This is a genomic window from Mycobacterium colombiense (assembly GCF_003284935.1).
Lineage (GTDB): Bacteria > Actinomycetota > Actinomycetes > Mycobacteriales > Mycobacteriaceae > Mycobacterium > Mycobacterium arosiense_A.
Genome location: NZ_QMEV01000009.1, coordinates 56,446 through 113,741, shown reverse-complemented (window position 1 = coordinate 113,741; position 57,296 = coordinate 56,446). Strand labels below are relative to the sequence as shown.

Sequence of the window (57,296 nt, the reverse complement as noted above, 5' to 3'; positions counted from 1 at the left end):
TGACCAAGCTGTTGCGGTCCTGGCTGGGCCTGCCCAGCCAGTCGGCCTACAAGCTCGAGGACATGGCCGACGACGCCGCCGCGGTGCTGGACCATCTGGGCATCGACCGCGCCCACATCGTGGGCGCGTCGATGGGCGGCATGATCGCGCAGATCTTCGCCGCGCGATTCCGTGAGCGGACCAAGACGCTGGCGATCATTTTCTCCAGCAACAATTCGGCGCTGCTGCCGCCGCCGGCCCCGCGCGCGTTGCTGGCGCTGCTGAAGGGCCCGCCGCCCGACTCGCCGCGCGAGGTGATCATCGACAACGCGGTGCGAGTGGGCAACATCATCGGCAGCCCGCGCTACCGCGTGCCCGAAGAGCAGGCCCGCGCCGAGGCCGCCGAGGGCTACGACCGCAACTACTACCCGCAGGGCGTGGCGAGGCATTTCGGTGCGGTGCTGGGCAGCGGCAGCCTGCGTCGCTACAACCGCCAGACCACCGCCCCCACCGTGGTGATCCACGGCACCGCGGACAAGCTGATGCGGCCGTTCGGTGGGCGCGCCGTGGCGCGCGCGATCGATGGTGCCCGATTGGTGACATTCGACGGCATGGGCCATGATCTTCCACAGCAGTTGTGGGATCAGGTGATCGGCGTGTTGACGGAAAACTTCGCCAGGGCCGGCTAGCCAAAAACATTGGTAGAAACGCATCCCCGCGATTTTCAGTCCATGTCGCCGGGCTGTACGGTTGGCACAGAAGGGTGGGTGTCTCAATTGGCCAAGCTGAAGCCGTATTACGAAGAGTCGCAAGCAACCTACGACATTTCAGACGACTTTTTCGCGCTGTTCCTGGACCCGAACATGGTGTACACCTGCGCCTACTTCAAGAACGACGACATGACGCTGGAAGAGGCGCAGCTCGCGAAGATCGATCTGGCCCTGGACAAGATGAAACTCGAGCCGGGCATGACGGTGCTCGACGTCGGGTGTGGCTGGGGCGGTGCGGTGGTCCGCGCGCTGGAGAAATACGACGTCAATGTCATTGGCATCACGCTGAGCCGGAATCACTACGCGCGCACCAAGGCGCGGCTGGCGGCGATCCCGACCACGCGGCGGGCCGAGGCCCGGCTGCAGGGTTGGGAAGAGTTCGACGAGCAAGTGGACCGGATCGTCAGCTTCGAGGCCTTCGACGCGTTCAAAAAGGAACGTTGGCCCGCGTTCTGGGATTGGGCGTATAAGACGCTTCCCGAGGGCAGCCGGATGCTGATGCACAGCATTTTCACGCATCCGCAGTCGCACTGGAAGGAGGTCGGCATCAAAATCACGATGTCCGACCTGCGTTTTCTGCATTTTCTCGGCAAGGAGATTTTCCCCGGCGGGCAGATGTGCGGTGAACCCGATATCGTCGACCTTTCCCGGCAGGCAGGTTTCTCGCTCGAACAAACTCAATACCTGCAGCCGCATTACGCGCGCACGCTGGACATGTGGGCGGCCAATCTCGCGGCCAATCGCGAACGCGCCATCGCCGTCCAGTCCGAAGAGGTCTACGACCGCTTCATGCGCTACCTGACCGGCTGCGCGGAGCTTTTCCGCAAGGGCATCTCCAACGTCGCCCAGTACACCCTCACCAAGTAGCGGCCGGGCCCGGCCTGCGGCTTGCGGCGTCGCCTGAACCAAACGATTAGCCGCCTCGTCCCTTCGGGTATACGTGCGTGCACGGGCGCCGGACTGTCGAGGGGGCCAGCGAGGTCCAGGAAGGCGTTGCCTCATGGCCGCCAAAAAATTGACGCCGCATTTCGAAGAGGTGCAGGCACACTACGACTTGTCAGACGATTTCTTTCGCCTGTTTCTCGATCCCAGCCAGACCTACAGCTGCGCGTATTTCGAGCGCGACGACATGACCCTGGAAGAGGCCCAGCTCGCGAAGATCGATCTTTCGCTGGGCAAGCTGGGGCTGCGCCCCGGCATGACGCTGCTCGACGTGGGCTGCGGATGGGGTGCCACCATGCGCCGGGCAATCGAGCGCTACGACGTGAACGTCATCGGGCTGACGCTGTCGAAGAACCAGGCCAGCCACGTGCAGAAGTTGTTCGAGGCGATGGAGACCGAGCGCAGTAGGCGGGTGCTGTTGCACGGCTGGGAGGAATTCAACGAACCGGTGGACCGGATCGTGTCGATCGGCGCCTTCGAGCACTTCGGCCGCGACCGCTATGACGAGTTTTTCGCCAGGGCGTACAGTATCCTGCCCGCCGACGGCGTCATGCTGTTGCACTCGATCACCGCGCTGACCCGCGACCAGCTCGCCGAGCAGGGCCTGCGGACCTCGATGGAGATGGTGCGCTTCCTCAAGTTCATCCTCACCGAGATCTTCCCCGGCGGTGGCGCGCCGACGATCCAGATGGTCGAGGAGCACTCGGCGAAGGCCGGCTTCACGCTGACCCGCCGCCAGTCGCTGCAGCCGCACTACGCGAGGACCCTCACCCTGTGGTCGGCCGCGCTGCGGGAGCGCAAGGATCAGGCGATCGAGATCCAGTGCGTCGAGGTCTACGAGCGGTACATGAAGTATCTGACCGGCTGCGCCAACGCGTTCCGCTCAGGCTGGGTGGACGTCAACCAGTTCACCCTGGAAAAGTAGACCCGTATCCGCGGTCGGGTCCGCGACGCGCACTTGCACCCTTTCCGGATCACGCCTCGGCGTTGGGTATCGTTGCTGGTCAAACTCGACCCTCCGATGCGTGCGCGGGTTGTACGAAGTGAATCTCTTCGGAGGAGAACAGGACGAAAATGGCTGAGCAACCGACTAGCCCGACGAAGACGCGGACGCGTTCGGAGGACATCCAGGCGCATTACGACGTCTCCGACGACTTCTTCGGCCTGTTCCAGGACCCGTCCCGGATCTACAGCTGCGCCTACTTCGAGCGCGACGATATGAGCCTGGAAGAGGCCCAGTACGCCAAGATCGACCTGAACCTGGACAAGCTGGATCTCAAGCCGGGCATGACCCTGCTGGACATCGGCTGCGGGTGGGGCACCACCATGAAGCGCGCCGTCGAGCGGTTCGACGTCAACGTCATCGGCCTGACGCTGTCCAAGAACCAGCACGCCCGCGCCGAGGCGTTGCTCGGTTCCGTCGACAGCGACCGCTCGCGGGAGGTCCGGCTGCAGAACTGGGAGGACTTCGCCGAGCCGGTCGACCGCATCGTGTCGATCGAGGCCTTCGAGCACTTCGGGCACGAGAATTACGACGACTTCTTCAAGCGGACCTTCGACATCATGCCCGACGACGGGCGGATGACCGTTCAGAGCAGCGTCAGCTACCACCCGGACGACCTGCGCGCTCGCGGTAAGAAGCTGAGCTTCGAGACGGCGCGGTTCATCAAGTTCATCATCACCGAGATCTTCCCGGGCGGGCGGCTGCCGTCGACCCAGATGATGGTCGACCACGGGGAGAAGGCGGGATTCGTTGTGCCCGAACCGCTTTCACTGCGACCGCACTACATCAAGACGCTGCACATCTGGGGCGACACGCTGGAGTCGAACCGGGACAAGGCCATCGAGGTCACCTCCGAAGAGGTCTACAACCGCTACATCAAGTACCTGCGCGGCTGCGAGCACTACTTCACCGACGAGATGCTCGACGTCAGCCTGGTCACCTACCTCAAGCCTGGCGCCGTCTCGTAATTTCCGCGGCCTGTCGGATCCGGGCTGCGTCGTTCGTCGAGTAGGTAGAGAGTGGAACACAGGGTTTCGCTCGCTATCTGGAGGTGACGAGACATGCAGTACTTCGCCTTGTTGATCAGCAGGGAACAAGAGCGCACGCCCGATGACGCGGCGGCGGCCATGGCGGAATGGGAGAGCTTCCACGCCAAAGCGGGCTCCGCGATCAAAGCCGGGGACGCGCTGGCGCCCGCCGCGGCCGCGGCGGTGATCACCGGCGGTCCGGATGCGCCGGTGGTCACCGACGGCCCCTTCGCGGAGACCGCCGAGGTGGCGTGCGGCTACTACGTGTTCGAAGCGGAGAACCTGGACGAGGCGCTCGCGCTGGCCCGCGACGTCCCGGTCGCGCAGTTCGGGGCCGTCGAGTTGTGGCCGGTGGTCCACTCGATCGAGCCGTCGCGCACGCTGACCGGAAACGACTGGCTCGCGCTGCTGTTGGAGCCGGCCGAATCGGCACACACGCCGGGCACGCCGGAGTGGGAGGCGGTGGCGGCAAAGCACGCGGACCTGCACGCCGCCGCCGGTGATCACGTGATCGGCGGGGCGGCTTTGCACGACCGGTCCACGGCGACTACGGTCCGGGTGCGCGACGGCGAGGTTCTCATCACCGACGGGCCATACGTCGAGGGCGCCGAGATCGCCACCGGCATCTATCTGATCGGCGCCGCCGATCGCGACGAGGCCGTCAAGGTCGCCTCAATGATCCCCGCCTCCACCGTGCAACTGCGCCAGCTGGCGGGCGTGTCCGGCCTGTAGCCGATGGCCGACCTGGACGGCGTCTTCCGCCGGGAATGGGGACCGGCCGTGGCCGCGCTCGCGCGGTGGTCGGGTGACCTCACCGTCGCCGAGGACGCCGTCCAGGAGGCCTGCGCCGAAGCGCTGCGCACCTGGCCGCGCGACGGGGTGCCCGCCAACCCCGGTGGCTGGCTGGTGACCGTCGGGCGTAACCGCGCCCGGGATAGGTTGCGCCGCGAATCCGTGCGCCCCGGAAAGGAACTGAAGGCGGTGGTCAGCGAAATCGAGGCCATTAGGGCCCGCACCGATCAGACCGAACCGCATCCGGTTCGCGACGACGAGCTGCGGATGATGTTCACCTGCGCCCACCCGGCACTCGACCGGCAGTCGCAATTGGCCCTCACGCTGCGGCTGGTGTCCGGTCTGACCGTCGGCGAGATCGCCCGCGCGCTGCTGCAGACCGAGGCCGCGATCGGTCAGCGAATCACGCGCGCCAAGAACAAGATTCGACACGCCAACATCCCGCTGCGGGTGCCGCCCCCCGAGTTGCTGCCGGAGCGCACACCGCACGTATTCGGTTGCGTCTATTCGGTATTCACCGAGGGCTACTGGTCGACCGCGGGCCCCTCGGCCGTCCGGGACGACCTGTGCGACGAAGGGATCCGGCTGGCCGGGGAGTTGTGCGCGCTGCTGCCCGAGGAGCCGGAGGCACACGCCCTGTCCGCCCTGATGCTGCTGCACGATTCGCGGCGCGCGACCCGGGTGGACGACGCCGGAATACCGGTGCCGCTCGAGGACCAGGATCGGCGCCGGTGGGATCGGGGGCGCATCGCGCGCGGTCTCGACCGGTTGCGTGACGCCCAGGGCTCGACGGGCGCCTATCTGCCCCAGGCCGTGATCGCCGCCCTGCACGCCACGGCCCCGTCCTGGGAGCAGACCGACTGGGTCACCATCTGCGCCGCCTACGACCGGTTGCTCGCACTGACCGGCTCGCCGGTGGTGGCCGCCAACCGGGCGCTGGCCGTCGGATTCCGCGACGGCCCCGACGCCGGCCTGGCCGCCCTGGACGCGGTGGCACACGATCCGCGGCTGGACCGCTCCAATCTCGTCGCGACCGTGCGCGCCGACCTGCTGCGGCGCGCGGGCAGACCCGACGACGCACTCACCTGGTATCGAACCGCGTTGGGGTCCAGCGGATCCGAGCCGGGCCGCGAGTTTCTGCGGCGGCGCATCGCCGAATGCGGCGGTTAGGACTCCGCGAAGTTGCGGGTGACGGCCGGGTCCACCGGGATGCCCGGTCCGGTCGTCGTCGAGACCACGATCTTCTTCAGATAGCGACCCTTGGACGCGGACGGCTTGAGCCGCAGCACCTCGTCCAGCGCGGCGCCGTAGTTCTCGGCCAGGGCCTTCTCGTCGAACGAGGCCTTGCCGATGACGAAGTGCAGGTTGGCCTGCTTGTCCACCCGGAAGTTGATCTTTCCGCCCTTGATGTCGGAAACCGCCTTGGCGACATCGGGCGTCACGGTGCCGGTCTTGGGGTTCGGCATCAGGCCGCGCGGACCGAGCACCCGGGCGATGCGACCCACCTTGGCCATCTGGTCCGGGGTCGCGATCGCGGCGTCGAAGTCCAGGAAGCCGCCCTGGATCTTCTCGATCAGGTCGTCGCTACCGACGATGTCGGCGCCGGCGGCCTGCGCCTGCTCGGCCTTGTCGCCGACCGCGAACACCGCGACGCGGGCGGTCTTGCCGGTGCCGTGCGGCAGGTTGACCGTGCCGCGGACCATCTGGTCGGCCTTGCGGGGGTCGACGCCGAGCCGGATCGCCACCTCGACGGTCGAGTCCTGCTTGTTCGACGACGTCTCCTTGGCGAGCTTGGCCGCCTCCAGCGGGGTGTAGAGGTTGTCGCGGTCCACCTTCTCGGCGGCGGCGCGATATGCCTTGCTGTTCTTGCTCATTGACTCATCCAATCTGATGTTGGGTCGTGGTTGGAAAGCGGGCCGAAGCTGGCCCTCCCACGGTGGTGGTGCGGGTACTACTCGACGGTGATACCCATCGACCGGGCGGTCCCGGCGATGATCTTGGCGGCCGCGTCGATGTCGTTGGCGTTCAGGTCGGTCTTTTTGGTCTCGGCGATCTCCTTGACCTGATCCCAGCTGACCTTGGCGACTTTGGTCTTGTGCGGCTCGGCCGATCCCTTGCCCACGCCGGCGGCCTTGAGCAGCAGCTTGGCGGCGGGCGGCGTCTTGAGCGCGAAGGTGAAGCTGCGGTCCTCATAGACCGTGATCTCCACCGGGATGACCTGGCCGCGCTGGTTCTCCGTGGCGGCGTTGTACGCCTTGCAGAACTCCATGATGTTGACGCCGTGCTGACCGAGCGCGGGCCCGACCGGCGGCGCCGGGTTGGCCTGCCCCGCCTGGATCTGAAGCTTGATCAGCCCGACGACTTTCTTCTTCGGGGCCATGAGATTGTGCTGTTCCTTCCTGGTTTATGCCCGGCGTATGCGCCGGTTTAGAGCTTGGAGACTTGGCTGAAGGTCAATTCGACGGGGGTTTCGCGGCCGAAGATCGACACCAGCACCTTGAGCTTCTGCTGTTCGCCGTTGACCTCGCTGATCGTGGCCGGCAGCGTCGCAAACGGACCGTCCATGACCGTCACCGATTCGCCGACCTCGTAGTCGACCTCGATGGTCGGGCGTTCCAGCCCGCCGACCTCGGCGGCGGCCGCCGTGGTGGCCGCACCCTTGGCGGCCTTCTTCGTCGCGCCGCGCGGCAGCAGGAACTTCACCACGTCGTCGAGCGTCAGCGCCGAGGGACGCGAGGTCGCCCCGACGAACCCGGTGACGCCGGGGGTGTTGCGCACCGCGGCCCACGAATCGTCGGTCAGATCCATGCGGACCAGGATGTAGCCGGGCAACACTTTGCGGTTGACCTGCTTGCGCTGGCCGTTCTTGATCTCGGTGACCTCTTCGGTGGGCACCTCCACCTGGAAGATGTAGTCACCGACGTCGAGGTTCTGCACACGGGTTTCGAGGTTGGCTTTGACCTTGTTCTCGTAGCCCGCGTAGGAGTGGATGACATACCAGTCGCCGGGCTTGCTGCGCAGCTCCGCCTTGAGCGCGGCGGCCGGGTCGGCCTCTTCGGCCGACTCCTCGGGCGCCTCGGCGGTCTCGACCGTCTCGTCGACAGCCTCGTCCGTGGTCGCCTCGGTGACCTCGGTGGCCGCGGAGGTGTCCGTGGCCTGCGCCTCGGTGGCGTCGGCGGTCTCTTTCAGGTCGACCGCTTCACCCGCGGACGGGTCACCGTCGAAGGTAGTCACGGTTTGAGTCCTCTCTGTCACGTTCAAAAGCGGCGTCGCTCGCTCAGCCGAACACCAACAGCACCAGCTTGGTCAGGCCGAAATCCGCCAGGCCGACCAGTGCCACCATGAAGGCCAGGAAAGCCAGCACAACGGAGGTGTAAGTGAGCATCTGCTTGCGGTTGGGCCAGATGACCTTCCGCATCTCTGCAACGACCTGCTTGAGGTAGTTGTAGACGAACACGAAGGGATTGACCCGGTGGTCGCCGGCCTTCTTGGGCTTGGCGCCCTTTTTGGTCTTGGCGCCCTTTTTGGTCTTCTCCAGCGTCGCGGTCTCGACGTCGTCCGACGCTTCGGCGTCGTCGCCCGCCTCGGCCGCCCGCTGCCGGGACCGCTTGCCGGTGGGGCGCTGCGGCCGCGTCACCACCGCCGTCCGACCGCCGCTTGCGCGGCCGTCCTCTTTGTCAGTGCCGTCGCTTGCGGCGTCGTTGGCAACGTCGCCTTCGTCGCTCACCGCATGCTCCTTTGTTTGCTAGTGCTTCGCGAACCATCCCGCCGGTGGTGGGGGCTTTCTTCCAGTGTCCACCATGCCAGGACGTTCGCCATTAGCAGGGGCGACAGGACTTGAACCTGCAACCTGCGGTTTTGGAGACCGCTGCTCTGCCAGTTGAGCTACGCCCCTTCGCGGTTGGCAGGCCAACCTGCGCTTACCTACCGGGGCTTACATGACACGCGCGCCTTCCGATCGCTCGACTCACGGAAAGCGCGCTAATGCTGGGAAAACCCCGAGGACCGAGTGTACAACGACGCGAGAGTCAGATACTAATTACGCCGTTCTGACGACCTGGCCGGAGTCCGGGTCCCAGCGCAGGTTCTCGGAGTTGTCGGCGTACTGGCCCATCAGCGTGGTGTAAGCCTCCAGGACGACCTCGTCCCGCTCGTTGGTGCAGATGTTCTTGGTGACGACGATGTCGGCGCCGAAACGCTCGTCCACCGACACGACGTCCATGCGGGCCCACAGCTTGTCGCCGGCCTTGATCGGCTTGGCGAACACGAACCGCTGGTCGACCTGGACGATCACCAGCGTCTCCATGCCGATGTCGACGTGCCGGAAGAAATCCAGCTGGACCAGCTTGGCGAAGATGGTCCCGAACGTGAGCGGCGCGATGATCGCTTCGTGGCCGAGTTCGGCGGCGGCGTCTTCCTCGAAGTGGGCCGGGTGCCGGTTCTTGATGGCCAGGGCGAACTGGCGCAGTTGTTCCCGCCCCACAACGAAGTAGTCCGGGTAGCGCCAGATCATCCCCCTGATGTCTGTTTTGAGCGCCATGGGCTACGCCAGGGTTGCGGACGCGATGGCCCTGCCGAAGATCTTCTTGCCGCCGGTGGTAGCCGTGAGCGCGATGGTCACGGACTTGGTCTCGGGATCGGCGGACTTGACCCGGCCGCTGAAGACCAGCTCGGCGCCCTTCCCGTCGTTGGGCACCGGCACCACGGCGGTGAACCGCACGTTGTACTCGGTCACCGCGCCGGGGTCGCCGATCCATGCCGTGACGTAGCCGCCACCGATGCCCATGGTCAACATGCCGTGCGCGATCGCGGTGTCGAGGCCGACGACCTTGGCCATTTCGTCGTCCCAGTGGATCGGGTTCAAGTCGCCGGAGACGCCCGCGTAATTCACCAGGTCCTGTCGGGTCAGCGGGTAGGTCTTCTCGGGAAGTTGGTCACCCACCTTCACGGAGCTGAACTCACGCAGTGGCATCAGAAAATCCCTCTTCTCCATCCTCGCCGGCACGGCCCGCCAGGGTCGTGTAGGTCTCTTGCACGACGTCACCGGCTTCGTTGCTGATGACATTCTTGGTGACGATGAGCTGGGTGCCGTGCGACACACGCACCGAGTCCACATACACGTCGCAGTAAAGCTTGTCCCCGGCCACGAGCGGGGCGAAGTACTTGAGCACCTGGTCGACCTGGACGACCTGTGCGTCCTGGACGGCGACGTTGGCGTACTCGAAGAAGGCCGTCTGGGCCTGGTAGCCGAAGACGGAGACGAACGTCAGCGGGGCGAGCAGGCCGTTGTAGCCGAGTTCGGCGGCCGCCTTCTCCTCGAAGTACCAGACGTCGTCGTTTTGCACGGCCGTCGCGTATTCCCGGATCTTCTCCCGCTCGATCTCGTAATGATCCGGGTAGCGATAGTGCATCCCGACGATGCTTGAACTTAGCGGCACGATTCTTAAACTACCTAGTCAATCGGATGAGACGCCCGCGGGTGGCCGCTAGCGTGTCTCCCGATGTGCCTGGTGCTTACCGCAGTTGGGGCAGAACTTCTTCAGCTCCAGTCGGTCCGGGTCGTTGCGGCGGTTTTTCTTGGTGATGTAGTTGCGGTGCTTGCACACCTCGCATGCCAAAGTGATCTTCGGCCGCACATCGGTACTGGAAGCCATGACGGTTCTCTCTCAATTCCTGAAAATAAAGCTGTGCTGTTGTGTTGTAGCGATGGCCGGACTCGAACCGGCGACCTAACGATTATGAGTCGTTCGCTCTAACCGACTGAGCTACATCGCCTCTGGCCACCCCGTTTGGTCGGGGCCGCCACGCCTGCTCGGCGTCCGCCGAGCCCCCTAACGGAATCGAACCGTTGACCTTTTCCTTACCATGGAAACGCTCTACCGACTGAGCTAAGGGGGCCGTTCTGACCCGCAGCGATCTGCTCCGCGCGGGCCTAAAAGAGGGTACAGCCTGGCTTGCAGCCGCACCAAACCACGGGTGACGGAAGCGCCGTCGGGCGCGGGTCGATAGGAAATCGCGGGCTCGGGCGGGGATTGCTCCGCGCGCGGCAAACTTCAGCCGCCGTCGACCCGGTGCCCGGGCTGCCAGGCGTTGAGGTCGCTGAACTCGTCGTACTCGTCGTCCTGCTCGACGGAATCGCCGTTGTTGAGCAGGGTCCGCAACGCGAGGTTGACGGCCTCGCGCGCGTCGAGGAGATGAAATCGGCGGATCGCCTCGTCGACCAGATCGACGTCGAGCTCGATTTCAACCTTCTTCTTCATGCGCCAACAATACCCACTGGGTACCGGCCGAATCGGGCCCGAAACGGCGGCGTCGGCCGAGGTCCTAGTCTGGTCACGTGCCAGAGGACCGGCTGTACTTTCGTCAACTGCTCTCAGGTCGCGACTTCGCCGCCGGCGACATGATGGCGACGCAGATGCGCAACTTCGCCTACCTGATCGGCGACCGGCAAACCGGCGACTGCGTCGTCGTCGACCCGGCGTACGCCGCCGGCGATCTGCTCGACGCGCTCGAGGCCGACGGCATGCACCTGTCGGGGGTGCTGGTGACCCATCACCACCCCGACCACGTCGGGGGATCCATGATGGGCTTCGCGCTGGCGGGCCTGGCCGAACTGCTGGAGCGCGCACCGGTGCCCGTGCACGTCAATACCCATGAGGCACTGTGGGTTTCGCGCGTCACCGGGATAAGCCTGAGCGACCTGACCTCCCATGAGAACCACGACAAGGTGAGCATCGGCGACATCGAGATCGAGTTGCTGCACACCCCCGGCCACACCCCGGGCAGCCAGTGCTTCCTGCTCGACGGCCGCCTGGTCGCCGGTGACACGCTGTTCTTGGACGGCTGCGGGCGCACCGACTTCCCCGGCGGGGACTCCGACGAGATGTACCGCAGCCTGCAACGGCTAGCGACCCTGCCCGGTGACCCGACCGTGTTCCCGGGCCATTGGTATTCGGCGGAGCCCAGCGCCTCGCTCTCGGAGGTCAAGCGCTCCAACTACGTGTATCGGGCCGCCGACCTTGACCAATGGCGGATGCTGATGGGCGGCTGAGCGCCCCGCGATCGCTGGGTGATGGCCATCCCGCGGCCGCCTTCTGTGATATAAGCGGGGGGTGGATTCCATGGGTTGGATCCAGGACAGCTGGCATGATGTCACGCACGTCGGGTCCAGCACCTGGATTGCGTGGGCAGCGTGGGCGGCGATCGTCCTGGCCGTCGTCGCGCTGGTCTTCACCAACAGCCAGCTCAACCGCCATCGCCGCGCTGCGGCCGAGCAGACCCGCCCGCACGTCACGATGTTCATGGAGCCGCATTCGGCCGACTGGCACGTGATCGAGCTGGTGGTCCGGAATTTCGGCCGGACCGCCGCCTACGACATCAGCTTCTCCTTCGACAATCCCCCCACGGTGGCCGAATACGAGAACGCCACCGACGGCTACGCCGACGTCGTCGAACTGCGACTCCCCCGGGAGCTGCCGACGCTGGCCCCCGGCCAGGAATGGCGCATGGTGTGGGATTCCGCGCTCGACCGCGCCGAGATCGGCAGCGGCATCGAATCCTGCTTCACCGGCACCGTGACCTATTACGACCGGCCCGCTGCGCCGCGCGGCCGGCGGTTCTGGCAGCGCGAGCGTTCGCCGCTGCAGACCGACGTCGTGCTGGACTGGGACGCCCTGCCGCCCGTCCAGCGCATCGAGCTGATGACCACCCATGACCTGGCGAAGCGGGAGAAGGAGAAGCTGGAGCTGCTGCGCGGCCTGCTGACCTATTTCCACTACGCCAGCAAGGAGACCCGGCCGGAGGTCTTCCGCAGCGAGATCGAGCGGATCAACGCCGCGGTCCGCGAAACCCAAGACAGATGGCGCACCCGCCAACTCGACGAACCCACCGATGTCAGCCTGCGCTGGAGCAACGCCGAAGACGACCTGGGCAAACACCACAGCCAGCCCGCCTGACGGCAAGGAGCCACCGATGACCGCCCCGGTCCACTACAGCACCAAAGACTCCATCGCCGTCATCAAGATGGACGACGGCAAGGTCAATGCGCTGGGCCCGACCATGCAGCACGCCCTGAACGACGCGATCGACCGGGCCGAGGCGGACGACGCCGGGGCGCTGGTGATCACCGGGAACGAGCGGGTGTTCAGCGGGGGCTTCGACCTGAAGATCCTCACCTCCGGCGAGGTGCAGCCCGCGATCGACATGCTGCGCGGCGGATTCGAGCTGGCGCATCGCCTGCTGTCCCATCCCAAGCCGGTGGTGATGGCCTGCACCGGCCACGCCATCGCGATGGGGGCGTTCCTGTTGTCCGCGGGCGATCACCGAATCGCCGCGCACGCCTACAACATCCAGGCCAACGAGGTCGCGATCGGCATGGTCATCCCCTACGCCGCCCTAGAGATCATGAAGCTGCGGCTGACTCCGTCGGCCTACCAGCAAGCCAGCGGGCTGGCCAAGACCTTCTTCGGTGAAACCGCCCTCGCCGCAGGCTTTATCGACGAGATCGTGCTGCCCGAGGTGGTGGTCGACCGCGCCGAGGAGGCCGCACGGGAGTTCGCCGGCCTGCATCAGCGCGCGCACGCCGCCACCAAACTGCGCACCCGCGCCGACGCCCTGGCGGCCATCCGCGCCGGCATCGACGGGATCGAAGCCGAATTCGGCGTGTGATCCGCCAAGGGGCGTCCGCCCGAATCGGTTTCGCGGGCCCCTGCCGGGGAAGTCACCGGAATGGCCATAGATCGCATCGCCGACCCCTGGGGGACGCGGACCCCGTACGGACCCGGCACGCGGTGGCCGGAACGCGTCGATACCTACCTGGCTGACGGGGTGGCCGCCGAGTCGGTGGACCGCTGGGTGCAGTCCGCCGCGGTGTTGCATTCCAACGGCGACGGACTGGACATCGCCGTGAAGGACGGTCGGATCGTGGGGGTGCGCGGACGCGCCGTCGACCGGGTCAATCACGGGCGGCTCGATCCCAAGGATCTGTTCGGCTGGCAGGCCAACGGTTCCGCCGACCGGCTCACCACACCGATGGTCAGGGTCCGCGGCGAGCTGACGCCGTGCGACTGGGATACCGCCATGCAACGGATCGTCGACCACACCAGGCACCTACTCGACAGCTACGGCCCCAGCTCGATCGGCTTCTACACGTCCGGGCAGCTGTTCGCCGAGGCCTACTACACCCAAGGGGCCATCGCGCACGGCGCGATCGGCACCAACCACGTCGACGGCAACACCCGGCTGTGCACCGCGACGGCGGCCGAGGCGCTCAAGGAGTCCTTCGGCTGCGACGGGCAGCCGGGGTCCTACACCGATGTCGACCACGCCGACGTCATCGCGCTGTTCGGGCACAACGTCGCCGAGACGCAGACGGTGCTGTGGGCCCGGATGCTGGACCGGCTGGCCGGCGACTCGCCGCCGGCGATCATCTGCGTCGACCCCCGGCTCACGCCCGTGGCCCGGCACGCCACGGTCCACCTGGCGCCGCTGCCGGGCACCAACGTCGCGTTGATGAACGGCCTGCTGCACGAGATCATCGGCCACGGCTGGATCGATCAGGACTACATCGACTCGCACACAGTGGGTTTCGACGAACTGCGCGGCCGGGTCGACGAGTTTCCCCCCGAGCGGGTGGCCAAGATCTGCGGTGTGTCCACCGACGACATCCGGCATGCGGCGCGCCTGCTCGGCACGGCCGAGCGGTTGATGTCCACCGTGCTGCAAGGCTTCTACCAATCCCACCAGGCCACCGCGGCGGCCGTGCAGGTCAACAACATTCACCTGGTGCGCGGCATGCTGGGCAAGCCGGGCTGCGGCCTGCTGCAGATGAACGGGCAGCCGACCGCGGAGAACACCCGCGAGTGCGGCGCCGACGGGGACCTGGCCGGCTTCCGCAACTGGTCCAACGACTCCCACGTCGCCGAACTGGCGAAGCTGTGGAACCTCGAGCCCCTGCAGATTCCGCACTACGGTCCGCCCACGCACGCCATGCAGATGTTCCGCTTCGCCGAGGAAGGCACGATGCAGATGCTGTGGGTGACCGCCACCAATCCGGCGGTGTCGCTGCCGGAGCTGCCGCGGATCCGCGACATACTCTCGCAGGAACGGCTGTTCCTCATCGTGCAGGACATCTTCATGACCGAGACCGCCGCGCTGGCCGACGTGGTGTTGCCCGCCGCGGCGTGGGCCGAGAAGACGGGCACCTTCACCAACGCCGACCGGACCGTGCACCTGTCCGAAAAGGCCGTGGAGCCACCGGGTTCCGCGCGCAGCGACCTCGATATCTTCCTGGACTACGCGCGGCGGATGGACTTCCGCGACAAAGACGGCCGGCCGTTCCCGCCCTGGACGGACCCGGAGTCGGCGTTCGAGGCGTGGAAGGAATGCTCCGAGGGCCGGCCGTGCGACTACACCGGCCTGACCTATGAGAAGCTGCGCGGCGGCAGCGGCATTCAATGGCCGTGCAACGCAGAGCATCCCGACGGCACCGAACGGCTGTACGCCGACGCGAAATTCTGGGCGGCACCGGACTCCTGCGAGGCCTACGGCAAAGACCTGATCACCGGCGCCCCGTTGCAACCCGACGAATACCGCTCGATGAACCCCTTCGGCAAGGCGATCATCAAGGCGGCCCAATACGTGCCCCCGCACGAGCGGACCAGCGCGGAGTTCCCGTTCGCGTTGATCACCGGCCGCACCGTCTACCACTTCCACACCCGCACCAAAACCGCTCGCGCGCAACAACTTCAGCGGGCCGCGCCCGACGTGTGGGTCGAGGTGTCGGACCGCGACGCGCGCCGCCTGGACATCCGGGAGGGTGATCTCGTCGAGGTGAGCACACCACGCGGCTGCGTCGTGGGCGCCGCGCGTATCTGCGGCATCCGCGACGGAGTGCTGTTCGTGCCCTTCCACTACGGCTACTGGGACACCGGCGGCCAGGCTCATCATCGGGCCGGCAACGAGATGACGCTCACCGACTGGGATCCGGTGTCCAAGCAGCCGATCTACAAGACGGCCGCCGCCCGGCTGCGCAAGGCTCGCGCGGGGCGGCCCGAACGCAACGGCGCCGGATACGCACCGACCACCGCCGCGTCCGCTCCGGTCAACGGCTCGGTCCCCGCGACCGAGGGCGGCGCGCTGGCTGGCGTCACCGAAGTCGTGTCGAGCCGGAGCTGATCATGAAACTGAAACTGGCGATCCGCGAGCTGCACCGCTCCGAACGCAAGCTGGCCCATCGGCTCAACGTGATGGCCGCCCGCCACCACAGCGATCAGGACATCTGCCACCTGGCGCGCGACATGGCCGGCTGGTCGCAGCAGCACATCAGCGAACTGGCGCGGCACGGCCGCCACTACGGCCTGCGCCTGTCGGCCGACCCGCGCACCGGGGCCATCACCGGGCTTGTGCAATCGCGGATGAGCGGCCTGCTGCGGCACCGGCCCGAACCCGCGCTGGCGCTGCTTGCCGACCTGCGCCGGATTCACCGGCTGTCGGCCGGGGTGTCGCTCGATTGGGAGCTGCTGGCCCAGGGCGCACAGGCCGCCAAGGACTCCGAGTTGCTGGACCTGACGTCGCGGTGCCACCCCGAGACCTTGCGCCAGATGCGCTGGGCGAACGCGATGCTCAAAGAGCTGTCCCCGCAAGTCTTGATGAACTGAGACAGCGAACGCGGTGACCGCCCATGGCCGCCACCGCGTTCCCTTCGCCTCCTCGACGGCCAGTCTGACACGTGCGCGACGCGCCGTCACTTCACCGCGACGCCGTGTCAGTCGTCGGCCGCAACCCATTGATAGGGAAGGAACTTCCCGTCGAACGTCACCACCACGCGATCGCCGGACGGGTGCGGCTTCTTCTGCACGTCCACGCTGAAGTTGATGGCGCTCATGATCCCGTCGCCGAACTGTTCGGCGATCACCTCTTTGAGCGCGCCGCCGTAGACCTGTAGGGCCTCATAGAAGCGGTAGACGGTCGGGTCCGTCGGGACCGCGGCGGGCAGTCCCCCGCGCATGGGCGGCGCCGCCAGCACCGGCACCGCGGACGCGTCGAGCTTCAACTTCTCGACCAGAACCTTGGCCTGCTCCACCGGAATCGGATGCTGGCCGAGCAGCGCGGCCGTGGTCCACAGCACCGGCCGGTCGATCGCGTCGGCCAGCTCCTGCCACGTCAACCCCTGACGGAGCCGGGCTGCAACGACCTGTTCGGTGATCTCGGTTCTGTTCATAGCCCTCAAGCATGCCCGCCCGGGCTCATTCCGGCTTGGTGGCGGTGACCAAGCGGGTGGAGAACCAGGGGCCGCCGTACCACATGCGCCAGCCGAGATTGCGGCGCCGCACGTTGTGCCAGCCGAGTTCGCGCAGCCGGGCGGCGTGCTGGCGCGTCTCCCACAGGTCGGCGATGGCGAGCCGCCCGCCCGGCCGCAGCACGCGCGCGGCCTCATCGAGCGCCCGGCGCCGGCCGGCGCGGCCGGGGATGTTGTGGATGGCCAGGTTGCTGACGATCACGTCGACGCTTTCGTCGGCGAGGGGCAGCGCCGTCATGTCGGCGGTGTGCAACTCGACGCGATCGGCGACGCCTTCGGCCACCGCGTTGGCCAGGGTGGCCCGCTCGGAGTTGTCCGTCTGGTCGGCCTGCCACAGGTCGACGCCGATCGCCCGGCCCCGCGGCAGCTGCTTGGCTGCCGCCAGCAACACCGCGCCGCGGCCACAGCCGAGGTCGAGCACGGTTTCATCGCCCGCGAGCCGCAGGTCGCGCAGGACCCGATCCCAGACAACGAATTTCCCGGCGCGGGTGGCGTACATGTACAGGACGACGGCGCCCGCGACACCGGCGGAGGACACCGCGGCCAGCGCCGCCCTGAGCCGCTTGCCGCGCGCCCAGCTGATTCCCGCGAACACGGCCAGGCCGGCGGCCGCAGCACCGATGCCTACCGCCTGCGCGCGCGGCGACACGGTGTGAAACGAACCGTCGACTCCGTAATCGCCCCGATGATCATGCACGCCGATCATCTTACGACTTTACAAGGCGCCGAAGGGTTTTCGCACCGCCTTCACCAGCGGCCGTGGTGCACCACCTCGGCGAACGGGCGCCGGTTCGGTCTACGGATCGGCGTCAGCGGGCGATCGGCGGGATAGCCCACCCCGAGCAGGAAAGCCACCAGGTACTCGTCGGGCACGCCCAGGATCGCGCGCGCCTTGTCCTGGTCGCCCACCGACGAATGACCGGTCCCGATCCCCAGGTCGGTCGCGGCGATCATCATCGCCATGGTGGCCTGGCCGACGTCGTAGTTGTCGGTGACCACCCGGCGCTCGTCGGGCGGCACCGGGACCACGATGGCGATCGCGGCCGCCGCCCCGGCGATGTGACCGGCGCCCCGCCAGACCGTGGACAGCTCGGCGAGCTGGTTGCGGTCGGTGACGATGACGAAGTCCCACGGCTGGCGGTTCTTCGCCGAGGGCGCGCGCCAGCCGGCTTCGGCGATGCGGTCCAGGTCCTCGGCCGGTATCGGCTTCGGCTGATACTCGCGGACATTGCGCCGTGCGCAGATCGCCTCCCACGCTTGCATCTGGTTCCCTCCAGTAACTGTTTTCGCGCATCAACCGGCGTAGGATCTGCTGAATTCCCAGGTCGCGATTGCGCGTTCGCCCGCAGTCTAGCCCCGTAGATGTGAGTGCGCGGGTGCCAACGCAGCCAAACACCTTGGGCCACAGCTCAACACGGTCTTCCGGCGAGCCGGTCACCGCCGGGGTGGCCGGCCGGCCAGTTTGACTACCGCGTTTGCGGGAAGCCGGGGTGAACCAAATGCGCGGCCCGCTCGTGAACAACCGAATGGCCCCAATTCAGAAAGGCGGGTAGCCGCCGTGGCAGAGCACCTGACGCCGCACTTCGAAGAGGTACAGGCCCATTACGACCTGTCCGACGACTTCTTCCGGTTGTTCCTCGACCCCACCATGACCTACAGCTGCGCGTACTGGGATCGCAACCGAGACATATCGCTGGAAGAGGCGCAACTGCGCAAGATGGACCTCTCGCTGGGCAAGTTGGGCCTGCGGCCGGGCATGACGCTGCTGGACATCGGGTGCGGCTGGGGCGGCACGATGCGCCGCGCGCTGGAAAACTACGACGTCAACGTCATCGGCCTGACCCTGTCCGAGCACCAGGCCGCGCACGTGCAGAAGCTCTTCGATTCGCTGGACACCCAACGCACCAGGCGGGTGCTGCTGCACGGCTGGGAAGAGTTCGACGAGCCCGCCGACCGGATCGTCTCCATCGGCGCGTTCGAGCATTTCGGGTACGACCGCTACGACGACTTCTTCGCAATGGCCCACCGCACCCTGCCCGAGGACGGGGTGATGCTGTTGCACACCATCACCATGCTGACCCCGCAGCAGATCGTCGAGCGTGACCTGCCGATGACCGAGGAGCAGACGAGCTTCAACGAGTTCATCGCCACCGAGATCTTCCCGGGCGGCCAGTTGCCGGCCATCGAGATCGTGGAGTTCCACGCCTCGAAGATGGGCTTCAACCTCAAACGCAGGCAGTCGTTGCGGCTGCACTACGCCCGCACGCTCGACTGCTGGGCCGAGGCGTTGCAGGCGCACCATCGCGAGGCCGTCGAGATCCAGTCCGAAGAGGTCTACCAGCGCTACATGCGGTACCTGACGGGCTGCGCCGACGCGTTCCGGGCCGGATACATCGACGTCAACCAGTTCACGCTGGCGAAGTAGAGCTCCGCGTCGGTGTCGGGGTTTATCGTGACACCGCAATGCCGCTTCATCTGCACCGCGCCGAGCGCACCGATCTGTTGGCCGACGGTCTCGGCGCCGTGCTGGCCGACCCGCTGCCCGACCCGTTCGCCACCGAACTCGTCGTGGTGCCGGCGCGCGGCGTGGAGCGCTGGCTGAGCCAGCGGCTGTCCCACGTGCTCGGGGCGCGCGGCGGCGACGGGGTGTGCGCCGGAGTCGCGTTCCGCAGCCCGGGCTCGTTGATCGCCGAGCTCACCGGCACGGCCGAGAACGATCCGTGGTCGCCGGACGCCATGGTCTGGCCGCTGCTGGAGGCCATCGACTGCTCGCTGGACGAACCGTGGTGCCGCCCGCTGGCATCCCATGTCGGTCACTTCCACACCGGCGCGGAGGCCGAGCTGCGCCGGGGCAGGCGATACGAGGTCGCGCGCCGGCTGGCCGGCCTGTTCGACTCCTACGCCCGCCAACGCCCGCAACTCCTCGTCGACTGGGCCGACGGGAACCTCGGCGATCTCGACGAGGACCTGCGCTGGCAGCCCGAGTTGTGGCGGGCGCTGGTCGCGCGGGTCGCCGCCGACCCACCGCACATCCGCCACGCCACGACAATCGCGCGGCTGCGAGCAGGGCCCAGCGAGCTGCCGCCGCGGCTGTCGCTGTTCGGGCACACCCGATTGACCCGCACCGATGTCGAGCTGCTGGAGGCGGTGGCCGCCCACCACGAGCTGCATCTGTGGCTACCGCACCCCAGTGACGCGCTGTGGCGCGCGCTGGCCGGCGCACACGGCGCCATTCCGCGGCGCGACGACGTCAGCCATCGCGCGGTGTCCCATCCGCTGCTCGCCACGCTGGGACGAGACCTGCGTGAGCTGCAACGCAGTCTGCCGGCCGACGCCGCGACCGACGATTATCTGGTTGGGCACGTCCGCCCGGACACGCTGCTGGGCTGGCTGCAATCCGACATCGCCGCCAACGCCGTTCGGCCGGTTGGCCGCACGCTGGCGGCCGACGACCGATCGGTGCAGATCCACAACTGCCACGGCCCCGCCCGCCAGGTCGACGTGCTGCGCGAAGTGCTGCTGGGCCTGCTACAGGACGACCCGACGCTCGAGCCGCGCGACATCCTGGTGATGTGCCCGGACATCGAAACCTACGCGCCGCTGATCGTGGCCGACTTCGGCCTGGGCGACGTGGTGCACGGCGCGCATCCCGCCCACCAGCTGCGCGTGCGCCTGGCGGACCGCTCGCCGATTCAGACCAATCCGCTGCTCGGGGTGGCCGCCCAGCTGCTCGCGCTGGCGGCCGGCCGCGTGACGGCCAGTGAGGTGCTCAACCTGGCCCAGGCCCCGCCCGTGCGCGCCCTGTTCGGGTTCACCGACGACGATCTGGAGGCCATCACCCGCTGGGTGCGGCAGGCCAACATCCGGTGGGGGTTGGATCAGGAGCATCGCCGGCCCTATCACGTCGATTTCGTCCACAACACATGGCGTTTCGGCATCGACCGGATACTGGCCGGCGTCGCGATGTCCGACGATTCGAACGCGTGGATCGACGCGACGCTGCCCCTCGACGACGTCAGCAGCAATCGAGTCCAATTGGCCGGCCAGTTCGCCGAATTCGTCGCGCGGCTGCAGCACGTTCTGGACTCGCTCGCCGGCGCCCGGCCGCTGACCGAATGGCTGGCCACCCTCGCCGACGGTGTCACGATGCTGACCCGGGTCCGCGATGCCGACGCCTGGCAGACCGGTCAGCTGCAACGCGAGTTCGCCCAGACCACCGCGCACGCCGGATCCCGGGGGGACACGCCGCTGCGGCTGGCCGACGTTCGCGCGCTACTGGCCCGCCGGCTCTCCGGTCGCCCGACGCGGGCCAACTTCCGCACCGGCACCCTGACGGTGTGCACCATGGTGCCGATGCGCTCGGTGCCACACCGGGTGGTGTGCCTGGTGGGCCTGGACGACGGGCTGTTCCCGCGGCTCGGCATCGCCGACGGTGACGACTCGCTGGCCCGCTGCCCGATGACGGGCGAACGCGACATCCGTTCCGAGGACCGGCAATTGCTGCTCGACGCGATCGGCGCGGCCACCGAGAAACTGGTCATCACCTACACCGGCGCCAACGAGTATTCGGGGCAGCCGCGCCCCCCGGCGGTGCCGCTGGCCGAGCTGCTGGACACCCTCGACGTGACCACCTCGACCAAGGTGCGCGGCCGCATCGTCGTCGAACATCCGTTGCAGCCCTTCGACATTCGCAACGTGATCCCCGGCCGGCTGGTGCCGGACGTGCCGTTCAGTTTCGACCCCACGGTGTTGCGCGCGGCGCGCGCGACCACCGGCGACCACTGCGCACGACCGCAGTTCATCTCGGGGCCGCTGCCCGCACCGCCGGCCGGCGACGTCATCCTCGCCGACCTGGTCGGCTTCTTCAAGGATCCGGTCAAGGGCTTCTTTCGCGCGTTGGAATTCACGCTGCCCTACGACGTCGACGGCGTGCAGGACACGATGCCGGTCGACATCGACGGCCTCGAGGAGTGGACGGTCGGCGACCGGATGCTGGGCGACATCCTGCGCGGCATGACGCCCGACGATGCGCGGCAAGCCGAGTGGCGCCGCGGCACGCTGCCCCCGGGCCAGCTGGGCTGGCGCAAGGTCACGGAGATTCGCGACCAGGCCGCCCTGTTGGCGCTCGAGGCGCTGGGACACATGGAAAGCCACGGCCCCGCCGCCGCCTACGACGTCGACGTCGATCTCGGCGGCGGGCGGCGCCTCACCGGCACGGTGTCACCCGTGTACGGTGACCGGTTGGTGTCGGTGACGTATTCGCGGCTGGACGGCAAGCACCTGCTCGAATCGTGGATTCCCTTGCTGGCGTTGGTCGCTCATGATCCCGGGCGCGATTGGTCGGCGGTGTGCATCGGGCGGATGCGCAGGGGCACTACCACGCGGGTGGAGGGCCTGGGGCCGCCGCGCGAGGGTGAGGATGCCACCGAGATACTGCGCGAGCTGGTGGCGATCTACGACGCCGGGCGGCGTGAACCGATTCCCTTGCCCATCAAGACGTCTTACGCCTGGGCGGCCGCCCGGCACGGCGGCGAGGATCCGGTGACCGAGGCGCGATACCGATGGAGGTCCAGCGACCGCTTCCCCGGTGAGGACCAGGCCCCGGCCCACGTGCGGGCGTGGGGAAGGGGCGTGCCGCTCGACGAGCTGATGCAGCCCGTGCGACCGGGCGAGGAATGCGACGGCGAGGCCAACCGGCTCGGCGCCTACGCGGCCCGGGTCTGGCTGCCGATGCTGCGCGCCGAGCGGAGGCCGGTCTGATGGAACGCTTCGACCTGCTGGGTGCGCTGCCGGCCGAGCGCTCCACCACCGTGCTGGAGGCCAGCGCGGGAACCGGCAAGACCTTCGCGTTGGCCGGGCTCGTCACGCGGTACATCGCCGACGGCGCGGCGACGCTGGACCAGATGCTGCTCATCACCTTCGGGCGGGCCGCCAGTCAGGAGCTGCGCGAACGCGTCCGCTGTCAAATCGTGGACGCCGTTAGGGCTTTCGCCGATCCCGCGGTCGCCGGCGACAATCAGGTGGTCGCGCACCTGCTCACCGGCACCGACGAGCAGCGTGCGGCGCGCCACCAGCGTCTTCGCGACGCACTGGCCGGTTTCGACGCTGCGACGATCGCCACCACCCACCAGTTCTGCCAGCTGGTGTTGCGCTCGCTCGGCGTGGCCGGCGACACCGCGGCGAGCGTGACGCTGCTCGACAGCCTCGATGACCTGGTGACCGAGATCGTCGACGATCTGTATCTGGCCCACTTCGGCCAGGAGCGCGACGACCCGGTGCTGCACTACCGCGAGGCGCTGCGGCTGGCACGCGAGGTGGTGAAGAACCCGTCGACCCAGCTGCGCCCGCTCGACCCGGATCCGGACTCGCGGGCCGCCGTCAGCCTCAGGTTCGCCAATGACGTTCTGGCCGAACTGGATACGCGCAAGCGCCGGCTGGGCGTCCTGGGCTATGACGACCTACTGATCCGGCTGGCGGACGCGCTGGCCACCGACGGCTCCCCCGCCCGGCTGCGCATGCACCAGCGCTGGCCGATCGTGATGGTCGACGAGTTCCAGGACACCGACCCGGTGCAATGGCAGGTCATCGACCGGGCGTTCAGCGGGCGCTCCACCGTGATCCTCATCGGCGATCCGAAGCAGGCGATCTACGCGTTTCGCGGCGGTGACATCGTGACGTATCTTCGGGCGGCCGAGACGGCGGGTGAACGCAAGACGCTGGACACCAACTGGCGCAGCGATTCCGCGCTGCTGCAGCGCCTGCAGGTGGTGCTGCGCGGCGCCCAGCTCGGCGACCCCGCGATCGTGGTGAACGACGTGGACGCGCATCACCACGGTCACCGGCTCGCCGGTGCGCCGCGCAACGAGCCGTTCCGGCTGCGCGTGGTGGCGCGAAAGACGTTGGGGCGCCGCGGTGTGCAGAACCTGCCGATCGACCAGGTGCGCGACCACATCGGCGCGGACCTGGCATCGGACATCCGCGCGCTGCTGGCCAGCGGTGCCACCTTCGAGGGGAGACCGCTGCAGGCCCGCGACATCGCCGTGATCGTGGAGAAGCACCGGGACGCGCACGCCTGCTTCACCGCGCTCTGCGATGCGGGCGTTCCCGCGGTCTACACCGGCAATTCCGACGTGTTCACCTCCGAGGCCGCCGAGGATTGGCTGTGCCTGCTGGAGGCCTTCGATCAACCACACCGGCCCGGCATGGTGCGCGCGGCCGCGGCGACGATGTTCTTCGGCGAGACGGCCGAGTCGCTGGCCGCCGGCGGGGACGCGGTCACGGATCGGATCGCGAAAACCTTGCGGGAGTGGGCCGGTCACGCCCGTGAACGCGGCGTCGCGGCGATCTTCGAGGCCGCGCAATTGCTGGGCATGGGCAACCGCGTGCTCGCCTGGCGGGGCGGCGAGCGGCACATGACCGACCTGGCGCACGTCACCCAGCTGCTGCAGGACGTCGCGCACCGCGAGCACTACAGCCTGCCCGCGCTGCGCGATTGGCTGCGCCGGCAGCGTGACGAGCGCAGCGGCGCCCCGGAGCGCAACCGCCGCCTCGACAGCGACGCCGCGGCCGTCCAGATCATGACCGTCTTCGTCAGCAAGGGCCTGCAGTACCCGATCGTGTACCTGCCGTTCGCGTTCAACCGCAACACCCAGGACAGCGACGTGGTCCTCTTCCACGACGAGGACGGCACCCGCTGCCTGCACGTCGGGGGCAAGGACAGCCCCGACTTCAAAGCCGTTGAGCGGCTGGGCCGCAAGGAGGACGCCAGCGACGACAGTCGCCTGACCTACGTCGCACTCACCCGGGCGCAGTCCCAGGTGGTGGCGTGGTGGTCACCGGCGTACTACGAGCCCAACGGCGGCCTGTCGCGGCTGCTGCGCGGCCGGCGGCCCGGCGAACCGGTGGTGCCGGACCGGTGCGAACCCGCGAAGGTCTCCGACGACGACGCCCTGGCCCGGCTGCGCGAGTGGGAGGCGGCCGGCGGGCCGGTCATCGAGGAATCCGTGGTGGCGGCGGCCCCACCGCTGCCCGCCGCGCCGGTGCCCGGGCGCCTGGAGAATCGCCACTTCCACCGCGGCATCGACACCGGGTGGCGGCGCACCTCCTATTCCGGCCTGATCCGGGCGGCGCAAGCCGGCGGGGTGAGCAGCGAACCCGAAATCGGCGAACTCGACGACGAGGTCGGCGAGATCCCGTTGGTGTCCGCGGTGGCCGGGCCGGACGTACCCTCGCCGATGGCCGACCTTCCCGCGGGCGCCACGTTCGGCACCCTGGTGCACGCCGTGCTCGAGACGGCCGACCCGTTCGCCGCGGATCTGGCCGCCGAGCTGGAGTCACAGATCCGGGCGCATTCGACGTGGTGGCCGGTCGCCGTGGCCCCCGAGGACCTGGCCGCGGCGATGGTGCCGATGCACGACACCCCGCTGGGCGCGCTGACCGGCGGCATAACGCTGCGCCAGATCGGATTGTCAGACCGGTTGCGCGAGCTGGACTTTGAGTTGCCGCTGGCCGGCGGTGATCGTCGTTCCACGGCGGCGGAGGTGCGGCTGGCGGATCTGGCGCCGCTGTTGCGCGAGCACCTGCCGGCCGGTGACGTGCTGGCATCGTATGCCGACCGGCTGGCCGAACCGGGCCTGGGCGATCAGTCGCTGCGCGGATACCTCACCGGTTCCATCGACGCCGTGCTGCGCGTCCCCGACGGCGCCGGGCACCGCTTCGTGGTGGTGGATTACAAGACCAACCGGCTCGGGGACCCGGAGCGGCCGCTGACCGCCGCCGACTACGACCGGTCACGGATGGCCGAGGCGATGTTGCACTCGGATTATCCGCTGCAGGCGCTGTTGTATTGCGCTGTGCTGCACCGATTTTTGCGATGGCGGCTGGCGGACTACGACCCGGGCCGGCATCTGGGCGGCGTCCTGTACCTGTTCCTGCGGGGCATGTGTGGTGCCGATACGCCGGTGCTCGACGGCCATCCGGCGGGCGTCTTCGATTGGCGGCCGCCCTGGCCGCTGATCGCGGCGCTGTCGGACCTGCTCGATGCGCGGGGGGCGGCCGCGTGACGATCGAAGCCATGTTTGCGACCGGGCTGCTGCGCACGTTCAGCGATGCCGGTGTTTTCGAGCCGGCCGATATCCATGTGGCGCAACGGCTTACCGCACTCACCAGCGAGCCCGACGAGCGGGTGGCGCTCGCGGTCGCCCTGGTGGTGCGCGCGCTGCGGGGCGGCTCGGTGTGCGTCGATCTGCGCGCGGTGCCCGCCCAGGTGAGCGTGTCCGACCTGCCCTGGCCGGACGCCGACGACTGGATGGCGGCGGTGCGGGGCAGCGCGCTGCTGCAGACGCCGCCGGTGCTGCGGCTGCTCGGGGACCTGCTGTACTTCGACAGGTACTGGCTCGAGGAGGAGCAGGTCTGCACCGACCTGCTGGCGCTTTCGGTGGCGCCCGCCGCCGTCGAATCGTCCACCTACGACAGGCTTTTCCCGGCCGGCTACGACGAGCAGCGGGCCGCCGCCGCGATCGCGGTGTCGCAGGCGCTGACCGTGTTGACCGGCGGGCCCGGCACCGGCAAGACCACCACGATCGCCCGCCTGCTCGCCCTGCTGGTCGAACAGGCCGAGCGCGCCGGCCGGCCGCGTCCCCGGATCGCGCTGGCCGCACCGACCGGCAAGGCGGCGGCCCGGCTCGCCGAGGCGGTGGCCACGGGAATCGAGGAGCTGCCCGCCGCGGACAGGGTGCGGCTGACGGGTCTTGCGGGAACCACGCTGCATCGGCTCCTGGGACCCCGGCCGGATACGTCGGTGCGGTTCAAGCACAATCGCGGCAACCGGCTGCCACACGACGTCATCGTCGTCGACGAAACCTCGATGGTGTCGTTGACCATGATGGCCCGGCTGGTCGAAGCGGTCCGGCCGGACACCCGGCTGATCCTGGTGGGTGACCCCGACCAGTTGGCCTCGGTGGAAGCGGGCGCGGTGCTGGCCGACCTGGTGGACGGGCTGGCCGGTCGCGACGATGTCCGGGTGGCCGCCCTGCGCACCCCGCACCGATACGGCACGTCGATCGGCGCCCTGGCCGAGGCGATCCGGGCCGGTGACGCGGACCGCGTCCTGGAGTTGTTGGCGGCCGGCGGTGAGCACGTCGAGTGGGTGGACTCCGAGCGCCCGGCCGACCGGCTGCGTGAGGTGCTGGTTGCGCACGCGTTGCGGCTGCGCTCGGCCGCGCTGCTGGGCGCGGTGCCCCAGGCCCTGGCCACGCTCGACGAACACCGGTTGTTGTGCGCGCACCGCGAGGGACCCTACGGGGCGACGCACTGGAATGCCCAGGTGCAGAAGTGGATTGGCGAAGCGACCGGCCAGCCCGCGTGGTCGCAGTGGTATGCCGGGCGTCCCCTGCTGGTGACCGCGAACGATTACGGGCTGCGCCTCTACAACGGCGACACGGGCGTGACGGTGGCCGGTCCGGACGGCCTGCGGGCCGTCATCGCCGGCGCGACCGGCCCGCTGGATTTCGCGACCAGCAGGCTCGGCGAGGTGGAGACCATGCACGCCATGACCATCCACAAGAGCCAGGGCAGCCAGGCCGACGAGGTGACGGTGCTGATACCGCCGGAGGATTCGCGGCTGCTGACGCGCGAACTGTTCTACACGGCGGTGACCCGCGCGAAAACCCGGGTGCGCGTGGTGGGCCCCGAGGCATCCGTCCGCGCGGCGATCCAGCGCCGGGCGCTGCGGGCCACCGGATTGCGGCAGCGACTGCGGTCGGTCAGCTAGGCGCGGGGCCGGCGGATCGGGCCTGCGCGACCATCTGTTTGAGCATGCCGTCGTGAATGATGTCGATCCGCGAGCGGGCCTCGGCGCACACATACGGGTCGCGGATCACGGTGAGCTGGTTGTCCTGCTTGGATTCCCCGCCGGTGGACCAGTTCGTGGAGCCGGTGATGACGTCGACGCCGTCGATGATCACCATCTTCAAATGCATGATCGCCGACTTCTCGCTGTGGCCGATCGCGATGCTGTTGCCGACCTTGTCGTTGAGCCACGGGGCCAGCAGGGCGCGCTCGGACTTGCCGGCGGCCTGGGTGGAGTCGAGACTCATTTGCACGTAGATCTTTTCGTCGTTCAGCGCCGACTGCAGCACCGAGTTGAGTTCCACGTCGTCATATCCGTACATCGCCACGACGATGGTCTTGGTGGCCGACGTCAACAGGGACTTGAGCGCTTCGTGCACCCGGTCGACCGGACTGTAGAACGTCCGCGTGGTGTCGGGATAGCCCGGCGGGAAGGGCGCGGCTTTGTATTGGTCCAGCTCGGTCAGCGAACTCAGTGCCATGGCGGTTGCTCCTCTACAACGCGGGCGACATCCAGTCTTTCGGGTCTGCGCTGAGCTGTTGCTGCTCGGCGGTCAGGTCCGGCAGGTAGCCCGGATCGTCACGTCGGCGCACCAGCACGCTCGGATGCACCAGCGCGTCGGGACCCATCGGCCGGCGCCGGCGACCGACCAGGTACCACAGCTTCCCGTTGCTGTGGATCGGCGCGCCCGCGAAGTCTTCGGTCATCGCGCACTGGGCCCGATAGGCGTCCGCGTCGATCGCCAGGTCGCCGACGACCCCGTCGACGATCCACTTCAGGGCGATCGTGGCGAGCCGGTGGTCCGGCATGAACGTGCCGCCGACGTCGGCGTGCACGCCGGCGAACCAGCGCTCTTCCAGCCCTTGCGGATGCCGTTGGACGAGATATTCACGGTAGGGCCGGCGCCGCTCGTCGATCGAGACGGCGTGGCGGATGCGCGCCGCGTTGGGCAGCGACCGCGTATAGGGCCATCTCAGGGTGCCGAACCGCAGGAAGCCGGCCGCCTTGACGGTGTCCCACAGGCCCAGGTAGGCCACCGGCACCGCGTAGCGCCACACCTGATTCGGACTGTTCTGGCGCACGGTCGAAAACAGCGGCTCGCCGTCGGTGCGCCAGCAGAACGCGCGGGCGAACTCGGCCCACCGGTCGAACTCGTCTTGCGTGAAATCCCGGTTGATGGCGTACTTTTCGATCGCGTACGGCAGCAGGTTCTCCGAACCCGGCCGCATCAGCCCCGGCCGCAGCAGCATGCCCGCCAGGGCGCGCGCCGTGTACGCGCCGCGGCTGAAACCGAAGATGTACACCGCATCGCCGGGGCGCCAATGCTCCATCACGTACCGGTACGCCTGTGCGACATTGTCTTTCAGGCCCGCGCCGAACGCCTTCTCGATCAGCAGCGACACGGAACGACGCACCGCCGAGTGCGCGGCCGCCGGCGCCAGCGTGCCCACTCCGGGGTCGTAGTAGACCAGCTGCGTGCTGGGGTCGTTCTTGTCGAGCAGCTCGAAAAGCTTGGCGACGTTGGTGAGATTGCCGGCCCCGATCTGGTTGGCGGTGCCGTCCAGGCAGACGACGATCCGCTTGCCTTGCGGTGGCTCGGGCCGCTCGGTCATCGGGAACGCCTCTCACGGGGTGCAACTCCGGCGATATGCCGAACTCTACGGCGATCGGCCCCGCGGCGTGTTCGAAATAGCCGGGTGGGGTGCGCGCGCGGCGGTGCGGAAGAATCGCGGTCGACATGGACGACCACGACGCTCCCCCATCGGCATCGCGGCCCGGTTCGCGACGGGCCCACGTCGTGCGGCTGGCCGTGTTCGCCGGGTTTCTGGCCGTGGTCTTCTATCTGGTGGCCGTGGCGCGGGTGATCGACATCGACGAGATCCGGGGCGTGGTGTCGGCCACGGGCCCGGCGGCGCCGCTGACCTACGTGGTGGTCTCGGCGGTGGTGGGCGCGTTGTTCGTTCCGGGCTCGATACTGGCCGCGGGCAGTGGGTTGCTGTTCGGTCCGCTACTGGGTGTCTTCGTGACGCTGGGCGCGACCGTGGGCACCGCGATCGTCGCGAGTTTCGTCGGCCGCCGCGCCGGTCGCGACAGCGCACGCGCACTGCTGGGCGGCGCCCGGGCCGATCGCATCGACGCACTGATCGGGCGTGGCGGACTGTGGGCGGTCGTCGGCCAGCGCTTCGTCCCCGGCATCTCCGACGCGCTCGCCTCGTACGCGTTCGGGGCGTTCGGAGTTCCGGTGTGGCAGATGGCCGTTGGCGCGTTCATCGGTTCGGCTCCGCGGGCTTTCGCCTACACCGCGCTGGGCGCCTCGATCGGGAATCGGTCGTCGCCGCTGGCCTACGCGGCGATAGCGGTGTGGTGCGTGAGCGCGATCGTCGGCGCGTTCGCGGCGCACCGCGGCTACCGAAAATGGCGCGGGCACGCGAAAGACAACAATACGTCCGGCTGAATCGGATTCCGCCTCCCGCGGCGGCCCGGAACTTGTCGGTGGTGGCTGCGATGATTGCGTCATGTCCCCGACCGCGACTGCAGCCAGCGTCGAAGCGTCCCCTAAGGAACGTCTCGAGGTGCTCTTCGACGAACTGGCGGAGTTGAGCGGTCAGCGCAATGCGATCGATGGGCGCATCGTGGAGATCGTGGCCGAGATCGATCGCGATGAATTGTGCGGGGTGACCGGGGCGCGGTCGGTGTCGGCGTTGGTGGCCTGGAAGACGGGCTGCTCGCCGGCCAACGCGCACACGATCACCACCATCGCGCGCCGGCTCCAAGAGTTCCCGCGCTGCGCTCAAGGCCTGCGGGAGGGCCGGCTGTCGGTCGATCAGGTCGGGGTCATCGCCGCACGCGCCGGCGCGGGATCTGATGCCCATTACGAGCAGCTGGCCAACGTGGCCACGGTGACTCAGCTGCGCACCGCGATCAAGCTCGAACCCCGCCCCGACCCCCCACCCGGACCCGAACCCCAGGGCTCGTTCACCACGACCGCCACCGAGGCGGGCAGCTGTTATCGGATCACCCTGAGCCAGCTAGATGCCGCGAAGTTCGACGCCGCGGTGGCCGCCCACCGCGAGGCGCTGATCGCCGAATGGCAACGCGACGGCGGCGCGGGCGCGGGCGCCTTGGATCAGCGGCCCCCGATGCCTAACACGGTGGAGGCGTTCCTGCGCCTGGTCGAGGCCGGCTGGGACGCCGAGGCGGCGCGCCGCCCGCACGGACAGCAGACCACCGTGGTGGTGCACGTCGATGTCGACAAGCCCGCCGCAGCACTGCATCTAGGTCCGCTGCTCACCGACGCCGAACGCCGATACCTGACCTGTGACGCCACCGCCGAAATCTGGTTCGAACGCCACGGCGAGGTCATCGGCGCCGGGCGAACCACGCGGCTGATCAACCGGCGGCTACGCCGCGCACTCGAGCACCGCGACCGCGCCTGCGCGGTCCCCGGCTGTGGCGCCACCCGCGGCCTGCACGCCCACCACATCCGGCACTGGGAAGACGGCGGCCCCACCGAGCTGACCAACCTGGTGCTGCTCTGCCCGTATCATCACCGGCTACACCATCGCGGGAGCCTCGAGATCACCGGACCCGCACACGCACTTGTGATCACCGACGACGCCGGGCGCGTGCTAAGCCCGGGATCGCTGGCCCGCCCACCCACCACACCCCCACCCACCGTCGCGCCGTGCCCGGGACCGACCGGAGAACGCGCCCAATGGTGGTGGTACACACCCTTCCAACCCCAACCACCACCGACACCCAACTAGCCGGGTTGGCGGCCACGCAACGCCAGCGCCCGATCGCGCTCAAACGCCTTGTAGCACCGAACAATTCAAACTGTGACGACGAAGATCAGGCGACGCAAGGATCAACTGCGCTAGTTCGCCGCGCGCTGCGCCGCCACGAACAGATTGCCGGGCACGTAGTCCCGCACTTCCTCGGGCGCCGCACGCCCGTAGCCGGCCATCAACTCGTCGGCCGGTGTGACGGTCACCTGCCAGCCGTGGCGGCCGAACCATTCGCCCACGTCCTCGCGTTCCTCGAAATACCAGAGCTCGTCGGTGCGGGGTATCTCCCGGTCCGGGTCCACGCCTGCCATGAGTGCGCGGATCCGGTCCATCCGCTCGCGACGCTTGGCGCGGGCCTGCGGGTCGAGGAACTTCGGGCCCAACGCCTCCACGGCGACCCGGCTGCCGGGCGCGGTCAGCCCCTGGATGCGCTCGAACAAAAGGTCTTGGGCGGCCGCCGGCAGATACGGCATCAATCCCTCGGCCGACCAGACGCTGGGCGCGTCGGCGTCAAACCCCGCCTCCCGCAACGCCGCCGGCCAATCGTGGCGCAGGTCCACCGGCACCGCGACGCGGTCGCAGGTGGGCCGCGCCCCGTGCTCGGCCAGCGTGGCCGCCTTGAAGCCCAGCACCTTGGTCTGGTCGAGTTCGTAGACCGTCGTGCCCGCCGGCCACGGCAACCGCCAGGACCGCGCGTCCAGGCCGGCCGCCAGGATCACCGCCTGGCGAATGCCTGCGCCGGTGGCGTCGAGGAAAAACTTGTCGAAAAACGCTGTGCGCGAAGCCATGTAGCCGACCATCGACTGCATCTGCAACGGCAACGTGGGCTCGGCCTCGATGATCTCGGCCGGCAACTGCGCCGCGGAATGCCAGTTCCACACGCCATCCCCGGCGGCGTCGAGGAACACCTGCGCGAATGGGTCAGAGATCAACGGGTTTTCGTTACGGGTCTCCGCCGCGCGGGCCGAGGCCACCCCCAGCGCGGTCGCCCCCACGCTTTCGGTGATCTCCCAGGTGTCGTTGTCGGTTCTGGGCACAGTCAGTTTCCTTCCGTCCGCTGCGCAGACACGAACAGCGTCTGCGGTGTGGCGTCGTCGATGTCTTGTGGTGGTCTGCGGTCGTAGCCGGCCATCAACTCCGGCGCCGCGGTGACGGTCACGTCCCAGCCGTGCCGGCCCAGCCAGTCGGCCACGTCTTCGCGTTCCTCGAAGTACCACAGGTCTTGCACGTCGGGAATGTCGCGATCGGGATCCAGTTCGGCCATCAGGTCGCGCACCCGCGCCATGGTCTGGCGTTGCCTGTCGCGGGCGTCCTCGTCGAGGAAGTCGGGACCGGGCGCCTCCACGGCGATCCGGCTGCCGTGTGCTCCGAGCGCCTGTACCCGCTCGAACAACAGCTCCTGGGCGGCCGCCGGCAGAAACGGCAACAGTCCCTCGGCCGACCACACGCTGGGCGCGTCGGCGTCAAATCCCGCCCGCTGCAAGGCCGACGGCCAGTCGTGACGCAGGTCGACGGGAACGCTGACCAGCTCGCAGGTCGGCTCGGCCCCCTCGTCTCGCAGCGTCGAGGCCTTGAAATCGAGCACCCGCGGCTGATCCAGCTCGTACACCGTGGTGCCGTCCGGCCAGGGCAGCCGCCACGCCCGCGAGTCCAGCCCCGCCGCCAGGATCACCACCTGCCGCACGCCCGCGCCGGTCGCATCGAGGAAGAACCGGTCGAAGAACGCCGTCCGCGCGGCCATGTAGTCGACCATCCCCTGCATCCGCGGCTTCAGGTCCGGGTCGATCTCGGCGATCTGGGCGGGCAGATCGGGGGCCGCGAACCAGTCCCACATGCCCGGCCCGGCGGCCTGCAGAAACACCCGCGCGAACGGGTCGCTGATCAGCGGGTTCTCGCTCTCGGTTTCCGCGGCCCGGGCTGCCGCCACGCCGAGCGCCGTCGCGCCCACGCTCTCGGTGATCTCCCAGCTGTCGTCGTCCGTCCTGGCCACGCCGCTGCCCCCAATTCGCTAGCACACCTACCTACCCGACCCTACGCGCGCCGGATGAGTGGGAGCTGTCAACGAACCGGGTATTGCGTTAACTTGTCGGCGGGCCACTGCGCAGGCCGAAAGCACGGCGCCAGCGGTGCCGAGCGAAGCCGAAGGATCCTCAATACATGCGAGTCGACGGGCGCGACATCATCGTTTCCGGCGACTTGCTGCAGCCGTTGACCCGGCGGACCAACGACATCCTGCGCCTGATCCTGGCCGTGCTTTTCCTGGCGCTGGTGATCACCGGTTCGGTGGTCACCCGACCGCAGTGGATCGCGCTGGAGAAATCCGTCTCGCAGATCGTCGGCGTCTTGTCGCCGACCCAATCCGACGTGGTGTACCTGATCTACGGATTGGCGATCGTGGCATTGCCGTTCATGATCCTCATCGGGCTGATCGTCGCCGGGCAGTGGAAACTGCTGGGCGCCTACGCCACCGCGGGGCTGAGCGCGAACGTGTTGTTGTCGATCAGGGCCAGCGGCATCGCCTCACCACGGTGGCACTTCGACGTTCACGATCGGCTCAGCACGGTTCCGGCGCAATTCCTCGACGACCCTCGCTGGATCGGGATGCTGGCGGCGGTGCTGACGGTTTCGGGCCCCTGGCTGCCGGCGCGCTGGCGGCACTGGTGGTGGGCCCTGCTGCTGGCCTTCGTGCCCATCCACTTGGTGATCAGCGCCATCGTCCCGGCGCGCTCGTTGGTGGGCCTGGCGGTCGGGTGGGTGGTGGGCGCGCTGGTGGTGCTCGTCGTCGGCACGCCGGCGCTCGAGGTGCCGTTGGACGCCGCGGTGCGCGCCCTGGCCAAGGCCGGCTTCGCGGTCTCGCGGCTCACCGTGGTCCGGCCGGCCGGCCGTGGCCCGCTGATCCTCACGGCCGACGGCGAACATCTCGGTGACACGGCGCTGATCGAGTTGTACGGCCCGCATCAGCGCAGCGGCGGGGCGCTGCGCCAGCTCTGGGGAAAGCTCAAGCTGCGCGACGCCGAAACCGCGCCCCTGGTGACCTCCATGCGCCGTGCCGTGGAGCACCGCGCGCTGATGGCGATCGCCATCGGTGACGCGGGCCTGGCCAACACGGCGACGGTCGCGGTCGCGCCGCTGGACCGGGGCTGGATGCTGTATTCGCACCGGCCCCCTCGCGGCACCCCCATCGACGAATGCGCGACGGCGACTCCCGTTGCCCGGCTGTGGGAATCGCTGCGCGTCCTCAACGACCACCAGATCGCCCACGGCGATCTGCGCAGCCACCACATCACCGTGGAGGACGACACCGTGATGTTCGGCGGTTTCGGCAGCGCCGAATACGGGGCCACCGACGCCCAATTGCAATCCGACATCGCGCAGCTGCTGGTGACGACGTCCGCGCTTTACGAGCCGAAGTCCGCGGTGCGCGCGGCGATCGAGGTGTTCGGCAAGGACACCATCCTTTCCGCGTCCCGCCGGCTCACGAAAGTCGCTGTGCCGCGGTTTATTCGGAGATCCATACCGGACGCCGGAACCGTCATCTCCGGCGCGCGGGCCGAGGTCAAGCGCCAAACCGGCGCCGATCAGATCAAGCCCCAGACCATCACCAGGTTCACCCGCAGCCAGATCGTGCAACTGGTGCTCTTCGGCGCGCTGGTCTATGTCGCGTACCCCTTCATCAGCACGGCGCCGACATTCTTCTCCCAGCTGCGGACCGCGAATTGGTGGTGGGCGCTGCTTGGCCTGCTGGTGTCGGCGCTGACGTACGTCGGGGCGGCCGCCGCGCTGTGGGCCTGCGCCGACGGCATGGTGAACTTCTGGACGCTGTCAATCGCGCAGGTGGCCAACACCTTTGCCGCAACCACCACCCCGGCGGGTGTCGGCGGGCTGGCGCTGAGCACGCGGTTCTTGCAGAAGAGCGGCCTGTCGGCGATGCGGGCCACCGCGGCGGTGGCCCTGCAGCAGTCGGTACAGGTGATCGCCCACCTCGCGCTGCTGGTGTTGTTCAGCGCCGCCGCCGGGGCGTCGATGAACCTGCGGCATTTCGTGCCGAGCGCGACGCTGCTGTACCTGATCGCCGGGATCGCGCTGGGCATAATCGGTGCGTTCCTGTTCGTGCCCACGCTGCGCAAGTGGCTGGCGACCGAGGTGCGCCCCAAGCTGAACGAGGTGGTGACCGATCTGGTCAAGCTAGCCCGGGAACCGAAGCGGTTGGCGCTGATCCTGCTGGGTTGTGCGGGCACCACCCTCGGCGCGGCGCTGGCGCTGTGGGCCAGCATCGAAGCCTTCGGCGGCGGAACGACTTTCGTCGCCGTCACGGTGGTCACCATGGTCGGCGGCACGCTGGCCTCCGCGGCCCCCACGCCCGGCGGTGTCGGGGCGGTCGAGGCGGCGTTGATCGGTGGGCTGGCCGCCTTCGGCGTGCCGGCGGCCGTCGGCGTGCCATCGGTCCTGCTGTACCGCATGCTGACCTGCTGGCTGCCCGTATTCGTCGGCTGGCCCGTGATGCGGTGGCTGACCGCCAACGAGATGGTCTGAGGGGGCCTAGCTTTCGGACTCGGCCTGCGCGACCACGAGAACCGTTGCGGTGCGCACGCTGTGGCCAACGGTGGTGGTCACCGACGCCAGGTAATAGTCCTCGGGCACCGACCGCGCGACCGTGATGGGAACGGTGACGCTGGCCGAGCCGTCGGCCCCGAACCGGCCCGATGTCGGCTGCACGCTGATCCCGACGTCCGAGGAGGTGCCCGCGACGGTGTAACCGTCGGCGGTGTCGGTCATGCGTTGCGCATCGAGGGTGACGGTGCCCGTGTGCCCCGGCGCGATCGTCACGACGGGTTGGGCGACGTTGACCGCCACTGCCGAGCTGCCCGCCCCATACGACGGCGGCGCGTCGGATTGCGCTGTGCCCCAGCGCTTATCGGGATAGGCGGCAAGCGAGTATGCCAGCGTGCCGCCGGTGCGGATGATCGACTCGGGCAGCGACGTGTGCTCGGTGGCCTGGCCGTCGACCTTCAGGCCGCTGATGTATTTGAGGTGGTGCGGTCCGGACGCGCCCGGGGCGACGATCCGCAGGGATTTGTTTGCCGGCAGCGCGATTTCGACACGGTCGAACAGCGGTGCGCCGACGGTGAGGATCGGCGCCCCCGGAGTGGCCGGGTACAGCCCCAGCGCCGCCCACACGTACCAGCTGGCCAGGGCCCCCAGGTCGTCGTTGCCCGGTTCACCGTCGGCGGTCGGGGCGAAGAGCCCGCGCACCCGGTCGACGGTGCGCTGAGTCTTCCACGGTTGACCGATGTAGTTATACAGCCACGGCACACCGAAACTCGGTTCGTTGCCGGCCCACAGGTAGGGCTGGTTGGGGCCGACGTTGAGCTTCTCGGTGAACCGGTCGAGCCGGTCGGCCACGGCCGCGCGGCCCCCGAGCGCGGTCACCAGTCCCGCCACGTTGTGTGGCACCGACCAGACATACTGTTCGGCGTTGCCCTCGTCGTACCCGACCTGGCCGAAGTTCTCCGGGGCCACCACGAACCCGGGACCGGGACGGAAGAACCCGGTCCAGCTGCGGGGCAAGACGTATCGCGTGGTGGGATTGAACAGGTTCTGCCAATACTGCGCCCGGTTCGCGAATTCGGTGGCGGTCGCGGCGTCACCCAGCGAGTCGGCGAATCGGGAAATGGTGAAGTCGTCGACCGACCACTCGAGGGTGATCGACGCGTCGGCGATCCAGCCGTTGCGGCCGAACTCCAAGGTGAACGGCGCATAGCCGAGCCGCAGGTAGGTGCCGATGCCACGGCGCTCGATGTAGCCGGCCAGGCCTACGCCGCCTCTCGTCGCCCCGTCCACCATGTAGCGCAGCGCCGTTTTGACGTCAAAGTCTTTGGCCCCGAACGCGTTCAGGTTCACGATCAGCGGGGTCACGCTGTCCCCGCTCATCTCGCCGGTCGCGGCGTTGGCGAACGCCCAGCGCGGCAGGGCGCCGCTCTGCTCGGCGTCGTTCACCAGCGATTGGGCCATGTCGCTGGCCCGCTCCGGAAACAGCAACGCCTGCAGCGCCGCCAGGCAGCGGTAGGTGTCCCAATCGGAGAAGTTGGCGTACTGCGTGTGGCCCGCGGCGACCGTGTGGATGGCGCCGTCGAACCCGACGTAGCGCCCGTCGGCGTCGTTGAACATGTTGGGGTGCAACAGCGATCGATACAGCGAGGTGTAGAAGGTGGTCAGATCGTCGGCGTTGCGGCCGGCCACCGACACGCGGGACAGCACGGCGTTCCATTCGCGGGACGCGGCGCCGCGAACGTCGTCGAAGCCCGCCGCACCCTCGGCCGCCAGGTTCGCCCGGGCCCCCTCGATGCCGACGTAGGAGATCGCGGTGCGCACCTCGAGCGTCGAGCCGGCCGGGAATTCGACGTAGCCGCCGCTGTACGGCGCGTTGGCGCTGCGGGCGCCGGGATAGACGGCAGCGCCATCCCAGGATCCGTATGCGGTGAAGGGCCGGTTGAACTTCATCGCGAAATACACCGTGTAGGCGTTCGGTTTGTCGCAGAATCCCCCGCTGGTGGCCCACCCGGTGATCGTGGTGTTGTCCTCCCCGATCTGGATGGTCGCGCGCGAGTTGCCCGCCAGCGACGAGCCGGAGCGCACCTGGAGCACCGCGGGCCGGCCGTTGCGCGGATAGCTGAACCGGCCGACGCCCGTGTGCGCGGTGGCGGTGAGTTCCGCTTTGACCCCGGTCCCGGGGAACCGCACCGTGTAATAGCCGGGCACACCCTGCTCGCTGTCGTCATGGGCGATGCTTTCGGCGGTGTTCCAGGGTTGGGCGCTGACACCGCCGGTGACCGGCAGCATCGAGATGTCGCCGAACGCAGCGCATCCCACCGAGGCGTGGGTCATGCTGAACCCGCTCGCGCGCGGGTTGTCGTAGTTGTAGCCGGCGTAGTTGCCGACGGTGTCCGGCGAGTACTGCACCATCCCGAAGGGGACGGTGGCGCCCGGGAAATTGTTGATCTCCCCCACGGTCTCGCCGCCCGTCCCGGTGCCGATGAGCGTCGCAACGTGGTCGACCGGATTCGCGACGAACAGCGGCGGGCCGTCGTACCCCCTGGGTGGGGCCGCGGCGATGAAGACCATGAACACAGCCGACGCCGCGATGACCGCAATGAGGGCCCGCCGCGACCGCATACCTGTCTAATACTCCGAACCGGACCGGAAAATGCCGTATTCGTGTGGCGTTTCGGCCGGCGAATTGGATAACTATTGGCGCCGCGTGGCGGCGCCACGAGAAAGTCCAAAAGATACCGGCAAAGCGACTGTGTTTTTCCGTTAGTGTCATGCCCAGCACGGCTGGCGCTGGTACCGGCCCAATTCTTGGGAGATCGGATCGATGAAACATTTGCCACTAGCAACCATTTCCGTGGCGCTGACTTTGGCGCTCGTCGGTTGCGGCCAGGACCACAAATCCGGCGATAAAACGTCGACGTCCACGTCGACGACGACGTCGTCGGCCACCTCCACGTCGTCGCAAAGCGGCGCGGCGTCGGCGGCGAAGGCCAAGTACACCATCGCCGACTACGTCAAGGACAACAACATCGCCGAGACGCCCGTGCACCACGGCGATCCCGGCCCGAACGTCGACCTCCCGGTGCCCGCCGGCTGGCAACTCAACCAGAATTCCGGCACCTCCTATGGCGGCATCGTGCAGAGCCAGCCCGCCAATCCCGCCGACCCGCCCACGGTTTCGGCGCTGTTCTCCAAGCTGAGCGGCAATGTCGATCCGGCGAAGCTCATCCAATACGCCCCGGGCGAGGTGCAGAACCTGCCCGGATACCAGGGCGGCGGCAACGGCTCCGCGTCCACGCTCGGCGGTTTCCAGGCCTGGCAGGTGGGCGGCACCTACCAGCGGGGCGGCCAGACCCGGGTGATCGCGCAGAAAACGGTCGTGATCCCCAGTCAGGGCGCGGTCTATGTGCTGCAGCTCAACGCCGACGGGCTGGAAAGCGATCAGGGCCCGCTGATGGACGCCACCAGCATCATCGACGACCAGACCACCATCACCGGCTGAAACGGGCGCCGCGGGGCCGGGTTGGCCCTACGGTGAACGCATGACAGAGCAGTCATATGCGGTGGATGCCGGGCACCCGCCGTCGGCGCTGATGCGTCTGGTCAATCCGATGATGGGGTTCTTGCTGCGCAGTCCGCTGGCCAGCCTGGTCCGCAACCAGTTCATGGTGCTGAGCTTCACCGGACGCAAGACGGGACGCGCCTATTCAATCCCGTTGAGCGCCCATGTGATTGACGGTGAGCTTTACGCGCTGACCGGCAACCCGTGGAAACAGAACTTCCGCGACGGTGGACCCGTCCAGGTCGTGTACGCCGGCAAGATGACGGCGATGCGCGGCGAGCTCATCCGAGACCGGGCCGTCGTGTCCGACCTGTTGGTGCGCTGCGCCGAGTCCTACGGCGTCCAGCGCGCACAACGCATGATCGGATTGAAGTTCCGCGACCAGCGCATACCGAGCCGGGACGAGTTCGCCGAGGCGGTCGACCGGCTGCATCTGGGTGCGGTTCGGCTGAGTCCGGCGCCATAGCACCGCACCCGCTCAGATGGTGTCGCCGCCCTCGGGCTCATGCAGGTGCGCGCCTCGCAGGCGCTGGTCGAATCGCGAGCGCGCGGTGATGACCTCTTTGCCCAGCGCCGAGAAGTCCTCGGCGATCCGTTGGGCGAGCAGTCCGAGCTTCGTGTTTCCCGACTGGGACAGCGTTTTGAGCATGTTGAACGCGGCGTCTTCGTCGATGCCGTAGACCAGCATCAGCATGCCCTTGGTCCGCTCGATCACACCGCGGCGCCCGACGATTTCGGCGACCTTCGCGCTGATGGATTCCTCGCGGCCGCGGGCGGGTGTCGGCGTGATTTCGATATAGAAGCCGTGCGTTCCGACGACGGTGCCGTCGTCATCGCAGAATGGGTCGCCCGCCACCAGGACGTGGTGGATCATGCCGGCGGTGTCCACGATGCGATGCCGCGTGCTGAATGCCTGACGGCGCCTGATCATCGCGTTGATGCAGTCGGTCACCTGGGGACGGTCGGCCGGATGCTTGTGCGACAGCACCAGTTCCGTGGTGGGTGTCACGGTGCCGGGTTGGTACCCGTGCATGCGCTGGACCTGGTCGGACCACTCCCAGCGGTGGCCTTCGAAGTAGAAGCGGAACCAGCCCGCGCATTGCGGGGTCGCACCGGCCAGGCCGCGCTCGATCGCGGCGGCGTGGCTGTCTAGTTTCCAAGCCATGGCTGGCGTTTCGCGTGGTGGGCGCCAAAATTCGGTAGCGATCGCTGCTGGATCGCTACCGCCCGGGCGGGAAAACCGGTACTGGACATGCAGGAGTGGGATACCCACATGGCGGTTAGGTTACATTTTCTGACCAGTGGTCATGCCCGGAATGTAAAAATTGCCGGGCGAGTAAGTTTGGCGTTCAGATCCGCCGCCGCAGTCGTTCGACGAGGTCGACCAGCTTCGCGTGGTGCGACCCGGGCCAGTAGATCCAGCCGCATTGCGCGCACCGACTGAAGTCGTCGTAGTGCTCGCGGGTCAGCGGCTGCAGCTGATCGATGACGTCCCCCTTGGCGACCGGGGTCAACAGCCCGTTGCAGCGCACACACCGGCTCAGCGGCGCCAGCCGTCGCTGCAAATCGAGCCGGCGGATGACGGCGACCGCCTGCTCCTCCGGGTCGTCGGGGCGAACAAACAGCCCGTGGGTGACGGCGCGGCGCTTCAACAGCCCGCGGTCGCGGGTCAGCAGGATGCGCCGCTGCGCGCCGCCGATCTCGGCCAGCGTCTGGTCATCGGCATCGTTCGACCACCACACGTCGAACCCGAACAGCCGCAGCAGCCACGCGAGCCGGCCGAGGTTCACGTCGACGACAAAGCGCGGGTCGCGCAACGGCACGGGCCGAAGCCTGCCGGTGGGGCCGATGTCGAGCGCCTCGAACACCGGATAGGCGGCGATGCGGTCACCGAAGGCCGGGCGGTAATCGAACCCTCGCGCGACATCGTTCACCAGGATGAGGTCGACCTCGGTGTGCGGAATCCCCATCGCCTCCAACACGTCTTTGACGCTCTGGTGGGGTTTGAAGGGGCGGCGCACGGTGTGCCCGCGCAACGGCGCCGCGACAAAGTCGTTGAGTTCGGCGTATGCCCGAACTTCGACGTAGCCGGTCGGCTCGCTCACGCAGGTCCCGCGCCCGCGGCCGCGCGGGTTCGGGTGACGACGGGCCGCTCGAATCCGGCGTCGACCGCGGCCCGCTGCACCGCCGCGCCGACCGCATCCGCACGGTCCACTGGCACCAGCGCGATCACACAGCCGCCGAAGCCGCCGCCGGTCATCCGCGCCCCCAGCGCGCCCGCGCGCACCGCGGTGTCGGCGATCAGGTCGATGCGCTCGGTGGTGATCCCGAAGTCGTCGCGCATGGAGGCGTGCGAGGCGGTGAAGATCCGCCCCGCCGCGGGGTAGTCCGAATTGCGCAGCGCCGCAACGCAATCGATCACCCTCTGGTTTTCGGTGAGCACGTGGCGGGCGCGGCGGGCGTCGACCGGGTCGCGCACCGCCGTCAGGTCGGCGGGCCCACGATCGGCGACCTCGCGCAGCGACGACGCCGACAGGTCGGCCGAAGCCCGCTCGCACGACGCGCGCCGCGCCGCGTAGTCGCCGCCGGCGTGGCTGTGACGTTCCCGGGAATCGATCAGCAACAACGCAACACCCGCGGCGGCCGGGTCGAAAACGACGGGCGTGATCGCGAGGTCGGCGAAGTCGATCAGCACCGCGGTGGCCTCGCGGCCGAACAGGGCGGCAAGCTGGTCGAGCAAACCCGTTGGCGCGCCGACGTATTCGTTTTCGGCGCGCTGGGCCAGCCGCGCCTGGTCCTTGGCGTCGATGCGAACATCCGCGGCCGACGCGATCGCACCCAGCGCCGCGCATTCCAGCGCCGCCGACGACGACAGGCCGGAGCCCATCTGCACGTCGCTGGTGATCGACATGGTGCCGCCGGGCACCGGGTGGCCGCCCTGGCGCAGCGCCCAGATCACCCCGGCCACGTAGGCCGCCCAACCGGCCACCTCGCCGGGAACGGTGCCGATCCGAACGCGCACCGGAGCATCGGCGCGGTCGCTGACAACGGTGATGGCGTCGTCGTCGGCGGGGGCGAACGTCGCCACGGTGCGCTGCGGTAGCGCGATGGGCAACGCGAAACCCAGGTTGTAGTCGGTGTGTTCGCCGATCAGGTTGATCCGCCCCGGGGCGGCGTAGCGGATCGGCGCGGTCATTGCGCGAGGTCCCGCAACAGCCCGGCCACGCTTTCCGGCGTGACGTCACCGATGAAGGCGTCCATCGCCGATTCGGAGGCCGCCAGGTACTTGAGCTTGGTGGCGCTGCGCCGGATGGACATCAGCTCGACGTGGAAATAACCCTCGGCCTGGGCCGCGGTGTCGGCGTACTGGTGCAGCGCCGAAATGTAGGGCAGCGGCGCGGAATACAGCCGGTCGAAACGCTTGAGCACGTCGAGGTACACATCGACGAACGCGTCGGATTCGTCCTCGCCGAGTTCGGTCAGGTTGCGCACGAACCGGTTCGGGTAGATGTGCACCTCCACCGGCCAGCGCGCCGCGAACGGCACGAACGCGGTGAACAGCTCGTTGCCCGCGACGACGCGGCTGCCGTCGGCGACCTCACGGGCCAGCAGGTCACCGAACAGGTTGCCGCCGTGCCGCTTTCGATACGCACGCGCCTGCTCCAGCATGGCGGCGGTGCGCGGCGTCAGATAGGGGTAGCCGTAGATCTGACCGTGCGGGTGGGTCAACGTCACCCCGATCTCCTCGCCGCGGTTCTCGAAGCAGAACACCTGCTCGATGCCCGGCCTGGCCATCAGGTCGGCGGTGCGATGCCGCCACGCCTCGACGACCAGCCGCGCGTGCGCCGGCTCGAGCTGGGCGACGGATCCGGTGTGATCGGCGGAAAAACAGATCACTTCGCAGCGGCCGTGCCCGGGCGCGGCCGCAAACCCGTCATCGCCGGGCACGGGCGGTGAGGCCGGCGACGACGGCAGCGCTCCGGACAGGCTGGGGAATCGGTTCTCGAAGACGACGACGTCGTAGTCGGGTGCGGGCACCTCACTGGTCAGCCCGGTCGGGCCCGGGCACAACGGGCACGCCTGTCGCGGCGGCTTGTAGGTGCGGTCCTGGCGCAACGCCGCGATGATCACCCACTGCCCGGTGGTCCGGTCGAACCGCAACTGCGACTGCTCGGGGGCGCGCGCCGGCAGCGGCCTGCGGTCTTCGACCGGCGCCGGCCGATGCCCCGGCAACGCGAAGAACAGCAGCTCACGACCGTCGGCCAGCTTCGCGCGCGTCGGCTCGGTCACGATGTCGAAGACTACTTTGGTCGCCGCGGCGCGGTTCGGGTAACCATGGGGGGTAAGCGCACGAGAGGGGTCAGCGGAATAACTGTTCTGTACGAACGCGCCCGCAATTGGGTGATCGGCTCCGACCCTGGCCTGCTTCGGTTGCGCATGGCGACTCGGACGACGGCCGCGCTCGGCCTGTCGTTGCTGGCGCTCTTCATTCTGACCAGGGCGACGGGACAACCCCTGACCGTCGCCCTGCTGGGCGTCGTCATCACCATGGTCGCGTCGCGCTCCGTCAACGAACCCGACCCGCGCCAGCAGCGAATCACCATGGCGCTGTTGCCCTTGCCGGCCGCGGTGTCCATCACCGCCGCCGCGGTGCTGGCACCGCACGTGGTGGCCAGCGACGTCGTCTTCGTGATCGTGGTCTTCACCGCGGCATACATCCGGCGCTTCGGGGCGCGGGGCAGGGCGCTGGGCATGGTCGCGTTCATGTCCTACTTCTTCACGCTGTATCTGCGGGCGCGCCTCGCTGAGCTGCCCTGGATGATCGGGGCGGTCGCGGTGGGCACGGTGTGCACGTTCGTGATGAGCGCCTATGTGATGCCCGATCGACCCGAGCGGGTGCTGCGCGACACCGTGCGGGCCCTGCGCGCCCGGATGGCGATCGTCATCGACACCACGGCCGAAGCGGTGCGGACCGGCCGCCTCGACGAACGGCGGCGCCGCCGCATGCGGGCCCGCACCATCCGGCTCAACGAGACCGCCCTGTTGGTGCAGAGCCAGATCGAGGACAAGGCCGACCCCGCCACGCTGTGGCCCGGCGTCACCGCCGAGCAACTGGCCCCCTGGCTGCTCGATGCCGAGCTGGCCATCGAGTGGGTCGCCACCGCCGGTCGGCGGGCCGCCGTGCTTGTCTGCGAGGCCCCGGACTCGATCCCCGCCCCCACCCGGGCCGCGCTGGACGACGCGCTGGCCCAACTGGCGCGAGCGATCCGGCTTCCCGAACCCGACGGGTTGCGCCGCGCCGCCGACCAGGCGCAGCGGCTGCTGGACGAGCAGTGCGACCCCGCCTCGGACCCGGACGACGCGGGCAACACGGCCGTGCGGCGCCTGGCCCTGGCGATAATCAACGCCGCCACAGCGACTTCCGACGTGCGGGCGATCGTCGACCGCGCGACCACCGGGCGCCCCCTCGATGACGCCGACGCCTCCCCCGCGGCGGAGAGCGACGCCGCCGATGACGCCGGCGAGGAAGAACAGCCCACCGGGCTGCCGCCGACCACCCGGCAAGCCATCCAGGTCTGTATCGCCGCGTCGCTGGCCATCGTCGTCGGCGAGCTGGTGTCGCCCGCGCGCTGGTATTGGGCGGTGATCGCCGCGTTCGTCATCTTCGCCGGCACCAACTCCTGGGGCGAAACCTTGACCAAGGGCTGGCAACGCCTGATCGGGACGCTGCTCGGCGTGCCCTGCGGCGTGCTGGTGGCCACGTTGCTGACCGGGCACAAGACCGCCGCGCTGGCCGGCATCTTCGTGTGCTTGTTCTGCGCCTTCTACTTCATGACGGTCACGTACAGCTTGATGACGTTCTGGATCACCACGATGCTCGCGCTGCTGTACGGCCTGCTCGGTCAATTCTCGTTCGGCGTGCTGATGCTGCGCATCGAAGAAACCGCGATCGGTGCCGTCATCGGGGCGACCGTGGCCGTCGTGGTGCTGCCGACCAACACCAGAACGGCGATACGGGTCGACACCCGGGCCTTCTTGACGAGCCTAGCGGCCCTGATCGAGGTCTCGGCCGCGACGATGTTCGGCGAGGCGGGAAGCGCCGGCCCTTCGGAGCAGGCGCGTCAGGTCGGCCGGGACCTGCAGCAGTTCCGGGTGACCGCCAAGCCGTTGCTGGCCGGCGTCGCCGGGCTGGCCGGCCGGCGCAGCATCCGCCGCGCGCTGCGGATCTTCACCGCCTGCGACCGCTACGGCCGAAGCCTGGCGCGCAGCGCCGAGCAGTATCAGGGTCCGCTCGGGTCACCCGCGCTCGCCTCGGAACTGGCGCAAGTCTTTTCGGCGGCCGCCGACCAGACGCGGCGCAACATCGAAGCGTTGCAGGAAGCCATCGACGGGGGCCACGCCCCGACGCTGGTCTCGGCCGCCGACGAACTCGACGCCGCCGAGACGGTGGCCCGGCAACAGGACGGCGACGGCCGCACCGCCATGGACCCCGACACCCGGCGATTCCTCACCGCCGTGCACGCCCTGCGCCAGATCGAGCGCGCCATTATCACCGCAGCCACCAATCTCGGTGGGCGCGAAAGCGTCAAGACCGCCAGCCCCGCGTCACGCTGATCCGGGACGGGCGGCTAGCTCGGCTGGAAAGGCTGCTCCGTTTCGCTATCCCGGGGCTCCCCGGTGGCGATGAAGTCCTCGATCAGCTCAACCACCCGATTGGGCGCCTCCACCTGCGCGAAGTGGCCGACATCGGGCAACACCTCGAGCCTGGCGTCCGCGCGCGCCTCGTGCGCGGCGTACGCGTGGGCGACGGGAATGATGCCGTCGCGCTCGCCCCAGATCGCCATCACCGGCAACTCCTCGCGCAGCCGCAACCGGTTGAGCGCGCTGACGGCCTGTCCCCGGTAATCGACGACCGATCGCAGCGTCTTCAGGAACGACTGGCGTGTCTCGCCATCCGACAGCGACGAGTAGGCGCTCCACAGCTCGGCGCCGCGCGGCGACTGGATGCCGGCGCTGCGGAGCCAGGACCGCAGCGTGTTGCCGACGGACAGGACGGGTGGCGGCGCGATGATCGGCAAGACCAGCTCCGCGCCGGGTGCCGAGAGCAGCCGCAGCACCCATCCGACGTCCGGGCCCAGCCCGCCGCTGCTGATCAGGATCAACCGTTTGGCGTAGTCGGGATGCTGATACACGAACTGCATTGCCACCCCACCGCCGAGCGAGTGACCGACGATGGTCGCCTGGCTGACGCCGAGCTCGTCGAGGAAGTCACGCAGCCAGACCGCGAATGCGCCCAGCGAATAGTCCGTGCGGGGCTTCGCCGACTCGCCGTGGCCGAGCAGGTCCGGGGCGATGACCCGGAACTTCTTCGACAGCGGCGGTATCACCGACCGCCAGGTTTCCGCGCTGCCCGCCATGCCATGGATGAGCAGCAGCGCCTCGCCCTCCCCCTCGTCGCGGTACGCGATGCGATCGCCGTGTAGTTCGAGAACCTTCACCTCAGTCATGTGGGTCTGGGTACCCGCTTTGGCCCTGCTCGGCAATGATCGAGGGCATGACCGAACCGGTTGCGACCCGCGTCGCCGTCTACCTCGACTTCGACAACGTCGTGATCTCCCGATATGACCAGATTCACGGGCGGAATTCGTTCCAACGGGACAAGGCCAAGGGCCTCGAGCAGCAGCCCGAGCGGCTGGACCGGGCGACGGTCGACGTCGGCGCGATCCTCGACTTCGCGTCGTCCTTCGGCACCCTGGTGCTCACGCGGGCCTACGCGGACTGGTCGGCCGATATCAACGCCGGGTATCGCGGACAGTTGGTGGGCCGCGCCGTCGACCTGGTGCAGTTGTTCCCGGCGGCGGCGTACGGCAAGAACGGCGCGGACATCCGCTTGGCGGTCGACGCCGTCGAGGACATGTTCCGGCTGCCCGACCTGACCCACGTGGTGATCGTGGCCGGGGACTCCGACTACATCCCGTTGGCCCAGCGCTGCAAGAGGCTCGGCCGGTACGTGGTGGGCATCGGGGTGGCCGGCGCGTCGAGCCGGGCGCTGGCGGCGGCCTGCGACGAGTTCGTCATCTACGACGCGCTGCCCGGCGTGCCGGTGCCCGCGCCCGCCGACGCGGAGGCGGCCAAGCCGAAGAAAGCGGCCGGCCGCGGCAAGGCGGCCAGACGCGAGGAGCCCGACGAGCCCGAGGAGCAGCCCGATCCGCAGGCCGCCGCCACCGCGCTGCTCACGCGCGCCCTGCGGATCGGCTTGGAGAAGGACGACGTCGACTGGCTGCACAATTCCGCGGTGAAGGCTCAGATGAAGCGGATGGACCCGTCGTTCAGCGAAAGGTCCCTGGGATTCCGCTCGTTCAGCGACTTCCTGCGATCCCGGTCCGACCTCGTCGAGCTGGACGAGACCTCGACGACGCGGATGGTGCGGCTGCGCGCGCACGACTGAGCGCTCCGCCGCCATGCATTTTGCCTCTGATGTATGGCGCTGGAGCCGGATAGCCCGCGATATCGTTGACACCCCCGCGCGGTGGCCATACATTAGCGTCACACTCGTCCGCAACGTGCTGCGGAACCAAGGAGACCGTCATGACCGTCGGTGCCGCTCCCCCAAGCGTTTTCGACGCCGACGTGCCGACGCTCTGCTACGACCCCGAAGAAACGCCCGCGCAGGTCTACCCGCGGCTGCGGGAGGCGCAGCGGCAAGCCCCCGTCGCGCTGGGACCGCACGGGCCCGAGGTGCTCTCCTATCACCTGGTCCGTTCCGTCCTTCGGGATTCCCGGTTCCAGATTCCGCCCGGCATCAACCTGCTCGCCCAGGGCATCGCGTCGGGCCCGTTGTGGGACAAGGTGGCCAACAGCCTGCTGTGCCTGGAGGGCGACGCGCACCGTCGGCTGCGCAGCCTGTGCTCCAAGGCCTTCACCCCGCGAACGGTCGCGCGCCTGCACGACACCATGGTCGGGGTGCTCGACGAGCTGGTCGATCGGGTGGCGGACGCGGGCCGCTGTGACGTCGTCACCGACATCGCACGCCCCTACCCCGTTCCGATCATCTGCGCGCTGCTGGGCGCGCCCCGCGAGGATTGGCAACAGTTTTCGTTGTGGGCCGACGACGTGTTCAAGGCCTTCAGCTTCACCGTCGATCTGCGCGAGGTCGAGCCGGTCGTGATGCGCGCCTGGCGCCAGCTCGACGACTACGTCGACGAGATGGTCGCCCGGCGGCGACACAGCTTGACCGATGACCTGCTTTCCGACCTGATTCGCGCCGAGGACGAGGGCGAGCGCCTGGACGCCGCCGAGCTGCGCATGCTGGCGGGCGGCCTGCTGCTGGCGGGGACGGACACCACCCGCAACCAGGTGGCCGCCTCCGTGCAGGTGCTGTGCGAACACCCCGAGCAGTGGGAGCTGCTGCGGCAGCGCCCGGAGCTGGCGATGCGTGCCGTCGAGGAGACCATGCGGCACTCGCCGATCGCCTGCGGCACCCTGCGCCTGGTGGTCGAGGACGCCGAGCTCGACGGCTACTCGTTCCCCGCCGGCACGGCGGTGTTGGTGAATACCTTTGCGGCCAACCGTGATCCGGTGGTGTACGACGATCCCGACCGGGTCGACATCACCCGCGAGGCCCCGCCGCCCATCCTGACCTTCGGCGGCGGCGTGCACTACTGCCTGGGCGCGAACCTGGCCAGGCGGGAGATCGCCGAAGCGCTGAACGTCCTGACGAACCGGCTGCGCAACCCGCGTGCCGCGGGACCGGCGCCATGGAAGCCGATGGTGAGCCTGAGCGGGCCGACGAGCCTGCCCATCGAGTTCGACCGATAGCCGTCCGGGCCCTATCGCCGGGCGCCCGCTGTGACCAAGCCCGCCCCGCGCACAAGTCGCGGTCGCCTCGGGGCGGCCTTACGCTGCTTGGTTACACGAACGTAATGGGGGTTTTCGATGCGTGCAGCCTGGGGGCGCGCGGCGCGGCGTCGCCGGGCGCGTCGCGGGGGCGCCGCGATCGCGTCGGCCGCGTGCCTGGCCTTGGCCTCCTGTTCGGAAACCGCGGCGCCGCCCCCGCTCACCGCCACCACCTCGACGTCCGTCTCGAAAACCAGCACCCGCGCGGCGGCCCCGCCCGCCCCGATCACCGGGCCGCTGGAAAAGGATTGGAAAAGCTACGGCGGAACGGCCTATTTCGGCTGCCCGGAGAAATTCTCGGCCGCCACATCGGCGCTCGAGGACATCCGGCCGAAGATCTTCGACCCGAAGACCGGGCAATACGTCGCGCCCGCGATCCCCACGCTCCCGGCCGGGGAACACCTCACCGGGGCCATGTGCGCGCTGACCGGCGCCGCCGACGCCATGAACGTCGTCTACCTCGTCGCGACCACCGGGCCGGCGCAGCCGCCCGCGCCCGAAGCCACCAAAATCACCGCGTACGTCTACGACTCCACATCGGGCCGGCAGGTCGCCACCAAGGAACTGCAGCCGCCCGGCCCCGACCTGAAACCCACCGCGCCCAAGGACTGGGGACTGGCCTCGACCTCCTCGGGCGTGGCCTGGCTGAACGCCTTCACCGACGGTCACGGCGCCGCGTCGCCGCCCCGCACCGTCGTGCTGTCCGGCGGCGACCTGTCCACGCTGTGGAGCGATCCGCAGCCCGGCCGGGTCTGGCAGGACGTGCTCGCCTTTGCGCGCAACACCGAACCCGGCAAGCCGTCTGGCGCCGAGCTGCGCCGGCCGAGCGGAGAAGCGATCTTTCAGGACAACGACGTCCAGTCCGTCGACACCGAATTGACCGACGGCCCAAACAAACTGGTGAAGCTCACGCACTGGGATGGGTCCAACCCCCCGGGGCTCTCCACGATGTTCTATGACCTCAACTCCAAGTCCATCATCAAGATCGGCGATTCCGACCGGATTTCCGGCGGTGGGCTGACCGCCGCGCTGTCCGACGGGAAGCTGTTCGTCGACGGCCACGGTTCGGACACCTCTCAATTCGGCTTCGGCGTCTGGAACCTACGCAGCCAGCAGTGGGACTTCCAGAAGAGCCGAGACGACGCCAAGAAGCTGTCGATCGCCAAACTGGCGTTCTTCGGAGACCACCTCTACCTCACCGGGGCCGACGGGACCCACTCCGTAATCGCCTTGCCCGCAACCGATCCCGTCGCACCCAACTGGACGCTGCGGCCGTTCGAGCGGATCTCGGGATGGACGCTGGTGTGCCGCGGCGAGACGGCGGCGGGCGCAAATGGCGAGTGCAAGGAGATCGTCATGGTGCAAGACCAGGACGGCCACTACCCCGGGCCCTGGTTCTGACGTTCGGTCGCGCTTAGAACAAGCCGAGGGCCTGCGGCACCATGTACAGGCCGAAGCCGATGGTCACGAAACCTAACCGCGGGCGCTTCCCCGAGAGCGCCATTGGCCAAAAATGCACAACCATTCTCGAAAATGCGATAGGCCTTCTCGGATTGCGAGAGTACGTTATCGAACTATGCAAACGGTGCGTAGCTTCTGCCGCGTCTGCACCTCGGTCTGCGGCATCCTCGTCGACGTCGACGGCGACGAGGTGGTCCGCGTCCGCGGCGATCAGGACCATCCCTTCTCGCACGGCTATACCTGCCCGAAGGGTCGCGCCCTGCCACAGCTGCATCACCACCCGGATCGGCTGGAGCGTCCGCGGATGCGGGTGGCCGGGCGCCTGCAGGACGCCTCCTGGGACGCCTGTTTGGACGACCTGGGCACCCGGTTGAAGGAGATCATCGACCGGCACGGACCGGCGTCGGTCGCGTTCTACTTCTCCACCATGGAAAGCGCCGGCTTCCGGATGGCCGAGGCCCTGCATGCCGCTATCGGCACACCGGCCAAGTTCAGCCCGCTGACCATCGACGGCACCGCCAAACCCCTGGTCTCGGATCTGGTCGGCGGATTCATGGGGCTGTCCGGCCGAACCGACCTGGACAACGTCGACTTCCTCTTGCTCGTCGGCGTCAATCCCGTTGTGTCGCATGGCCATGCGATCTCGATGCCCAATCCGACCGGCACGGTGCGCGACATCGCCCGGCGCGGTCAGGTGTGGGTGATCGACCCACGCCGCACCGAGACCGCGCGGCTGGCCACCGCGCATCTGGCAGCGCGGCCCAGCACCGACCACGCGGTGCTCGCCTACCTGGTTCGCGAAATCCTGCGCGACGGAGTGAAGTCCGATGTGCCGGTGCAGGGAATCGACGCGCTGTCCGCCGCGGTGCAGCCGTTCACGCTCGAGCACACCGCACGGCTCGCCGACGTCGCCGAGGCCGATCTGGCCCGGCTGTGCGAGGCGGTGCGCGCCGCCAAGTGCGTCGCGGTGGAAACCGGCACCGGGGTCACGATGACGGCCGAGCGCGCCAACGTCACACAGTGGCTCGCGTGGGTGCTGATGATCCTCACCGGTGCGATGAACCGGCCCGGCGGAACCTGGTTTCATCCCGGATTCGCTTACCAGCTAGAAACTTTCGGCGAATTCCTGCCCGTCACGCCGATCGAGGGCGCCTTCGGTCCCGGCCCGCGCAGCCGCCCCGAGGCGCAGGCCTTCATCAACGAGTGGCCGTGCGCCGTGCTGCCCGACGAGATCGCCGCCGGCAACATCCGCGCCCTGATCAACGTCGGCGGCAGCCTCGTCACCTCGTTCCCTGAGACCGGCAAGCTGATTCCGGCGCTGCAAAACCTCGAGGTGTTCGCCACCACCGAGATCATCAACAACGAGACCACCGAGCTGGCCACCCACGTCCTGCCCACCAAGGACCCGCTGGAGCGGCCCGACATCACCATCCACGACATCCTCAGTTCGCATGTGTCGGTGCAATACAGCCCGGCCGTCGTGGCCCCGGTCGGCGAACGGCGCTCGATGTGGTGGGTGTTCGCCGAACTCGGCCGCCGGCTCGGCTACGACCTCGGCACCCTCGGGGACCCCGACACCAGCACCGACGACGACGTGCTGTCCGTCCTGTTGGCCGGTGCCCGAACGGGTTTCGACAAGGTGGCGGCCGTGGGTTGGGCCGAGGCCCCGCGCGAGCTCCCGGCGGCCTGGGTCGACGAACATGTTGAGCGGATGGGGGGCTGGCGGCTGGCGCCGCCGCTGCTGGTCGACCAGCTCACGGCGCTGGAACCACCCGCACCGCTGGTGATGGTGCCGCGCCGGCAGCGTCGAAAGCTCAACGGACAGCTGGACTTTCTCGGCGAGGCGCCCGAAATCCTCATCCACCCCGATGATGGCGCGGCGGCGGGGGTCATCAGTGGACAGAAGGTGACGGTGCGCAGCGCGAGCGGAGAACTGACCGGCATCGCGAAGGTCGACGACTCGATCCGGCGCGGAGCGGTGTCGATCCCGCACGGCCACCACGTCGCCAACGTCAACCGCCTGACCAACAAGGACGACATCGACGTGGTGACCGGCATGGTGCGCTACTCCGGCATTCCCGTGAGCCTGCACCCGGCCTAGAGCGTCAGATCGATTGCCAACCCGCGCTTGCCGTTCGGTGGGGAATCGGGTATCGCCAGGCCCCATGCTTTGGCGGCGAGTCGTACCGGGACCGTCATTACGCTCCGCACGGTCGGCATCCCGATGAAACGGGCGCGGCGCTGCCACTTTTCACGCATCTGGTCCGACGTGGGAATTTCGCCCCTATGGGGGTGCAGGATCGGTATCCTAAGCCCCGCAACTCTCTCACGTCGCTGGGAACGGGGTGGATGTGGAGAACCTGGTTCGGGCACTGGCGGCGTCGATGGATCCGGCGGCTTTGATCGCGCGCGTTGCCGAGCAGGCCTGCGTGTTTATGCCGAAGGCCAATGGGGCGGCCGTCACGCTGCTTCGCGCCTCCGATAACGCATACGTGACCATTTCTGGGCACGGCGTGCTCGCGACTGCAGAGGGTTTCGTGGTGCCCAACCAGAGCAGTTTTCAGGGGCTCGCGGCGCGGGAGAAACGCCCGAAACTGATACACGATGCCCGTACAGACCGACGACTGTCGCCACGCGTTCGTGCGATGAACAAGCAGTGGGGCACTCGGTCGTGGGCGGCGATTCCCCTGATGTACAACGGCGACGCCATCGGTTCATTGCTGCTGGCTGCGACCGCCCCCGGTGCGTTCACTGACGCAGATGTCGACGCGATGCTCGCCATCAGTAAATTTATCTCCGCGTTGATCTTCACCGAGTCACAACTCAAAACGCTGCTAAGCCATGTGATGACCGACAGCGACGACCGGGGTCAGCGCGCTCTGACGGAGCGATTCATCGCGTCGGTCATGTTGCCCGACGTAGTGGAGACCGAGGGGCTGCAGCATCGATTGGACGCACTTCTCACGCAACCGGACGCTCTGAGCGCGACCTTTCAACCCATCGTCCACCTGGCAAGCGGCATGACGTGTGCCTACGAAGGGTTGACACGCTTTCCCGCATCATCGGGGTTGACCCCCACGCAATGGTTCAGCGCCGCCCGGCGTATGGGACGAGGTCTGGACTTAGAACATGCCGCGTTGTGCACCGTCCTGAATGCTGCGCGCCGCATCCCCGATGAGTATCCAGTCACCGCCAACCTGAGCCCGAGCGCAGCGCTGGAGCCGGAGATACAAGACGTGCTGGCAGCCCAGGACCGGGAGTTGGCGGTGGAAATCACCGAGCACGAACCGTTTCCCGATGACCTCGGCCCGGGTCTGAGACGTCTGCGTGACAGCGGCATACGGGTGGCAATCGACGATGCGGGCGCCGGATATGCCAGCTTCACTCAACTGCTGCGGATACATCCAGACATCATCAAGATCGACGGGGAGCTGGTCGCCGGCATCGACGGCGATCCGGCCAAACGCGCGTTGGCAACTGCACTGAACTCGCTGGCATCCGAGCTGCATGCGAAATTGGTGGCCGAAGCCGTGGAGACACCCGGCCAGCTCCAGACGCTGATTCGCCTCGGCATCGAATACGGCCAAGGCTTTTACCTGGGGAAACCTCAGCCACTAGCGCGGCGCCGAAGCCGGGGCATACGCCAAAGATTGCGAAAACACCCGAACTGCAACGGCAATCAAATGTTGTGGACCCGGTCAAATAGTGCTCCGCGGCATTGTTGATGGAGTTCAGGGCCGACGCCGGCGGACTTGATCGTTCGACGATGCTCGCCACGAAATGCGCTTTGTCCCATGGAACTTCCTCAGAGAACCGCGTCGGCCAGGCGGTCGATCTGGTCGAGCTCGGCGACACAGGGGTGGAAGATGAGTTCGTTGAAACCCAGGTCGCGGTAGGCGCGCACGGTCTCGGCCGCCTCGTCGGGCGAGCTGAGCATGTCGGCGACGTTGAGGGCGGCGTAATCAGGCTTGAAACCGTAGTAGCGCTGCAGGTGGGCACGACCCGCAGCGATGGTATCGGCATCACCGAATGTGAAGTTGACACTGGCCCGAAGCCGGGGACGCCCCACGCGACCAGCCTCTGCCCATGCCATGCGCATCCGGTCGGCGAGCGCGGACTGGTTGGAGTAATCACGCAACGCTCCGGCGCTCCAGCCGTCACCGATTGCGGCCGCGCGGCGGATTGTCGCGTCCGCTCGTCCGCCGAACAGGATCGGAATCCGCACCGGCGCGGGCGTCAAAGGCCTGTCGCCCGTGACGATTTGGGCGTCACACGTCTCGCGCAGCACGGCCACGCTCTCGTCGAGGATGCGCCCGCGCCGCCGATAGTCGACGCCGACGGCGATGTAGTCGTCGGGTCGGCTGCCGATGCCGAGGCCGAGGGTGAGCCGCCCACCGGATGCGGCGGACAGGGTGGTGACTTGCTTGGCCAACAGCGTCGCGGGGTGTAGCGGAGCCAGCAGCACGTTGGTCGTCAAGCCGATGTCGGTGGTCGCGCCCGCGGCCACAGACATAGCGACGACCGAGTCGAGGCTTTCGTAGACCAGCCGGTCTATCGCGGCCAGTTCTGCGAAACCCCGCTGCTCGGCTCGGCGCGCCCAATCGACGGTCAACGGCCCAGGCGCGTGGGCGATGTGGCCGGGCAGTCCGATTCCGATGCGCATGGTCAGCCTCATGAACCCCAGGCTCGCAGCGACGCCTCCAAACTTGCGATCGTTGCCGCAAGATTGGCGTGAAAGCCTCACCCGGACCGCGGTCGATGCATACTTTCTTCGTGCTCGACGATCTAGACGCACAGATTCTGCATGCCCTGCAGCTGGCCCCGCGGGTGTCGTTTCGCCGGATCGCCACCGTCCTCGGGGCCACCGAGCAAACGGTCGCGCGACGCTACCACCGGCTGCGCCGCGAAGGCGTGCTGCGTGTTGTCGGGCTGGAGAACCGATGGATCGATGGCGAAGGGAGTTGGGTGTGCCGCATGCGCGCCGCGCCCGAGCGCATCCAGACGCTGGCCGACGCGCTGGTGCGCCGGCCGGACGTGTCGCATGCCAACGTGCTGGCGGGATGGACGGATCTCGTCTGCGTCATCCGCGCGCCGCTGGGTGACGCCCGTGCGGATCTGCTGAAGCTACTACCGCGAACAACCTCGGTCACCGACATCACCATCGACCTCCTGCTGCACTCCTTCGGGCAGCCTGCAAGTGCGCCGTGGACCGGCTACGGCCACCCGCTCAGCGACCGGCAAGCTGCGGAGATCCTGGCCGAGCGGACCGGCCCGGTGTCCCGGGCTCAACCGTGCCTGCCCAGCGCCGAGGACCGTCCGATCTTCGAGGCGCTGGCCGAGGACGGCCGGACGTCACAACCGAAACTTGCCGCACGCGCCGGCTGGTCAGTGGCCCGCGTGGGGCGCCGAATCGCGGGACTGGAAGCCAGCGGCGCCCTGCTCTACGACGTCGACGTGTTGCCGGAACGACTCGGCCACCAGCTCAGCGCGATGCTGTGGCTGACGTTGGCGCCCCGCGACATCCAACGCGTCGGCGAGCGCATCGCGGCGCATCACCACATCGCCTTCGCCGGCGCCATCAGTGGCACCAAAAACCTTGTGGCAATTGCCATCTGCCGAGACATCGAGGATCTATACCGGTACCTCAGTGAGCAACTCGGACAGATCGAGGAAATTCTGAGCTACGAGGTCAGCATCCGCACTCAGCGCCTCAAGCAACACGGGTCGCTTGTGGCCCAAGGAAGGCTGATCAATCCGCGCCCCTCAGGCCCCGCGCGCTAAGGCGCGGGTGCGGCGAGGGCCTGCTTAGAAAGTCCAGCTGCCTTGCGGAGACAGGACGAATCCGTGTCGGCTGGGGGGATCGTCGGCTTCGCAGGCCGTCGTGGAAGGATCCACGCCGCAAGTGAATCCGGCATAGCTCACCTTGTTCTGGGGCGCTAACGGCGTGTACTTCTTCGGGTCGATTACCCCTGATGGCCCCCCGGCGGGGCCGAAATCGTATTGCTCCATGTGAGACAGATCCACGTCGGAGAACGTCGCCGCGGTCGTCTGCTTCGACTGGGTGATCAACCCGACGTGATTGTGCGCGGTGCCGGGTAGCGCGCCCCAGCAGTTCATCGTCTGCCTCGACGCCTTGAAATTGGTGTCCATCCGGCACCGGTAGCCGCCAGGGGCGGCGAATTGCACGCCGTCGATCCCGTAGGTTGCGTACGTTTCGTAGTCCTCGGCGTTGACGGCGTGATAGCCACTCAAATCCGGGAATTGCTGAGGATCTGCTGTCGCCGCCGGGGCGAGTGCCGTCGCGGCCGCCAGGAAAATCCCTGCGGACATCGCGGCGTTCATTGCCGCCGCCCCACACGTGACGGCTTCAACCATC

51 protein-coding genes, 3 tRNA genes and 1 pseudogene (3 of these 55 cut by a window edge) are annotated in these 57,296 nt (G+C 68.2%); 27 read left to right on the top strand and 28 right to left on the bottom strand.

Features of this window, described 5'->3' with window-relative positions:
- From DQP57_RS07180 to DQP57_RS07155, 6 genes are all read left to right on the top strand, one after another.
- A protein-coding gene (locus tag DQP57_RS07180) for an alpha/beta fold hydrolase (RefSeq protein ID WP_430918366.1) crosses the window boundary here: on the top strand, positions 1-668 show its 3' portion. 181 nt of this gene lie to the left of the window's left edge; the window shows 668 of its 849 coding nt (coding positions 182-849); its start codon lies beyond the left edge, outside the window; its stop codon occupies positions 666-668.
- Between the two features lie 87 nt (positions 669-755).
- The gene (locus DQP57_RS07175) at positions 756-1,616 is read left to right on the top strand and encodes a cyclopropane mycolic acid synthase family methyltransferase (protein WP_112632342.1); all 861 of its coding nucleotides are present in this window, start codon (positions 756-758) and stop codon (positions 1,614-1,616) included.
- Between the two features lie 133 nt (positions 1,617-1,749).
- The gene (locus DQP57_RS07170; RefSeq protein WP_112632341.1) at positions 1,750-2,616 is read left to right on the top strand and encodes a cyclopropane mycolic acid synthase family methyltransferase; all 867 of its coding nucleotides are present in this window, start codon (positions 1,750-1,752) and stop codon (positions 2,614-2,616) included.
- Between the two features lie 149 nt (positions 2,617-2,765).
- Complete coding sequence (gene mmaA4 / locus DQP57_RS07165; RefSeq protein WP_112632340.1) at positions 2,766-3,662, top strand: hydroxymycolate synthase MmaA4; 897 nt, start codon at positions 2,766-2,768, stop codon at positions 3,660-3,662.
- A 93-nt stretch (positions 3,663-3,755) separates the two neighbouring features.
- Complete coding sequence (locus DQP57_RS07160) at positions 3,756-4,454, top strand: YciI family protein (protein WP_112632339.1); 699 nt, start codon at positions 3,756-3,758, stop codon at positions 4,452-4,454.
- A 3-nt stretch (positions 4,455-4,457) separates the two neighbouring features.
- On the top strand, positions 4,458-5,684 hold the full coding sequence (locus DQP57_RS07155) for an RNA polymerase sigma factor (RefSeq protein WP_112632338.1): 1,227 nt from the start codon (positions 4,458-4,460) through the stop codon (positions 5,682-5,684).
- Here the strand turns inward: DQP57_RS07155 and rplA are convergent.
- The 12 genes from rplA to DQP57_RS07095 all read right to left on the bottom strand — a co-directional run bounded on the left by rplA (position 5,681) and on the right by DQP57_RS07095 (position 10,774).
- Positions 5,681-6,388, bottom strand: a complete 708-nt coding sequence (rplA, locus tag DQP57_RS07150; protein ID WP_112632337.1) for a 50S ribosomal protein L1 — start codon at positions 6,386-6,388, stop codon at positions 5,681-5,683. The two genes, DQP57_RS07155 and rplA, sit on opposite strands and share 4 nt — an antisense overlap.
- Positions 6,389-6,465: 77 nt before the next feature.
- Positions 6,466-6,894: a 50S ribosomal protein L11 gene (rplK, locus tag DQP57_RS07145; RefSeq protein ID WP_112632336.1), complete on the bottom strand. Its 429-nt coding sequence runs from the start codon at positions 6,892-6,894 to the stop codon at positions 6,466-6,468.
- Between the two features lie 47 nt (positions 6,895-6,941).
- Positions 6,942-7,748: a transcription termination/antitermination protein NusG gene (gene nusG, locus DQP57_RS07140; protein WP_112632335.1), complete on the bottom strand. Its 807-nt coding sequence runs from the start codon at positions 7,746-7,748 to the stop codon at positions 6,942-6,944.
- A gap of 43 nt (positions 7,749-7,791) precedes the next feature.
- The gene (gene secE / locus DQP57_RS07135) at positions 7,792-8,241 is read right to left on the bottom strand and encodes a preprotein translocase subunit SecE (RefSeq protein WP_112632334.1); all 450 of its coding nucleotides are present in this window, start codon (positions 8,239-8,241) and stop codon (positions 7,792-7,794) included.
- 95 nt (positions 8,242-8,336) lie between these two features.
- Positions 8,337-8,409, bottom strand: a tRNA-Trp gene (locus DQP57_RS07130).
- Positions 8,410-8,553: 144 nt separating this feature from the next.
- Positions 8,554-9,054, bottom strand: coding sequence for a (3R)-hydroxyacyl-ACP dehydratase subunit HadC (hadC, locus tag DQP57_RS07125; protein ID WP_112632333.1), 501 nt, complete (start codon positions 9,052-9,054; stop codon positions 8,554-8,556).
- A gap of 3 nt (positions 9,055-9,057) precedes the next feature.
- On the bottom strand, positions 9,058-9,486 hold the full coding sequence (hadB, locus tag DQP57_RS07120; protein WP_067170032.1) for a (3R)-hydroxyacyl-ACP dehydratase subunit HadB: 429 nt from the start codon (positions 9,484-9,486) through the stop codon (positions 9,058-9,060).
- Positions 9,473-9,952 carry a (3R)-hydroxyacyl-ACP dehydratase subunit HadA gene (hadA, locus tag DQP57_RS07115; protein WP_112632332.1) on the bottom strand — a complete coding sequence of 160 codons (480 nt, stop codon included), beginning with the start codon at positions 9,950-9,952 and terminating at the stop codon, positions 9,473-9,475. The genes hadB and hadA overlap by 14 nt, the downstream gene beginning before the upstream one ends.
- Positions 9,953-10,000: 48 nt before the next feature.
- Complete coding sequence (gene rpmG / locus DQP57_RS07110; protein WP_003898538.1) at positions 10,001-10,168, bottom strand: 50S ribosomal protein L33; 168 nt, start codon at positions 10,166-10,168, stop codon at positions 10,001-10,003.
- Between the two features lie 47 nt (positions 10,169-10,215).
- Positions 10,216-10,289: transfer RNA gene (locus tag DQP57_RS07105), tRNA-Met, on the bottom strand.
- A gap of 50 nt (positions 10,290-10,339) precedes the next feature.
- Positions 10,340-10,412 (bottom strand) — tRNA-Thr (locus tag DQP57_RS07100).
- 155 nt (positions 10,413-10,567) lie between these two features.
- Positions 10,568-10,774, bottom strand: coding sequence for a type II toxin-antitoxin system VapB family antitoxin (locus DQP57_RS07095; RefSeq protein ID WP_112632331.1), 207 nt, complete (start codon positions 10,772-10,774; stop codon positions 10,568-10,570).
- A gap of 77 nt (positions 10,775-10,851) precedes the next feature.
- Here DQP57_RS07095 and DQP57_RS07090 point away from each other — a divergent pair, with 77 nt between their 5' ends.
- From DQP57_RS07090 to DQP57_RS07070, 5 genes and pseudogenes are all read left to right on the top strand, one after another.
- Positions 10,852-11,565: an MBL fold metallo-hydrolase gene (locus DQP57_RS07090; protein WP_112632330.1), complete on the top strand. Its 714-nt coding sequence runs from the start codon at positions 10,852-10,854 to the stop codon at positions 11,563-11,565.
- A 70-nt stretch (positions 11,566-11,635) separates the two neighbouring features.
- Positions 11,636-12,489: pseudogene (locus tag DQP57_RS07085) on the top strand (hypothetical protein).
- Entirely contained in the window at positions 12,486-13,181 is a 696-nt protein-coding gene (locus DQP57_RS07080) for a crotonase/enoyl-CoA hydratase family protein (protein ID WP_112632328.1), read from the top strand. The pseudogene DQP57_RS07085 and the gene DQP57_RS07080 overlap by 4 nt, the downstream one beginning before the upstream one ends.
- A 60-nt stretch (positions 13,182-13,241) precedes the next feature.
- Positions 13,242-15,689: a molybdopterin oxidoreductase family protein gene (locus DQP57_RS07075; RefSeq protein WP_112632327.1), complete on the top strand. Its 2,448-nt coding sequence runs from the start codon at positions 13,242-13,244 to the stop codon at positions 15,687-15,689.
- Between the two features lie 2 nt (positions 15,690-15,691).
- Entirely contained in the window at positions 15,692-16,171 is a 480-nt protein-coding gene (locus tag DQP57_RS07070) for a hypothetical protein (RefSeq protein WP_112632326.1), read from the top strand.
- A gap of 107 nt (positions 16,172-16,278) precedes the next feature.
- Here the strand turns inward: DQP57_RS07070 and cynS are convergent, their stop codons facing one another.
- Genes cynS through DQP57_RS07055 form a run of 3 tightly spaced genes read right to left on the bottom strand, consistent with a single transcriptional unit; the run spans position 16,279 to position 18,075 of the window.
- The gene (cynS, locus tag DQP57_RS07065) at positions 16,279-16,734 is read right to left on the bottom strand and encodes a cyanase (RefSeq protein WP_112632325.1); all 456 of its coding nucleotides are present in this window, start codon (positions 16,732-16,734) and stop codon (positions 16,279-16,281) included.
- Between the two features lie 25 nt (positions 16,735-16,759).
- The gene (locus DQP57_RS07060) at positions 16,760-17,509 is read right to left on the bottom strand and encodes a class I SAM-dependent methyltransferase (RefSeq protein ID WP_112632359.1); all 750 of its coding nucleotides are present in this window, start codon (positions 17,507-17,509) and stop codon (positions 16,760-16,762) included.
- 50 nt (positions 17,510-17,559) lie between these two features.
- On the bottom strand, positions 17,560-18,075 hold the full coding sequence (locus DQP57_RS07055) for a nitroreductase family protein (protein ID WP_112632324.1): 516 nt from the start codon (positions 18,073-18,075) through the stop codon (positions 17,560-17,562).
- 295 nt (positions 18,076-18,370) lie between these two features.
- On the opposite strand from DQP57_RS07055, the gene DQP57_RS07050 reads away from it, so the two are divergent.
- The 4 genes from DQP57_RS07050 to recD are packed head-to-tail and all read left to right on the top strand — an operon-like array spanning position 18,371 to position 27,583.
- Complete coding sequence (locus tag DQP57_RS07050; protein ID WP_112632323.1) at positions 18,371-19,237, top strand: cyclopropane mycolic acid synthase family methyltransferase; 867 nt, start codon at positions 18,371-18,373, stop codon at positions 19,235-19,237.
- Between the two features lie 38 nt (positions 19,238-19,275).
- Complete coding sequence (recC, locus tag DQP57_RS07045) at positions 19,276-22,572, top strand: exodeoxyribonuclease V subunit gamma (protein WP_112632322.1); 3,297 nt, start codon at positions 19,276-19,278, stop codon at positions 22,570-22,572.
- Positions 22,572-25,874: an exodeoxyribonuclease V subunit beta gene (recB, locus tag DQP57_RS07040; RefSeq protein ID WP_112632321.1), complete on the top strand. Its 3,303-nt coding sequence runs from the start codon at positions 22,572-22,574 to the stop codon at positions 25,872-25,874. The genes recC and recB overlap by 1 nt, the downstream gene beginning before the upstream one ends.
- Positions 25,875-25,885: 11 nt before the next feature.
- Positions 25,886-27,583 (top strand): exodeoxyribonuclease V subunit alpha, encoded by a 1,698-nt coding sequence (gene recD, locus DQP57_RS07035; protein ID WP_112632358.1) that lies wholly within the window; start codon positions 25,886-25,888, stop codon positions 27,581-27,583.
- Here the strand turns inward: recD and DQP57_RS07030 are convergent.
- Together DQP57_RS07030 and DQP57_RS07025 are read right to left on the bottom strand one after the other, a co-directional pair.
- Positions 27,576-28,142, bottom strand: a complete 567-nt coding sequence (locus DQP57_RS07030; protein ID WP_112632320.1) for a phospholipase D-like domain-containing protein — start codon at positions 28,140-28,142, stop codon at positions 27,576-27,578. The two genes, recD and DQP57_RS07030, sit on opposite strands and share 8 nt — an antisense overlap.
- 13 nt (positions 28,143-28,155) lie before the next feature.
- Positions 28,156-29,274 (bottom strand): T6SS phospholipase effector Tle1-like catalytic domain-containing protein, encoded by a 1,119-nt coding sequence (locus DQP57_RS07025; protein WP_112632319.1) that lies wholly within the window; start codon positions 29,272-29,274, stop codon positions 28,156-28,158.
- Positions 29,275-29,399: 125 nt separating this feature from the next.
- Here DQP57_RS07025 and DQP57_RS07020 point away from each other — a divergent pair, with 125 nt between their 5' ends.
- Together DQP57_RS07020 and DQP57_RS07015 are read left to right on the top strand one after the other, a co-directional pair.
- Positions 29,400-30,116 carry a TVP38/TMEM64 family protein gene (locus DQP57_RS07020; protein ID WP_112632318.1) on the top strand — a complete coding sequence of 239 codons (717 nt, stop codon included), beginning with the start codon at positions 29,400-29,402 and terminating at the stop codon, positions 30,114-30,116.
- A gap of 61 nt (positions 30,117-30,177) precedes the next feature.
- A complete protein-coding gene (locus DQP57_RS07015; protein WP_112632317.1) occupies positions 30,178-31,428 on the top strand; it encodes an HNH endonuclease signature motif containing protein in 1,251 nt (416 codons plus the stop codon).
- A gap of 110 nt (positions 31,429-31,538) precedes the next feature.
- On the opposite strand, the gene DQP57_RS07010 is transcribed toward DQP57_RS07015, so the two are convergent.
- The gene (locus DQP57_RS07010; RefSeq protein ID WP_112632316.1) at positions 31,539-32,486 is read right to left on the bottom strand and encodes a class I SAM-dependent methyltransferase; all 948 of its coding nucleotides are present in this window, start codon (positions 32,484-32,486) and stop codon (positions 31,539-31,541) included.
- Between the two features lie 2 nt (positions 32,487-32,488).
- The gene (locus DQP57_RS07005) at positions 32,489-33,439 is read right to left on the bottom strand and encodes a class I SAM-dependent methyltransferase (RefSeq protein WP_112632315.1); all 951 of its coding nucleotides are present in this window, start codon (positions 33,437-33,439) and stop codon (positions 32,489-32,491) included.
- Positions 33,440-33,606: 167 nt separating this feature from the next.
- Here DQP57_RS07005 and DQP57_RS07000 point away from each other — a divergent pair, with 167 nt between their 5' ends.
- Positions 33,607-35,982 carry a lysylphosphatidylglycerol synthase transmembrane domain-containing protein gene (locus DQP57_RS07000; RefSeq protein WP_112632314.1) on the top strand — a complete coding sequence of 792 codons (2,376 nt, stop codon included), beginning with the start codon at positions 33,607-33,609 and terminating at the stop codon, positions 35,980-35,982.
- A gap of 6 nt (positions 35,983-35,988) precedes the next feature.
- Here DQP57_RS07000 and DQP57_RS06995 read toward each other — a convergent pair whose 3' ends face one another.
- Positions 35,989-38,622, bottom strand: a complete 2,634-nt coding sequence (locus DQP57_RS06995) for a GH92 family glycosyl hydrolase (RefSeq protein WP_112632313.1) — start codon at positions 38,620-38,622, stop codon at positions 35,989-35,991.
- Positions 38,623-38,824: 202 nt separating this feature from the next.
- Here DQP57_RS06995 and DQP57_RS06990 point away from each other — a divergent pair, with 202 nt between their 5' ends.
- Both DQP57_RS06990 and DQP57_RS06985 read left to right on the top strand, forming a co-directional pair.
- Positions 38,825-39,502, top strand: coding sequence for an LpqN/LpqT family lipoprotein (locus DQP57_RS06990; RefSeq protein WP_112632312.1), 678 nt, complete (start codon positions 38,825-38,827; stop codon positions 39,500-39,502).
- 40 nt (positions 39,503-39,542) lie between these two features.
- Positions 39,543-40,028, top strand: a complete 486-nt coding sequence (locus DQP57_RS06985) for a hypothetical protein (protein WP_112632311.1) — start codon at positions 39,543-39,545, stop codon at positions 40,026-40,028.
- Positions 40,029-40,040: 12 nt separating this feature from the next.
- Here DQP57_RS06985 and DQP57_RS06980 read toward each other — a convergent pair whose 3' ends face one another.
- The 4 genes from DQP57_RS06980 to galT form a co-directional block, all read right to left on the bottom strand.
- Positions 40,041-40,727 (bottom strand): PAS and ANTAR domain-containing protein, encoded by a 687-nt coding sequence (locus tag DQP57_RS06980; protein ID WP_112632310.1) that lies wholly within the window; start codon positions 40,725-40,727, stop codon positions 40,041-40,043.
- 184 nt (positions 40,728-40,911) lie between these two features.
- Positions 40,912-41,667 (bottom strand): Mut7-C RNAse domain-containing protein, encoded by a 756-nt coding sequence (locus DQP57_RS06975; RefSeq protein WP_112632309.1) that lies wholly within the window; start codon positions 41,665-41,667, stop codon positions 40,912-40,914.
- The gene (locus tag DQP57_RS06970) at positions 41,664-42,758 is read right to left on the bottom strand and encodes a galactokinase (protein WP_112632308.1); all 1,095 of its coding nucleotides are present in this window, start codon (positions 42,756-42,758) and stop codon (positions 41,664-41,666) included. The genes DQP57_RS06975 and DQP57_RS06970 overlap by 4 nt, the downstream gene beginning before the upstream one ends.
- Positions 42,755-43,852: a galactose-1-phosphate uridylyltransferase gene (gene galT / locus DQP57_RS06965; RefSeq protein WP_112632307.1), complete on the bottom strand. Its 1,098-nt coding sequence runs from the start codon at positions 43,850-43,852 to the stop codon at positions 42,755-42,757. Before galT ends, DQP57_RS06970 begins: the two co-directional genes overlap by 4 nt.
- A 111-nt stretch (positions 43,853-43,963) precedes the next feature.
- Here galT and DQP57_RS06960 point away from each other — a divergent pair, with 111 nt between their 5' ends.
- Positions 43,964-46,177, top strand: a complete 2,214-nt coding sequence (locus DQP57_RS06960) for an FUSC family protein (RefSeq protein WP_112632306.1) — start codon at positions 43,964-43,966, stop codon at positions 46,175-46,177.
- Between the two features lie 14 nt (positions 46,178-46,191).
- Here DQP57_RS06960 and DQP57_RS06955 read toward each other — a convergent pair whose 3' ends face one another.
- Complete coding sequence (locus DQP57_RS06955; protein WP_112632305.1) at positions 46,192-47,070, bottom strand: alpha/beta fold hydrolase; 879 nt, start codon at positions 47,068-47,070, stop codon at positions 46,192-46,194.
- A gap of 35 nt (positions 47,071-47,105) precedes the next feature.
- On the opposite strand from DQP57_RS06955, the gene DQP57_RS06950 reads away from it, so the two are divergent.
- From DQP57_RS06950 to DQP57_RS06930, 5 genes are all read left to right on the top strand, one after another.
- Entirely contained in the window at positions 47,106-48,011 is a 906-nt protein-coding gene (locus DQP57_RS06950; protein ID WP_112632304.1) for an NYN domain-containing protein, read from the top strand.
- A 140-nt stretch (positions 48,012-48,151) separates the two neighbouring features.
- A complete protein-coding gene (locus DQP57_RS06945) occupies positions 48,152-49,381 on the top strand; it encodes a cytochrome P450 (RefSeq protein WP_112632303.1) in 1,230 nt (409 codons plus the stop codon).
- Positions 49,382-49,498: 117 nt separating this feature from the next.
- Positions 49,499-50,860: a hypothetical protein gene (locus tag DQP57_RS06940; protein WP_240631693.1), complete on the top strand. Its 1,362-nt coding sequence runs from the start codon at positions 49,499-49,501 to the stop codon at positions 50,858-50,860.
- Between the two features lie 175 nt (positions 50,861-51,035).
- Complete coding sequence (locus DQP57_RS06935) at positions 51,036-53,021, top strand: molybdopterin-containing oxidoreductase family protein (protein WP_112632302.1); 1,986 nt, start codon at positions 51,036-51,038, stop codon at positions 53,019-53,021.
- Between the two features lie 250 nt (positions 53,022-53,271).
- A complete protein-coding gene (locus DQP57_RS06930) occupies positions 53,272-54,645 on the top strand; it encodes a sensor domain-containing phosphodiesterase (RefSeq protein WP_112632301.1) in 1,374 nt (457 codons plus the stop codon).
- Positions 54,646-54,725: 80 nt separating this feature from the next.
- Here DQP57_RS06930 and DQP57_RS06925 read toward each other — a convergent pair whose 3' ends face one another.
- Positions 54,726-55,583: an LLM class flavin-dependent oxidoreductase gene (locus DQP57_RS06925; RefSeq protein WP_112632356.1), complete on the bottom strand. Its 858-nt coding sequence runs from the start codon at positions 55,581-55,583 to the stop codon at positions 54,726-54,728.
- A gap of 95 nt (positions 55,584-55,678) precedes the next feature.
- Between DQP57_RS06925 and DQP57_RS06920 the strand changes: the two genes are divergently transcribed.
- The gene (locus tag DQP57_RS06920; protein WP_112632300.1) at positions 55,679-56,701 is read left to right on the top strand and encodes an Lrp/AsnC family transcriptional regulator; all 1,023 of its coding nucleotides are present in this window, start codon (positions 55,679-55,681) and stop codon (positions 56,699-56,701) included.
- Positions 56,702-56,725: 24 nt separating this feature from the next.
- Here the strand turns inward: DQP57_RS06920 and DQP57_RS06915 are convergent, their stop codons facing one another.
- Positions 56,726-57,296, bottom strand: the 3' portion of a protein-coding gene (locus DQP57_RS06915; RefSeq protein ID WP_165821767.1) for a hypothetical protein. It continues 11 nt past the right edge of the window; 571 of the gene's 582 nt are visible here — the last part of the coding sequence; its start codon lies beyond the right edge, outside the window; its stop codon occupies positions 56,726-56,728.
- A protein-coding gene (locus DQP57_RS06910; protein ID WP_240631690.1) for a hypothetical protein crosses the window boundary here: on the bottom strand, positions 57,288-57,296 show its final stretch. 492 nt of this gene lie beyond the right edge of the window; only the last 9 of its 501 coding nucleotides appear in the window; its start codon lies off the right edge, out of view; the stop codon is at positions 57,288-57,290. The genes DQP57_RS06915 and DQP57_RS06910 overlap by 20 nt, the downstream gene beginning before the upstream one ends.

Excerpts from the sequence above, each read along its gene's own strand:
- DQP57_RS07170 (WP_112632341.1), top strand. The coding sequence starts at position 1,750 with ATGGCCGCCAAAAAATTGACGCCGCATTTCGAAGAGGTGCAGGCACAC.
- mmaA4 (WP_112632340.1), top strand. The coding sequence starts at position 2,766 with ATGGCTGAGCAACCGACTAGCCCGACGAAGACGCGGACGCGTTCGGAG.
- DQP57_RS07160 (WP_112632339.1), top strand. The coding sequence starts at position 3,756 with ATGCAGTACTTCGCCTTGTTGATCAGCAGGGAACAAGAGCGCACGCCC.
- DQP57_RS07155 (WP_112632338.1), top strand. The coding sequence starts at position 4,458 with ATGGCCGACCTGGACGGCGTCTTCCGCCGGGAATGGGGACCGGCCGTG.
- rplA (WP_112632337.1), bottom strand. The coding sequence starts at position 6,388 with ATGAGCAAGAACAGCAAGGCATATCGCGCCGCCGCCGAGAAGGTGGAC.
- rplK (WP_112632336.1), bottom strand. The coding sequence starts at position 6,894 with ATGGCCCCGAAGAAGAAAGTCGTCGGGCTGATCAAGCTTCAGATCCAG.
- hadC (WP_112632333.1), bottom strand. The coding sequence starts at position 9,054 with ATGGCGCTCAAAACAGACATCAGGGGGATGATCTGGCGCTACCCGGAC.
- hadB (WP_067170032.1), bottom strand. The coding sequence starts at position 9,486 with ATGCCACTGCGTGAGTTCAGCTCCGTGAAGGTGGGTGACCAACTTCCC.
- rpmG (WP_003898538.1), bottom strand. The coding sequence starts at position 10,168 with ATGGCTTCCAGTACCGATGTGCGGCCGAAGATCACTTTGGCATGCGAG.
- DQP57_RS07095 (WP_112632331.1), bottom strand. The coding sequence starts at position 10,774 with ATGAAGAAGAAGGTTGAAATCGAGCTCGACGTCGATCTGGTCGACGAG.
- DQP57_RS07080 (WP_112632328.1), top strand. The coding sequence starts at position 12,486 with ATGACCGCCCCGGTCCACTACAGCACCAAAGACTCCATCGCCGTCATC.
- DQP57_RS07075 (WP_112632327.1), top strand. The coding sequence starts at position 13,242 with ATGGCCATAGATCGCATCGCCGACCCCTGGGGGACGCGGACCCCGTAC.
- DQP57_RS07070 (WP_112632326.1), top strand. The coding sequence starts at position 15,692 with ATGAAACTGAAACTGGCGATCCGCGAGCTGCACCGCTCCGAACGCAAG.
- cynS (WP_112632325.1), bottom strand. The coding sequence starts at position 16,734 with ATGAACAGAACCGAGATCACCGAACAGGTCGTTGCAGCCCGGCTCCGT.
- DQP57_RS07055 (WP_112632324.1), bottom strand. The coding sequence starts at position 18,075 with ATGCAAGCGTGGGAGGCGATCTGCGCACGGCGCAATGTCCGCGAGTAT.
- recC (WP_112632322.1), top strand. The coding sequence starts at position 19,276 with ATGCCGCTTCATCTGCACCGCGCCGAGCGCACCGATCTGTTGGCCGAC.
- recB (WP_112632321.1), top strand. The coding sequence starts at position 22,572 with ATGGAACGCTTCGACCTGCTGGGTGCGCTGCCGGCCGAGCGCTCCACC.
- recD (WP_112632358.1), top strand. The coding sequence starts at position 25,886 with ATGTTTGCGACCGGGCTGCTGCGCACGTTCAGCGATGCCGGTGTTTTC.
- DQP57_RS07030 (WP_112632320.1), bottom strand. The coding sequence starts at position 28,142 with ATGGCACTGAGTTCGCTGACCGAGCTGGACCAATACAAAGCCGCGCCC.
- DQP57_RS07025 (WP_112632319.1), bottom strand. The coding sequence starts at position 29,274 with ATGACCGAGCGGCCCGAGCCACCGCAAGGCAAGCGGATCGTCGTCTGC.
- DQP57_RS07020 (WP_112632318.1), top strand. The coding sequence starts at position 29,400 with ATGGACGACCACGACGCTCCCCCATCGGCATCGCGGCCCGGTTCGCGA.
- DQP57_RS07015 (WP_112632317.1), top strand. The coding sequence starts at position 30,178 with ATGTCCCCGACCGCGACTGCAGCCAGCGTCGAAGCGTCCCCTAAGGAA.
- DQP57_RS07000 (WP_112632314.1), top strand. The coding sequence starts at position 33,607 with ATGCGAGTCGACGGGCGCGACATCATCGTTTCCGGCGACTTGCTGCAG.
- DQP57_RS06995 (WP_112632313.1), bottom strand. The coding sequence starts at position 38,622 with ATGCGGTCGCGGCGGGCCCTCATTGCGGTCATCGCGGCGTCGGCTGTG.
- DQP57_RS06990 (WP_112632312.1), top strand. The coding sequence starts at position 38,825 with ATGAAACATTTGCCACTAGCAACCATTTCCGTGGCGCTGACTTTGGCG.
- DQP57_RS06985 (WP_112632311.1), top strand. The coding sequence starts at position 39,543 with ATGACAGAGCAGTCATATGCGGTGGATGCCGGGCACCCGCCGTCGGCG.
- DQP57_RS06980 (WP_112632310.1), bottom strand. The coding sequence starts at position 40,727 with ATGGCTTGGAAACTAGACAGCCACGCCGCCGCGATCGAGCGCGGCCTG.
- DQP57_RS06970 (WP_112632308.1), bottom strand. The coding sequence starts at position 42,758 with ATGACCGCGCCGATCCGCTACGCCGCCCCGGGGCGGATCAACCTGATC.
- DQP57_RS06955 (WP_112632305.1), bottom strand. The coding sequence starts at position 47,070 with ATGACTGAGGTGAAGGTTCTCGAACTACACGGCGATCGCATCGCGTAC.
- DQP57_RS06950 (WP_112632304.1), top strand. The coding sequence starts at position 47,106 with ATGATCGAGGGCATGACCGAACCGGTTGCGACCCGCGTCGCCGTCTAC.
- DQP57_RS06945 (WP_112632303.1), top strand. The coding sequence starts at position 48,152 with ATGACCGTCGGTGCCGCTCCCCCAAGCGTTTTCGACGCCGACGTGCCG.
- DQP57_RS06940 (WP_240631693.1), top strand. The coding sequence starts at position 49,499 with ATGCGTGCAGCCTGGGGGCGCGCGGCGCGGCGTCGCCGGGCGCGTCGC.
- DQP57_RS06935 (WP_112632302.1), top strand. The coding sequence starts at position 51,036 with ATGCAAACGGTGCGTAGCTTCTGCCGCGTCTGCACCTCGGTCTGCGGC.
- DQP57_RS06925 (WP_112632356.1), bottom strand. The coding sequence starts at position 55,583 with ATGCGCATCGGAATCGGACTGCCCGGCCACATCGCCCACGCGCCTGGG.
- DQP57_RS06920 (WP_112632300.1), top strand. The coding sequence starts at position 55,679 with ATGCATACTTTCTTCGTGCTCGACGATCTAGACGCACAGATTCTGCAT.